General features: G+C 46.4%; 41 protein-coding genes and 1 pseudogene. 25 read left to right on the forward strand and 17 right to left on the reverse strand.

The features are described from left to right. Positions 1-11: 11 nt before the first annotated feature. Positions 12-545, reverse strand: coding sequence for a DUF4276 family protein (locus QUB37_RS22315; protein ID WP_333166239.1), 534 nt, complete (start codon positions 543-545; stop codon positions 12-14). Continuing rightward, positions 545-1,732 (reverse strand): AAA family ATPase, encoded by a 1,188-nt coding sequence (locus QUB37_RS22320; RefSeq protein ID WP_333166241.1) that lies wholly within the window; start codon positions 1,730-1,732, stop codon positions 545-547. Before QUB37_RS22320 ends, QUB37_RS22315 begins: the two co-directional genes overlap by 1 nt. A gap of 152 nt (positions 1,733-1,884) precedes the next feature. Here QUB37_RS22320 and QUB37_RS22325 point away from each other — a divergent pair, with 152 nt between their 5' ends. Genes QUB37_RS22325 through QUB37_RS22335 form a run of 3 tightly spaced genes read left to right on the forward strand, consistent with a single transcriptional unit; the run spans position 1,885 to position 4,513 of the window. Next, on the forward strand, positions 1,885-2,757 hold the full coding sequence (locus QUB37_RS22325) for a ParA family protein (protein WP_242725262.1): 873 nt from the start codon (positions 1,885-1,887) through the stop codon (positions 2,755-2,757). Beyond that, complete coding sequence (locus QUB37_RS22330; protein WP_333166244.1) at positions 2,754-3,200, forward strand: hypothetical protein; 447 nt, start codon at positions 2,754-2,756, stop codon at positions 3,198-3,200. Before QUB37_RS22325 ends, QUB37_RS22330 begins: the two co-directional genes overlap by 4 nt. A gap of 44 nt (positions 3,201-3,244) precedes the next feature. Then, positions 3,245-4,513: a hypothetical protein gene (locus tag QUB37_RS22335; RefSeq protein WP_333166246.1), complete on the forward strand. Its 1,269-nt coding sequence runs from the start codon at positions 3,245-3,247 to the stop codon at positions 4,511-4,513. Positions 4,514-4,654: 141 nt separating this feature from the next. Here QUB37_RS22335 and hpsL read toward each other — a convergent pair whose 3' ends face one another. Then, entirely contained in the window at positions 4,655-6,319 is a 1,665-nt protein-coding gene (gene hpsL / locus QUB37_RS22340; protein ID WP_333166248.1) for a hormogonium polysaccharide biosynthesis protein HpsL, read from the reverse strand. Positions 6,320-6,594: 275 nt separating this feature from the next. On the opposite strand from hpsL, the gene QUB37_RS22345 reads away from it, so the two are divergent. Next, positions 6,595-7,296: an alpha/beta hydrolase gene (locus QUB37_RS22345; RefSeq protein WP_333166250.1), complete on the forward strand. Its 702-nt coding sequence runs from the start codon at positions 6,595-6,597 to the stop codon at positions 7,294-7,296. A 228-nt stretch (positions 7,297-7,524) separates the two neighbouring features. Here QUB37_RS22345 and QUB37_RS22350 read toward each other — a convergent pair whose 3' ends face one another. The 3 genes from QUB37_RS22350 to QUB37_RS22360 all read right to left on the reverse strand — a co-directional run bounded on the left by QUB37_RS22350 (position 7,525) and on the right by QUB37_RS22360 (position 11,578). Then, complete coding sequence (locus tag QUB37_RS22350; protein WP_333166253.1) at positions 7,525-8,421, reverse strand: CoA-binding protein; 897 nt, start codon at positions 8,419-8,421, stop codon at positions 7,525-7,527. Positions 8,422-8,504: 83 nt separating this feature from the next. Continuing rightward, entirely contained in the window at positions 8,505-9,734 is a 1,230-nt protein-coding gene (locus tag QUB37_RS22355) for a succinate--CoA ligase subunit beta (RefSeq protein ID WP_333166256.1), read from the reverse strand. A 326-nt stretch (positions 9,735-10,060) separates the two neighbouring features. Then, positions 10,061-11,578, reverse strand: a complete 1,518-nt coding sequence (locus tag QUB37_RS22360) for a glycosyltransferase family 2 protein (RefSeq protein ID WP_333166259.1) — start codon at positions 11,576-11,578, stop codon at positions 10,061-10,063. Positions 11,579-11,824: 246 nt separating this feature from the next. Between QUB37_RS22360 and ebsA the strand changes: the two genes are divergently transcribed. The 7 genes from ebsA to QUB37_RS22395 all read left to right on the forward strand — a co-directional run bounded on the left by ebsA (position 11,825) and on the right by QUB37_RS22395 (position 23,800). Beyond that, positions 11,825-12,199 (forward strand): type IV pilus biogenesis protein EbsA, encoded by a 375-nt coding sequence (gene ebsA / locus QUB37_RS22365; RefSeq protein WP_006634686.1) that lies wholly within the window; start codon positions 11,825-11,827, stop codon positions 12,197-12,199. A 989-nt stretch (positions 12,200-13,188) separates the two neighbouring features. Beyond that, on the forward strand, positions 13,189-19,044 hold the full coding sequence (locus tag QUB37_RS22370) for a choice-of-anchor L domain-containing protein (protein ID WP_333166262.1): 5,856 nt from the start codon (positions 13,189-13,191) through the stop codon (positions 19,042-19,044). Positions 19,045-19,887: 843 nt separating this feature from the next. After that, a complete protein-coding gene (locus QUB37_RS22375; protein WP_333166264.1) occupies positions 19,888-20,985 on the forward strand; it encodes a phosphotransacetylase family protein in 1,098 nt (365 codons plus the stop codon). Between the two features lie 278 nt (positions 20,986-21,263). Next, positions 21,264-21,767 carry a DNA recombination-mediator protein A gene (locus tag QUB37_RS22380; protein ID WP_333166317.1) on the forward strand — a complete coding sequence of 168 codons (504 nt, stop codon included), beginning with the start codon at positions 21,264-21,266 and terminating at the stop codon, positions 21,765-21,767. Positions 21,768-21,782: 15 nt separating this feature from the next. Beyond that, positions 21,783-22,199, forward strand: a complete 417-nt coding sequence (locus QUB37_RS22385) for an MAPEG family protein (protein ID WP_333166319.1) — start codon at positions 21,783-21,785, stop codon at positions 22,197-22,199. Positions 22,200-22,338: 139 nt separating this feature from the next. Beyond that, positions 22,339-22,830, forward strand: coding sequence for a YajQ family cyclic di-GMP-binding protein (locus tag QUB37_RS22390; protein WP_006634691.1), 492 nt, complete (start codon positions 22,339-22,341; stop codon positions 22,828-22,830). 4 nt (positions 22,831-22,834) lie between these two features. Continuing rightward, positions 22,835-23,800 (forward strand): SGNH/GDSL hydrolase family protein, encoded by a 966-nt coding sequence (locus QUB37_RS22395; RefSeq protein WP_333166267.1) that lies wholly within the window; start codon positions 22,835-22,837, stop codon positions 23,798-23,800. Between the two features lie 97 nt (positions 23,801-23,897). Here QUB37_RS22395 and QUB37_RS22400 read toward each other — a convergent pair whose 3' ends face one another. The 4 genes from QUB37_RS22400 to QUB37_RS22415 form a co-directional block, all read right to left on the reverse strand. Then, a complete protein-coding gene (locus QUB37_RS22400) occupies positions 23,898-25,547 on the reverse strand; it encodes a mucoidy inhibitor MuiA family protein (protein ID WP_333166269.1) in 1,650 nt (549 codons plus the stop codon). Positions 25,548-25,804: 257 nt separating this feature from the next. Next, on the reverse strand, positions 25,805-26,695 hold the full coding sequence (locus QUB37_RS22405; RefSeq protein ID WP_333166271.1) for a methylenetetrahydrofolate reductase: 891 nt from the start codon (positions 26,693-26,695) through the stop codon (positions 25,805-25,807). A gap of 124 nt (positions 26,696-26,819) precedes the next feature. Next, positions 26,820-27,830 (reverse strand): tryptophan--tRNA ligase, encoded by a 1,011-nt coding sequence (trpS, locus tag QUB37_RS22410; protein WP_333166273.1) that lies wholly within the window; start codon positions 27,828-27,830, stop codon positions 26,820-26,822. 162 nt (positions 27,831-27,992) lie between these two features. Beyond that, positions 27,993-29,108 (reverse strand): HlyD family efflux transporter periplasmic adaptor subunit, encoded by a 1,116-nt coding sequence (locus tag QUB37_RS22415; protein ID WP_333166277.1) that lies wholly within the window; start codon positions 29,106-29,108, stop codon positions 27,993-27,995. A gap of 339 nt (positions 29,109-29,447) precedes the next feature. On the opposite strand from QUB37_RS22415, the gene QUB37_RS22420 reads away from it, so the two are divergent. The 3 genes from QUB37_RS22420 to QUB37_RS22430 all read left to right on the forward strand — a co-directional run bounded on the left by QUB37_RS22420 (position 29,448) and on the right by QUB37_RS22430 (position 32,373). Continuing rightward, entirely contained in the window at positions 29,448-29,675 is a 228-nt protein-coding gene (locus QUB37_RS22420) for a secretion protein HlyD (RefSeq protein ID WP_333166280.1), read from the forward strand. Between the two features lie 169 nt (positions 29,676-29,844). Continuing rightward, entirely contained in the window at positions 29,845-30,027 is a 183-nt protein-coding gene (locus QUB37_RS22425) for a hypothetical protein (RefSeq protein WP_333166282.1), read from the forward strand. Between the two features lie 135 nt (positions 30,028-30,162). After that, positions 30,163-32,373 carry a peptidase domain-containing ABC transporter gene (locus QUB37_RS22430; RefSeq protein WP_333166284.1) on the forward strand — a complete coding sequence of 737 codons (2,211 nt, stop codon included), beginning with the start codon at positions 30,163-30,165 and terminating at the stop codon, positions 32,371-32,373. A 153-nt stretch (positions 32,374-32,526) separates the two neighbouring features. On the opposite strand, the gene QUB37_RS22435 is transcribed toward QUB37_RS22430, so the two are convergent. Beyond that, entirely contained in the window at positions 32,527-32,919 is a 393-nt protein-coding gene (locus QUB37_RS22435) for a Fur family transcriptional regulator (protein WP_006634700.1), read from the reverse strand. A gap of 143 nt (positions 32,920-33,062) precedes the next feature. Here QUB37_RS22435 and purS point away from each other — a divergent pair, with 143 nt between their 5' ends. From purS to QUB37_RS22475, 8 genes are all read left to right on the forward strand, one after another. Then, complete coding sequence (gene purS, locus QUB37_RS22440; RefSeq protein WP_333042010.1) at positions 33,063-33,347, forward strand: phosphoribosylformylglycinamidine synthase subunit PurS; 285 nt, start codon at positions 33,063-33,065, stop codon at positions 33,345-33,347. Between the two features lie 328 nt (positions 33,348-33,675). Then, a complete protein-coding gene (purQ, locus tag QUB37_RS22445) occupies positions 33,676-34,377 on the forward strand; it encodes a phosphoribosylformylglycinamidine synthase subunit PurQ (protein ID WP_333166288.1) in 702 nt (233 codons plus the stop codon). 257 nt (positions 34,378-34,634) lie between these two features. Next, positions 34,635-35,438 carry a DUF4058 family protein gene (locus tag QUB37_RS22450; protein ID WP_333166291.1) on the forward strand — a complete coding sequence of 268 codons (804 nt, stop codon included), beginning with the start codon at positions 34,635-34,637 and terminating at the stop codon, positions 35,436-35,438. A gap of 138 nt (positions 35,439-35,576) precedes the next feature. Further along, the gene (locus tag QUB37_RS22455; protein WP_333166294.1) at positions 35,577-37,622 is read left to right on the forward strand and encodes an ATP-binding protein; all 2,046 of its coding nucleotides are present in this window, start codon (positions 35,577-35,579) and stop codon (positions 37,620-37,622) included. Further along, positions 37,615-39,069: a beta-propeller domain-containing protein gene (locus tag QUB37_RS22460; protein ID WP_333166297.1), complete on the forward strand. Its 1,455-nt coding sequence runs from the start codon at positions 37,615-37,617 to the stop codon at positions 39,067-39,069. The genes QUB37_RS22455 and QUB37_RS22460 overlap by 8 nt, the downstream gene beginning before the upstream one ends. A gap of 209 nt (positions 39,070-39,278) precedes the next feature. Next, complete coding sequence (locus QUB37_RS22465) at positions 39,279-39,413, forward strand: hypothetical protein (RefSeq protein WP_333166298.1); 135 nt, start codon at positions 39,279-39,281, stop codon at positions 39,411-39,413. 22 nt (positions 39,414-39,435) lie between these two features. After that, on the forward strand, positions 39,436-39,675 hold the full coding sequence (locus tag QUB37_RS22470) for a hypothetical protein (RefSeq protein ID WP_333166300.1): 240 nt from the start codon (positions 39,436-39,438) through the stop codon (positions 39,673-39,675). After that, positions 39,672-40,019, forward strand: coding sequence for a type II toxin-antitoxin system PemK/MazF family toxin (locus tag QUB37_RS22475; RefSeq protein ID WP_333157691.1), 348 nt, complete (start codon positions 39,672-39,674; stop codon positions 40,017-40,019). The genes QUB37_RS22470 and QUB37_RS22475 overlap by 4 nt, the downstream gene beginning before the upstream one ends. 209 nt (positions 40,020-40,228) lie before the next feature. On the opposite strand, the gene QUB37_RS22480 is transcribed toward QUB37_RS22475, so the two are convergent. Both QUB37_RS22480 and QUB37_RS22485 read right to left on the reverse strand, forming a co-directional pair. Then, a complete protein-coding gene (locus tag QUB37_RS22480) occupies positions 40,229-40,507 on the reverse strand; it encodes a hypothetical protein (RefSeq protein ID WP_333166303.1) in 279 nt (92 codons plus the stop codon). Positions 40,508-40,575: 68 nt separating this feature from the next. Then, positions 40,576-41,499, reverse strand: a complete 924-nt coding sequence (locus QUB37_RS22485; RefSeq protein WP_333166304.1) for a M23 family metallopeptidase — start codon at positions 41,497-41,499, stop codon at positions 40,576-40,578. Between the two features lie 304 nt (positions 41,500-41,803). Between QUB37_RS22485 and QUB37_RS22490 the strand changes: the two genes are divergently transcribed. Continuing rightward, positions 41,804-43,024 (forward strand): HhoA/HhoB/HtrA family serine endopeptidase, encoded by a 1,221-nt coding sequence (locus QUB37_RS22490; RefSeq protein WP_333166307.1) that lies wholly within the window; start codon positions 41,804-41,806, stop codon positions 43,022-43,024. A gap of 306 nt (positions 43,025-43,330) precedes the next feature. On the opposite strand, the gene QUB37_RS22495 is transcribed toward QUB37_RS22490, so the two are convergent. Together QUB37_RS22495 and scpB are read right to left on the reverse strand one after the other, a co-directional pair. Continuing rightward, positions 43,331-43,681: a DUF760 domain-containing protein gene (locus tag QUB37_RS22495; protein WP_333166310.1), complete on the reverse strand. Its 351-nt coding sequence runs from the start codon at positions 43,679-43,681 to the stop codon at positions 43,331-43,333. A gap of 42 nt (positions 43,682-43,723) precedes the next feature. Next, the gene (gene scpB / locus QUB37_RS22500; protein WP_333065039.1) at positions 43,724-44,239 is read right to left on the reverse strand and encodes an SMC-Scp complex subunit ScpB; all 516 of its coding nucleotides are present in this window, start codon (positions 44,237-44,239) and stop codon (positions 43,724-43,726) included. A 964-nt stretch (positions 44,240-45,203) separates the two neighbouring features. Here scpB and QUB37_RS29910 point away from each other — a divergent pair. Next, positions 45,204-45,398 (forward strand): winged helix-turn-helix domain-containing protein, encoded by a 195-nt coding sequence (locus tag QUB37_RS29910; protein WP_445300051.1) that lies wholly within the window; start codon positions 45,204-45,206, stop codon positions 45,396-45,398. Positions 45,399-45,559: 161 nt separating this feature from the next. Beyond that, positions 45,560-46,633, forward strand: a pseudogene (locus QUB37_RS22505) (IS630 family transposase). Between the two features lie 119 nt (positions 46,634-46,752). Here the strand turns inward: QUB37_RS22505 and QUB37_RS22510 are convergent. Further along, complete coding sequence (locus QUB37_RS22510; protein WP_333166312.1) at positions 46,753-46,977, reverse strand: hypothetical protein; 225 nt, start codon at positions 46,975-46,977, stop codon at positions 46,753-46,755. 87 nt (positions 46,978-47,064) lie between these two features. After that, the coding region (locus QUB37_RS22515) for an IS1 family transposase (RefSeq protein ID WP_333166314.1) at positions 47,065-47,326 on the reverse strand (262 nt) is incomplete at its 5' end.

Genomic DNA, 47,326 nt, shown 5'->3' on the forward strand with positions numbered 1-47,326 from the left:
AAGGTTTCATCCTATTTTACCTTTTTTGGTCTACCCCCTTGACAATTTGCACTTTTTCTTAACTTGTCACAAATGGTTCCTAACACTGCATTGACGGTAGCAGCATCAGCGAAGTAGTATGCTTCTAGCATATTCACTAAAAAGTGAACTGAAGCACGGTGTTTTTGGTCGTGCAAAATAGGATCAAGTGCATTTCGGTATCTCTCAAAAATTTGTTGTGCTTGATCGGTTCGATTGTGTTCTAGGTCATCCAATAGCAGGACATAAGTACATGGATCTTTTAAGTAATCTCTCGCTGGGAATCCAATTCTTACAACATCATTATTAGGAATCTTTTTACCACTTCCAACCATCTCAAGGTTTTTCTCTGAAGTTCTTACGCCTAGCTGCTCAACCTTGCGAATAACTTCAAAATAGCAAATACCCAATTCCATCAGAGTTCTAAATAACTTGGGAATGTGTTCCTCTTCCGTTTTTCCTGTTACCAGCAATCCAAACTTGAAAAAATAACAGTGCTGGTCACTCGTAGTATCGTGACTCTTCATTAACTTGCTACCTCTAATGCAGATTTACTTTGAGGCGCAATCATCTCAGCCATATATAGCGATCCAGTAGCATATTCTTCTAGTAAATCTTGAATACCTTCTATCTCACTGATCCTTTTGAGGACGGTTTTTCCTTCCTTGTCAAGTTCCGCAGTCAAAATATTTTCTGGTTCAAATTGACTAATTAATACAGGTGAATGAGTCGCAATAAAAACCTGCTTATTCCATTTTTCAGTAGCGAGTTTTACAGCTTTAGCAAAAACAGCTAAAGCCCAAGGATGAAGCGAGATTTCAGGCTCATCAAATAAAATTAGTGAATAACGATTTTGTCCTTCAGAGAACAAAGCTGTGAGATTAATCAGCATCTGGAGATGACCGTCAGATACTCCTGATGATCTAATTGGTTTGCGCCGTCCTTTTTCTAAGAAGTTGCCATAGACTGTGTATCGACCTGTTTGTTCAAAAAACAGATTATCAAAAGCTGGAAAGCTCTCTTGCATGAAACTGATGATTGTATCGTAGCGTTCATCAATGACTCGCTTATCATGTAAATTCCGCAAAACTGACCATAAATTTTCGCACCTGTCTTGTAATCGCTCTCCAGAATCAGATTCTGAACCAAATCGCTTTATCTTGAACAAAGAAGCTGACCGGGAGTTATAGTTGCGAACAACGCGCAATAAGTTGTCTATGTTAGAGGCAGCGGGTTCGCTATTCTCAAATGCTACATATCGGCTTAGGGCTAATTTCTCTGGTTCTCTAAGTGTAATGAATTCTAATTCTTGCAGGTCTGTACGATAAACCTGAGCTTTGTCACTGCCTATAATGCGAACAATCAATTTATTATCATGATTGGAAAAAAGCTTTTCTCCCGCAAAAGGTTCGATTCTACCTGAAGAATAACCAAATGAAACTTCGTATTCACCCGATGGGGTTACAATTTTGATTGATATATTTTCCCCCTCATCGGCTCCATCCCACAGCAGACCAATCCCATGATCTCTCTCAGAAGAAGCTAAATCAACACCCCTGATGGCACAGTCTCGCACAAACCAGATGGTATCGAGTAATGTAGTTTTTCCAGCTCCATTAGGGCCGAAGATAATGTTGAGAGGGTTGATTTGAATGTTTACATCTGCTAGTGAGCGAAAATTTTTGATTTGCAAATGAGTTAGTTGATTTGACATAAGGTGCTATTTATTTTATGATAGTTTTCTATATCATAGTCTGCTTTTTATGTCAATCGACACATCGGGATTCTCATGCCCGATCGCGCGATCGACTAACCGCCACAATATGTTTTAATTTATATTTGAGCAAAATCCAAACAAAGCCAGCCATGAGTCCTAAATCAATAGCAGTAATCAACTTCAAAGGCGGTGTCGGAAAGACCACCGTCACTTGGAGTCTGGGAAATATTATATCCCAAGGAACCGACTTAGAAGTCTTGATGTTAGACTTAGATCCGCAAATGTCGCTCACAGAGGCGATCGGACTTAACGAAAATACAGGTCATTTAGATGATAAATTTGGTAAGTGGTACGAAAAATCTCTCAAGCATAGACTTACAATTTACGACGCTCTAGAAGTCTTTAAAAAAGCCGGACAAAATTTTAAATTTCCCGTTGGTTTCGACACCATTTATCAGATTGACGAACAGTTGCATTTTGTCCCTTCAGTGGAAGAATTGTATTGGTTGGATATCGATGGATTTGAGGGGAAAAGTGTTAAAGACTTCATCCGCAGATTCATCGGCAAAATCGCCAACTCTGCCAATCTCCCCAAATATGACTTGATGCTTTTTGACTGTTCGCCTTCCTTCAGTCTCCTCACCTACAGCGTACTCTCTTGCTGCGACTTAATATTAATTCCAGTCAATCCAGATTATTTTGGTTCTAGGGGATTGAGTTTAGTTTTAAACTCGCTTCAGAAACGGATTGAGCCTTATCCGTTTCCCAAGATAGCAGTGTTTATGAATAAAGCTAAAATCTATGGAGGATTGCTGACAAATGAAGTTCAGTTTTACATGAGAGAAGTAAAGAGACTTTGCGATGAGATATCAAAAGACAATAACATAGAAGTTAGATTCTTAGAATCGACGATTCGCGAAAGCGTCGGGCTAAAACGGGCGATTAATGAGGGAGAACTGCCGCGAGAATTAGTTAGAGAATTTGAAAAACTATGGCGCGAGTGTGAGGAGTATCTGAAATGAGTAAAAAAGAAATTTTGGCTGCTTCCGAACAAGAAAGCGGGGGGTTGGTTGAGGAAATTGGCGAACTTAAGGAAATCTTACGGGACGTTGCTCGAAAATTAACCCGGCTTGAGACTCAAGTCAAGCGGGGAGTGATTTCTGCTGGCTCAAAAACTTCGGATATCCCCAGGGGTACTGATGTTAATAAACCTGCGAATTTATCGGCGGCCAATGTTCTAGAAGTTTATGAAGAACTGCGTCTACAAGCTAAGAATGGTAAAGAAGAAGAGGTGAGGCAAAAATTGTTGGCAATGAATGCAACTGACTTGAACTTGATGTGTTGCGAGTTAGGGATGCCGCCCAGCAGCAAGAATCCGTCCCGCAAAAAAATGTTCGAGCTAATTATTGGCAGAATTAAACAGAGTTTGAGGCTGTCGCGACATATCGACAGACAAACACTGTGAACTACAGATAAACCGACCGATAAACAGACCAATAAACCAACAAAATGCGTTTGAATAAATTATTGCAACTTAGCTCGATCGCCCTAATCTCCCTAACACTCTCAATCACCTTGTTTTTGAGCCTGCAAAGCCCTCCGACCACAGCAGCCCAAAAAACAAGCAGACTGGCGTTTGTGGCTCTCCAGAGGCGCGGCAGCGAGGTTAGAAACAGTTTATTTGCAGTCAATGCTAACGGTTCCTCCCGCCGCGAACTAGCACCCAATATAGATGTTAGCTATACCCTAGTTTGGTCGCCCAACGGCCAGCAACTGGCTTTCGTTAGCGGAGACACCGACCTCTATACACTCAATGCTGACGGTTCCCGACTAACTAAACAGTTTGCTGGGGATTCTTGCAAAGCAGCTAATTTTGCAATAGCTTGGTTGTCCAACAGCCAGAAACTTGTTTTTGCCCGTTCTTGCGACGGTTTTACCTCTGATGCCCCCGGCAGTCAGTCACTTTATATAAGCGGCACTTCTGGCATCCAAGGAACTAAATTAGTTAGGAACTTGGAAGTAGGAGGATATCCGCCTAAAACAGAAATCTCATCAGAATTTTACCTTTCGCCGGACGGTCAGCAGGTAGCATTTATTAAGGATAAAAATATTTATAAAATGAATGCCGACGGTTCGGGAATGACCAAACTGACTAAAAGTCCCGGCGAATATGTATCCGGCGGAAGTGAGCTTGTTTGGTCGCCCGATCACACAAAAATTGCTTTCCTGTTTGGCGCTTATCCGAAACAGCAAATTTACACAATTAATGCCGATGGAACCCAAATCAAAAATTTGATAAACAACCCGCAAAATGAGGTTTACAACGTCAAAATATTTTGGTCGCCAGACAGCAGCCGCATTGCTTACTATTACAATAAACCTGGCGATTCATCAGGCGAACAGCAAGATATTTACCTGCTCGACATTAACCGGGGGACAGCCAAGAATCTCACCCGAAAACCCAGAAACTACGACGAACTTTCGTGGTCGCCCGATGGCAAATTTATTGCTTTCGTCGCCGGAGAGTTCAATAATCAAAAACTCTACACAATCAATGCTGACGGGAACCAGCTAAATCAACTAGCTACCCGGCTAAAACCGTCGGGAATTTCTCAATTAGCTTGGTCTTCTGACAGCCAGCAAATTGCTTTTATATTTAACGAAATCCAAGGAGACAAAAGCAACTTGTATGTAATTAATCGAGACGGTTCGGCATTGACTAAATTGACAAATGACAAGGATTTGAATGCTGGCACTCCGGTTTGGCAACCGCAGTGAAGTTAAAAGCCAAAATATGCTGCTGGGGTGGGTTTTAGTACAGATAAACCTAGCAGGGCGGGCTATCTTTGCATCGCCTTGGAGCGAAAGCGGGTTACTGAACAAGAAAGAATCCACCAAACTCAAAACTCAAAAATATTCTCAAATTGGGGAAGATGCAATAATTTTTTTCTCCTTTAATGGCTGCTGAACTTGCAATTCATTTGAATCAACTTCCTGGTGTTTTTCATCCTGCACCTGTTTATCAATTTTGGGCAACTTTAAAATCGCCCCAGCTAAAACCCAATAATACACGGACACTGGATCTACATCCAGCGGATAGTATTGAGTATTGATCGTAATAAATGCAACAAACACCCAAAAACTAGCTCCGTAACTCCGCAAACTTTTGTCCTTGACAGATCGGTAAGCTCTAAAAGTTAGAAAAGCTAAGTGTAAAAGCATTACCTGAAAACTAATCATTCCCGGATAACCGAGTTCGTATATCAACTTAGGTTGGAAAGTTTCAATTAGCTGCGTGGCACCAAATATTCGCGTTGAATTAGTGGCTCGTCCCACACCTTTACCAAGAGGTTTGTCAATGATAAAATTGTTGCTCTGCTCGAACTGATTAAAGAGAAACTGCTGGGGCGGTGCAGCATTCCAGCGACTAACAAAACTATCCCACCGTTGCTCGACAATTCCCGGGTTAATAGCTGCACCGACAAATAGCAGAATCGCCAGTCCTGCACCGACGGGAATAAATCGTTTTAAATTAACTAATTGACCGGTGAGAACTAGCAGGATTGCTGTAGCAAGGGGAACCATAATTAAAGCAGCTCTTTGACCCGAAATAACTGCATTGGCAAATACTAATGCCATGCCAAATAAACCGATAACTCGCCACCAGAATGAAGGGTCGCAAAAGGCAGAGGCAAAGGTTAAAAAAGCATTAGAAATTAAAAACCACGCCCACTGCCAAGGCGCGACAAAAGTTCCCGGCAAGCGGACCATCTTGACTTCTGGACTGAACACCAAAGAACCGCCGACAAAACATCTAGCTTCCAGCGTTGCTTTATATAATTCGGCTCCGGTCATTCCTCTGGTTCCTGCACACTTTCCACTTTGCAGCAACAGGTACTGAATCAAACCGAGAAGGCAGCAAACGATCGCCAAAACGATGTGCATTCGACTAAAAAATACCAAATCCTTCTTGGTGCGGAGCAGATAATAGGTACAAGCAATCAGCGGTATGTAACCTATCAATACTTTTAAGCCGAGAATTCCTTGCAGAATTGGTTTGTCGCCTTTCATAGGGTTGAGCTGCATCTCCCCGTTGACAAAAATTAAAGTCAGCATTGCCATCATCAACAGGATGCTAAAGGTAGAAAGCATTTGTTTGGGAATGAACAGGCGCAACTGTTTCTTTTTGCAGCTTTGAATTAGGGCGATGAGAGCTGGTATGTAGAAAGCATCTTTGGCTACTTGAAAAGCAGCATTTCCGCCGCCAATTGCGTAGGTAATTGTACCACTGAAAGGCAGGTAAATTAGAAAAGCCCACAAAGCTTGACGGGGGTATTTGTAGGAAAGCAGCAAGATGGCTGTGGCTCCGCCTCCTGCAATTGCAATCTTAGGGCCGGCTACGAACAACAGGGGGATGCTGAGAACAACGGTGACTAAGCAGCTTATGGCGATCGCCTGCACCAATTCATTGCGCTTTTGTGAAGTTTTGCGTTTTTGTGCTGCTACTTCTTTTTTGCTGAGCGCTGTGGTTTTTTCGCTGTGCTTTTGTTTAGATTTTTTGGATTTGCGCTTGGTTTTCAACATAACTTCTAAAAGGCACTTATGTAGAAGGCTGAAGGCACTCTGATGTACAAGGCACTCTGATGTACAAGGTAGAAGGCAGAATGAAGAGAATCAAAAATATGTCTGCCGATATGGTTACTTATTCTTAAAGTCAAGATGAGAAAAAGTCTCGGTCGAGATTGTGGGTGTGACGCAGGCACAAATCACACTGGCGACCTTGTAGAATATAACTGCTGCATCTATAATGTACAAAAATGTACAAATCTCGAAAAAATAATTTTAATGTAGCGGTGAATATGAAATTAACAAAATTTGTATCGATCGGCATTGCCCTACTTTTAGGAACAAGCGGGAGCATATTATCTAGCAGTAGTAGAGCATTAGGGGCAGAAAAAGTGGTCCTCACCTTTGGCCCGATCAGACAAGCCATCAATATCAGCGACTTAGAAGACTTTGCTAAAAACGGCACGACGACGCCAACTCTCCAACAAATTATCCGGTTCTCCAAAATGGACGCGCAAATACTGCGGGGGTTCATGGGTTTAGAAATTGGTTTAAAGCCTGCTAATCTGGCCAGGGTAGTTTACAGCACCCCAGGAGAAAAAATCACTGACGACATCGGTCAAGCAATTCGGACTCAGCGCCGCACAGAAAGCGGGAAAGCTTTGCGGGCAGCGATGATCCTGGCATCCGGGGATGACGGTAAGGTATCGCTGCTAGAAATCCTGAAAAAGTATCCTCTCAACGAGGTTTACGTAGATGTTGCCAGCCTTCGCACCGCTGTTGGGAAAGTTCAGAGTATAGCCGGAACTCTGCGAAGCCTGCTTGAAGATGTGACGCGATCGACAACTCGCACAACTGAAACAAATCGCACCGAAAGTCCGATCGAACCTCGCCGCAGCGTGCAGCCAACAACTCCGCCTCCAGCGCCGCGCCGCGTCGCGCCCTTGCCAGCACCCGCACCGCAGCCTGTGACGCCAGTCAGAGGGCTTTGGTAAAAAAATCATAAATGTGTCCTAAAGGCGGGTTGAAGCGGCTCTTGTGGCATTCTGCAGACACTTTTGATATCAAATCCCTTAGCATCGGAATAGTAAATCCGAGTTCACTGTCAACAGTCAACATCATTCCGGTGTAACCGGAAATGATATGAGACCAAACCCGCCCCCGCCCTACCCATATCCCAACCCCCAAGAGGGTTAGGACTTGTGTGAAAACTCCCAAAGCAATCAATTTTTCTTTAGCAATTTTTTGAGCAACTTAGGAATCTCTGAAGGTCGAGCCGCCACAGGTATATCCGCCTCTTCAAAGGCAGCCATTTTGTTTGGGGCCGTAACTCCAAAGGCTTTCTGGGCAGCAGCCCTAGAACTGATCAGGATGCCGGCGTGGCCCAAAGACGGCCCCTTGGGAGCGTAGCGGCCGGCTAGATAAGCAACCACGGGTTTGTCGATCGCCGAAGCGATGTAAGAAGCAGCAGCTTGTTCACTCCACCCGCCAACTTCCCCTACCAAAACCATCGCTTCCGTACTGTCGTCTTCGTCCAAAAGTTGCAGCCACTGCATAAAAGAAGAACCGACAATTGCGTCGCAGCCAATACAAACCGCCATCGACTGTCCCAACCCAGCCTCCGTCAGTTCTAGGGCAACTTCGTAAGTCAAAGTGCTGCTGCGGCTGATCACTCCCACCTGGCCGGGAGTGTAAAATTCCTTGGGGTGAGTTCCCAGCAGGAGTTTGTTGGGCACAATAATCCCCGGACTGTTGGGCCCGATTACCAAAGTTTCGGTGGCTTCTGCTTTTCTGACTAAGTGCACCATATCCAGAGGAGGCACTCCCCCAGTAACGATCACGATTTGCCGAATTCCTCCGGCGATCGCTTCTAAAGCAGCATCCAGCACCGAGTAAGCGTCTACCAAAATTACCGCAGTGTCAACGTGACCCACTGCAGCCACTGCTTGTTCTACCAAATCAAAAATCGGAATTCCCTCCACTTCCAGCCCCCCCCGACCGGGACTAACACCGGCGACTACATTCGTGCCGTATGCTTTCATCATCAGGGCGGCGCGGGTGGACGCGGGAGATTCTGTAATGCCCTGTACTAGGACTTTGCTTTCAGGAGTTAAATTCATTTTTTCCCACTTGACACTCGATCTTTAAAAAGCAGAAGGCCTTCGTCTGTCCATAACTCTCGTCTTTTGCCGATCGACTGTCGCTACTTGGCGGAGGATACAGAAGCGGCCGCGGCCTCATCCAAAGTGCTAGCTAGCTGCACCGGCAACTGTCCCAAACGCTTTTTAACAGCATCAGCATCGATCTCTACCAGCCGCAGCACAACTTGGATGTGGCGGTTAGCGCGAGCTTTCCGTTCCAAATAGCCGGCTACTGCGGCGATTATTTCCTCCGTCTTGGAGGCGCTGCCCAAAATGTTTACAAGTATCACCTTAACGCTTTTATCCTGAGCGACTAACTCCAGACCCAACTCCACGCGATCGCGTAGGGCATTTGCTGCATCGTAGCGGTCTAGGGAACCAATATTCACAAAATTAGCGGGTTTTCCTCCTTGGTGGGTTACAGCATCTAAAGTTGCCATTGTCAGGCCCACTCCGTTGCACAAAATCGCGATATTCCCGTCTAGTTCGATTAATTGCAGGGATTCGGAATTCGAGATTGGGGATTTAGATTTGGGGTCAAACTCCGGCGACTGCTGAACCTTCGAGTGGGAATGGGAGCGATCGCCCCCAGCATGGGGACTTCTTCTTTCCCGTGCCAACCCGCTGCTTTGCTTCTTCTCCGAGAGTGCTGCCAAATCTGGATGTCGTCCCAAGGCATCGTCGTTGGCGGTGACTTTACCGTCTAAAGCCATTACCTCTCCCCTTGGGCTGATGCCGAGAGGATTGATTTCTACTAAATCTAAATCTTTTTCGGCAAACAGCCGGTACATTTTTTCGACAATGGTGCTCACCGATTGAATCAAGTCTCCCTGCAATCCCATTTTCAGTGTTAGACGCCTCGCGTAGAATGGGGAAAATTCTTGATCTACGGCAACTTGCTGCATTTGCTCGATCGACCCTTCGACATCCATACCTCCTTGGCTCGAACCCAAAAGAACCGGGCGTCGCGCTACGGGGTCTAGGAGTACCGCTAAGTACAATTCTTGGTCGGCGTTATACTTAGCTTCTGCCAGCAGGACTTGGGGATATTCATCCTCGATCGGCAAATTAAAAATTGTTTGGGCGGCTGCTACTGCATCGATCGTATTTTCTACAAACTTGATACCGCCTGCCCTGCCCCGTCCCCCAGCCCGCACTTGCGATTTGAGTACAACGGGGTAAGGAATTTTCAGTCCTTTGAGGTCGGCGGGATTGTCAATCTGCTGCGACGGCAAAATCGGAATTGCCATCTGGCGAAATAAAGATTTAGCTTGGTACTCTAACAAATCCATTTATCAATTACGGGTGACGGGTAGTTGGCAACAAGCAATTCGTCCTAATTGGCAATTCATAATTAATAGATAGTAATTGGTTTTTTGTCAAGTTAAAAGTTAAAAATTCTCGCTTTTATCTTTTAATTTTCGACTTTTGTATGGCCGATTACTTATTCGCTATTACCGCTCGCCGATTACCTATTACCAAAGAGTTTTTTTCTCGGAATTGCCAAATTTTACTGGTGGCTCTGGCGGGGAGATATTTGGCGAGCGTTGGTGTTTTTTTGCCTCGGAAAATCTTCGGATTTTCGGCGATACTGTGCCGAGATATTTCTGTGAATTGTTTACTTGATGCTATTAACAGCGCCTTGATGGACGGTTTTGACCCATTTGAGCCGCTTGGGTCGTACCGCAATCCGAGCCGTCACAGTCCCTACCAGCAGCCAGTGGAACATATACACAGTACCCCGCAGCGTTTGCAGCAAGGTGACAAAAACTCTTTTAACGTCAAATTTGGTCTCTTTGCGAGTGCGGCGCAAACCGACAAACATTCCCACCACCGACAATGTAAGGGTCATAAAAGTTATGGGACTGGCGATCGGCATCCGGCGCAGCGCAATTGACATCACAAAGTCGGGTAGGGCTACTGTGGGTAAGAAATATTGAGATACCCAAAATCCAAATAAATCCCAAGTTTTCCCAGTTCCCATGCGGTTCCGCAAAATTAGCCGCCAGTAGTCAAGATAACGCTGATAGCCGCCTTCTGCCCAGCGATTGCGCTGGTGCCACAGAGCGCGAGCGTTAGTGACTCCTTCTTCTGACACGGCTGGGAAAGCGAGAAATTCAATGTCCCATCGGTCTAGGTGCAGCCTCACCGTCAAATCCAGGTCGTCGGTAATCGTCTCCTCGTTCCAGCCTCCGCAGCTTTCCAAGGCGGTGCGACGCATGAATTGGCCGTTACCGCGCAATTCTCCAATGCCGCCGATCGCAATCCGCTGCTGCTGGAAAAAACTGTCGAGAGCCATTTCTGCTTCTTGGCCGCGAGTCCACAAATTTACCGAAGCATTGGCGATGGCTTTTCTGACTTGCACAGCCCCTACCTTTTCTCCTTGGAACACTGGCAGCACCCGGCGCAGCAAATCCGGCGTTACCGTCGCGTCGGCGTCAAATATGCCGACAAATTCCCCGCGAGTCAGCGGCAACACTTGATTCAGGGCTCCCGACTTGCCGCCGCTGGCATTTGCTCCTCTGCGAAATATTTTGAGCTGAGGGTACTTTTTGGTTAGCTGTTCCAATACTAGCGGCGTGTCGTCGCTGCTGTGATCGTCGATCGCCCAAACCTCGTAGCGGTCGATCGGATAGTCTACATTGCAGATGGATTCTACGAATCGGGCAATCACCGCCTCCTCATTTTTCGCGGCCACCAGCAGCGACACATAAGGCCAATCCTCTCGACTTTCATCGGCAAGAGGCGGCAGTGCGGGCTTGGGCGAAGCAAACAAAACTCGAAATGCGTGCATCCACAGCAGTCCCGTCAACCCCCACACTACCCACGCACCCCAAGAAATCAAGTGCAGGGCGATCGTGCCGGCCCAAATCGCAGTCAGCACTGCGGCAGCTTTTCCGCGGCGTCCCCGGTACAGATTTTGAGGAAAAGAGGGAGTTCCCGGCATAGACACCGCAACCGGGAGCTCTGCTTTTGTTTCCGCGTCAAACACCCTGTCGCCAATGTCTGGTATAGCAAATACTTTGCTGAGCTTCGAGTGCGAGGTCAAACTCTTGAGCTCTTCTTGAGCTAAATCAGAGATGTCCAAGTTAAGCTCGCTGCGAGCGTCGTTTTCTGGCCAAGAACTCTCCTGCATAGGTTACTTGATTCAACCACCAATAGTTTTTGATTTTAGATATAAGCATCTACTGTATCAGTTTCTGGGCTTTTGTCGAAAGCGGACGGGAGGACAACCAGCGGGTTCGGTGCTTGTACGGCCCTGGTAAAGGGGCACTGCATAGAGTATTTGGGTTGACTTTTGCTTGCGATCGACCTGGAATATCTGCTAGTTTTTTCTGGGGATCTAAACTATCTGTTAGTAATAATTGTCTGAGGTGGAAATATGTCTATTCCTCAACTCAAGCCAGCCGATGACAAAGAAGTGAAAGTCTACGCGCCTTTCTGTCAAGAGCCTAGGCGCAAGTTTTTACCGCACGCTATTGGCCTCTACAAGCTCAAAAGCTTGGAGGGGGCAAGAAAAATTGACGGCGGGGAGAGCGTGCCGTTTGTCGCTAGTTGGAATATCTCGTCGCTGCCGATCGACTTAACCCGCTGTCGGGTGTTGTTTGACGGCAATGCTGAACTCAGCTACGAAGTGACTATGCAAAGCTCTGAGTTTGTTAGTTGCTTAATTGAGGTTCTCCTTACTTTTCAGCGAACTCGTACCGTCGATTTTTCTAAAACGTTTTACCGCAAGCTGATGCGAATGGATGAATAACTTTCACCGCAGCCGCACTCCCGAAAGTCCGCCATTGACAATCAAGCAATTTAATCCGGGGCCCCCGGATTGATTCGGGGATCGATAAAAAAGCTCCTCGCTCCCGATCGCAAACCCCCGGATTTATCAGTGGGGTAGCTTTCTTCAATCTAAAATCTAAAATCTAAAATCTAAAATCGATTGACGGGCGCTATAACTGGCGCATCAATAGTGTAAAGCCACGACGGCAATATTACATGATTGGTGCGCCAGCCCTATTTGAGAAGTGGAAATAGTAAGTGAGTTCTTGGATCATTCTCAATAATCCCTTTGGGAGCCAGCACTTATCCCCATTGGTAAAGTAAGTAAATCTACCGCAGTTTTCTGTTGAGCGTGATACAGATTTCCCGTAGGGACTCAGGCTTTACCTGAGTCCCTACCTGTATTTCATCCAATTGAAAACTGCTGTATTTGTTGTGGGAAAAGCGCAAAAACCTATTTCGGATAGGTGCAAAATGTGAGGCAAGACACATTTTTCGCACCAAACTCCGAACTTTTTTCATGTATTAATTTTTGTAAAAAAACTCAGCAATATTACTGAGATATGCGAGGATGAGAACCAAATTAGGATGAGTTAATTTCTACGAAAATAGATTAAATAATCCCACGTGTCATCAGCAAGAATTTTAAGTAATCTTGCGATCAAAGGGATTTAATATAAGTCCTGATTTTTTTTGTTATGGGTTCTCTGAGACAATTTCTCAAACGCCATTAGGGCGATCGTACTGTCATGCTTAAATTTTGCAAGTAAGCCGCTGAAAGCCGAATTAAATTATAGCAATTCCTTCTAGCCACTATTTAGCAAACACTTAAGTAGAAAAACGTCAAATATCAGTTATTGTAATTACTCCTAGATAATTTTGAGTAAGTGCATAACAGAGAGAACGCTACATATAAGAAGATATTGTAGCTACAAATGAAAACCTAGCAATTTTTCCAAGAGGTGTATTATGGCTCTGATAACTAATGATCTTAATAGTGGTATCACTGCTGACCAACTCGCTCAATTTATTATTGGGGACTCAGGCTCAGTCGTTCCTGGTAGTGTGAAATACACGGGTGATAATCGGGCCGCAGGCAGTTTCGGGGGAGGTATTTCCGACGGCCTAAATCTTGAAGCAGGTGTTATTTTCAGCACAGGAGATATCGCAAATCCCGAATCTAGTATAGACCTGGGTGGGTTTAATGTTAAGGATGGGGATGCTGCTCTTAGTCAGCTTCTTGTGGATACGAACTCAAGTTCGACCACTACTAATGATGCTGCCGTTCTCGAATTCGAGTTTATACCCAAGCAAAACCAGTTTAGTTTGGAATACGTGTTTGCTTCTGAGGAGTATAACGAGTATGTAAATACAGAATTCAACGATGTATTTGGCTTTTACCTAAATGACGTATTCATTTCCGCAATTCCGGGAACTGAAAAGCAACTTGTTTCCGTTAACAATATTAATAACGGCAAAGCCGGCAACCCCAACACAAACCCCCCAACCCCCGATTTCCCACCGCAAAACCCAGCGTTATACGTTGACAACACGTCGACTCCACAGATTTTTAAAACAACCTGGGATGGTTTTACAAAAGTGCTATCAACGCCACAAGTATTCGTCATCCCAAATGTCCGCAGTAAGCTGAGATTAGCGATCGCTGACACTAGCGATTCGAGCTTGGACTCGGCAGTGTTGATCTACGCTCCTCCCGTCTTCAATTTCTCTCAACCCAACTATTACGTCAACGAAGATGGGACATTAGTTGAAGCAAACATTACCATCAACCGCACCGGCATAGCCCAGGGAAATTCCACTGTAGACGTAAAATTAAGCAACGGCAGCGCTACAGGCGGGGCTACCTTGGGAGACGGAATAGATTTTACTTTCACTACCCAAACTATCACTTTTCTGACCAATCAAACCACTGCTACCCTCACCGTTCCGATCAATAATGATAGCTTAGTTGAACCCACCGAAAACCTCACCCTCACCTTAGCCAATCCCACCAATGCTAGGATTGGTGTTGTTCAGAACACCGCCAATCTGGATATTCTCACTGATAATGACACCGCAGGCATCATAATCACCTCAACAGCGGGTGCGGATGTCGCAGAAGGCGGTACTTCAGACACATATACAGTCGTACTCCAAAGCCAGCCTAGTGACCTTGTAATCGTCAATGTTGACCCTGATACCCAGACAGACTTGGGAGTCGGTACTGGTGTCCCTCTCACCCTCAACTTTACCCCCAACAACTGGAATGTGCCGCAAACCGTTACGATCGAGGCAGTGGACGATCAAATAGCGGAAGCATCTCCTCACACTAGCGCGATCGCTCACACAGCCAGTAGTGTAGACGCCAATTACGACGGTGCTGCGGTTCCAATTACCGTTGATGGTACTGCGACTGCTACCCTCACCGCTAACATTACCGACAACGACACACCGAGCGTAAAAATTACCGAGACTGGCGGCACCACCAAAATCGGCGAAGGTGGGGCTACGGATAGCTATACGGCGGTATTGACCAGCCAGCCTGCTGCCGATGTTACTGTCACCGCTTCGCCCGACGCCCAAAGCGACCTGGGGACTGGAGGCGGAAACCCGATCGTTCTCAACTTTACTCCCGACAACTGGAACGTGCCTCAACTGGTGAATGTGCAAGCCGTGGACGATGGTGTAGCTCAAGGCACGCACTCCAGTACGATCGCACACCAAGTCACCAGTACAGACGCGAAATACGACCTGATTGCTACTGCCTCGGTGACGGCCCAAATTACCGACAACGATACCGCCGGAGTCACAATTACTCCTGCGAGCACGACTGCTACCGAAGGCGACGCCACAGGCAGTTACAAGGTAGCGCTAACTAGCAAACCGACTGCGCCTGTTAATGTCAACTTCAACACGGGCATTCAAATCGATTCGATTTCCACATTTACTTTCACCTCAGATAACTGGAACCTACCGCAGATAGTCACGGTGAAAGCTACCGACGACAGTTTAGTCGAAGGGCTGCACACAGGCACGATCGACCACAGCATTGCCGCCGATAGTGCGGCGGAATATCTGCCAGTGGCGATCGCGCCGGTAACAGTCAGCATCACCGATAACGATGTCGCTACTCCCAATACGCCCAGCATCACAATTACTCCTGCGAGCACGACTGCTGCCGAAGGCGGCGTGACAGGCAGTTACGAAGTCTCCCTCAATACTCAACCGACAGCTAACGTTACCGTCAATGTCGCTGCGGGCAGTCAAATAAATGCGATCGCTCCGCTCGTTTTCACTCCGGCTAACTGGGATGCACCACAAACAGTAACGGTGACAGCAACCGACGACACTGTTGTAGAAGGAGCGCACAGTGGCACGATCAATCACAGCGTCGCCTCCGGCAGTGCGGCCGAATACTTGCCAGTGGCGATCGCACCAGTTACTGTCACCATCGCCGACAACGACACAGCTACCTCGACGGCCGGGGTAAAAATTACTCCCACAACTACTTATGCAGCAGAAGGCGGTGCAAATGGCAGTTACAGCGCGGTATTAACGGAGCAGCCTTCAAGTGACGTTAAAGTTAGCTTCGCGACAGACAGTCAAATAGAAGCGATCGCCTCCTTCACCTTCACCTCAGATAACTGGAACCTGCCTCAAACCGCCACTGTCAAAGCAACCGACGACTCCGCCGTCGAAGGAACGCACCTGAGCACGATCGCAGCAAGCGCTAGCAGCACGGATCTGGCTTACAACAATATCGGTATTTCTCCAGTCGATGTGTTGATTATCGACAACGACTCCCCCGGCATTGCCGTCACTCCTAACAGCACCAATGCAGCAGAAGGCGGTGTAGCAGGCAGCTACAGCATAGTCCTTACCAAAGCGCCGACAGCTAACGTTACCGTCAATGTCGCTGCGGGCAGTCAAATAAATGCGATCGCTCCCATTACTTTCACTCCGGCTAATTGGGATACACCACAAACAGTAACGGTGACAGCAACCGACGACACTGTTGTAGAAGGAGGGCACAGCGGCACGATCAATCACAGCGTCGCCCCTGGCAGCGCGGCCGAATACTTGCCCGTGGCGATCGCACCAGTTAGCGTCACCATCGCCGACAACGACACAGCTACTACTGCTCCTGCTGGCGTGACTGTTACCCAAACAGGCGGCAGCACCATAGTCGCCGAAGGCGGCGCAACCGACACCTATCAAGTAGCCCTCAACAGCCAGCCAAAAAGTGACGTTAAAGTTAGCTTCGCGACAGGCAATCAAATAGAAGCGATCGCCTCCTTCACCTTCACTGTGGCTAACTGGAACCTGCCTCAAACCGCTACTGTCAAAGCAACCGACGACTCCGCCGTCGAAGGAACGCACCTGAGTACGATCGCAGCAAGCGCTAGCAGCACTGATCTGGCTTACAACAATATCGGTATTTCTCCAGTCGATGTGTTGATTATCGACAACGACTCCCCCGGCATTGCCGTCACTCCTAACAGCACCAATGCAGCAGAAGGCGGTGTAGCAGGCAGCTACAACATTGTCCTTACCAAAGCGCCGACAGCTAACGTTACGGTCAATTTCGCTGCGGGCAGTCAAATAGATGCGATCGCTCCGCTCGTTTTCACTCCGGTTAATTGGGATGCACCGCAAACAGTAGCGGTGACAGCAACCGACGACACTGTTGTAGAAGGAGCGCACAGCGGGTTCATTCTTTCCAGCGTTGCCGCCGACAGCGCGGCCGAATACTTGCCAGTGGCGATCGCACCAGTTACTGTCACCATCGCCGACAACGACACAGCTACCTCGACGGCCGGGGTAAAAATTACTCCCACAACTACTTATGCAGCAGAAGGCGGTGCAAATGGCAGTTACAGCGCGGTATTAACGGAGCAGCCTTCAAGCGACGTTAAAGTTAGCTTCGCGACAGACAGTCAAATAGAAGCGATCGCCTCCTTCACCTTCACTGTGGCTAACTGGAACCTGCCTCAAACCGCCACTGTCAAAGCAACCGACGACTCCGCCGTCGAAGGAACACACCTGAGTACGATCGCAGCAAGCGCTAGCAGCACGGATCTGGCTTACAACAATATCGGTATTTCTCCAGTCGATGTGTTGATTATCGACAACGACTCCCCCGGCATTGCCGTCACTCCTAACAGCACCAATGCAGCAGAAGGCGGTGTAGCAGGCAGCTACAGCATAGTCCTTACCAAAGCGCCGACAGCTAACGTTACGGTCAATTTCGCTGCAGGCAGTCAAATAGATGCGATCGCTCCCATTACTTTCACTCCGGCTAATTGGGATGCACCGCAAACAGTCACCGTCAAAGCAACCGACGACACTGTTGTAGAAGGAGCGCACAGTGGCACGATCAATCACAGCGTCGCCTCCGGCAGCGCGGCCGAATACTTGCCAGTGGCGATCGCACCAGTTACTGTCACCATCGCCGACAACGACATCTCTTCCCCGACACCAGCACCAGTCATCAACTTTTCGCCCACAATTATCGTGCCGCCGACGCCGACACCAGCACCAACTCCAGCACCAGTCATCAACTTTTCGCCCACAATTATCGTGCCGCCGACGCCGACACCAGCACCAACTCCAGCACCAACTCCAGCCCCAACCCCAATCCCCGAACCAACTCCCGTCCCCACCCTGCCGCCAACTGAAGATCCAGATTGCATTTGCGCGCAAATTACCTTACCGGAGATCAGTCCTCTTCACGGTTTCAATCTTGTTCAAAACAACCTGGCTGGTACGGATACAAACGAGATCCTCACTGGCACCAGTGACAGTGACGGCATCAACGGTTTGGGCGGAGACGATGTTCTTGTCGGTTTGGCAGGCAACGACAACCTATTTGGCGGATTGATCAGCAACATTCCTGTTGGACCACAGGTCGATCGCGACTTGCTGTTGGGCGGGCCCGGCGACGACTACCTTAATGGTCAAGCCGGCTACGACACTATTTTCGGCGGTAAGGGCAACGACGCTGGTTTCGGTGGCAAAGATAACGACCTGATTTGGGGCGGACGGGGTTCTGACACTGTTGTGGGCGAGGAGGGAAACGACAGCCTCTACGGTGGCACCAACAGCGAATCTGACCGCGATAGCGCCGGGAACGACTTGTTATTGGGTGCCAAGGGAAACGACAGCCTTTGCGGTCAGGATGCCTCTGATACCATTTCTGGCGGTGACGGCAACGATACTGCGCGCGGTGGCAAGGGCAACGATGTAGTTTTAGGCGACTCGGGCAGCGACTCGCTGTTCGGCGACCAAGGCAATGACTCTATCTGTGGCGGCGAGGGCGATGACACGGTGTTTGGGGATATTGGCAGCCCCCTGCCTGTCGGCATTGCTGGCGGTCAAGACCAAGTGTGTGGCGGTGCTGGTAATGACCTGCTGTTCGGCAATGAAGGCAGCGATACCATCAACGGCGATGCTGGCGACGATACGATTTTGGGAGGCAAAGACAGTGACAGCTTGGTCGGCGGTGCTGGCGACGACGTGCTGATTGGCGATGAGGGCAGCGATACTTTGCTCGGCGGCAGCGGACGCGACTTATTTGTCTTGACACCCGCACAAGGAAGTGATGTAATATCCGACTTCAGGAAAGGGGAAGATTTGCTGAGTTTAGCGGGCGGTTTGACTTTCACTCAACTGAGTATTAGCCAAGGCACAGACGGGCAAGAGGCCAGTCCCACAACTTTCATAAGAATTTCTAACTCTGGGGAGCTCTTAGCAGTTTTGAATGGGGTGCAAGCGAGTGCGATCGCGCCGTCCGATTTCGTTCAAATTTTGCGACTCGGTAGCTGAGAGGAAAGCACTGTAGATCCGCCCAAGGCAAATCAATCTACAGCCCTTGAATTGCGATCGGGCTGGCATCGCAATCAGCCTTTGGGCTGCCGAAATGCCAGCCCACGTCGCCTGAAAATTTATGTGTTTATATCAATTCCGGTTGCACCGGAATTATTGTTGACTGTTGACTGTTAAATCGGGATGGGAAAACTCAATGATAGTTGAGTATTGAGTGTTGATTCGATTTTACAATTCCGATGCTAGCGGAGTTGATATTAGAAGCTATAAGCCCGATTCTAAGGAGCTTATTGCTCGCATTGCCACCGCTCAGTTTGAACGCGGGTGATCGCACTAATAATTAATAACTAATAATACATATCCATTTTGAATGGTATGCAAAACTGATTAGGACAAAGACCATGCTTTCTCCCTACGGAATACCTGTATTTTATCCATAGAAAGATGCCGTTAATTCTACTGACAAGCCTTTGATCGGCAAAAAAAATTCCACTCAATATTTATACTGTGTTGTTTTTATTTTAAACTGCTCGGTAGCAAGGTCTAAATTAAGCAATAAAATTTTAGGGAAATTGTCACCCCAAAAACGGTTATTAAGGCACTCACGCTTTATGAGTAATTGTCAAAAGCTGCGGATAAAAAATATAATAAAACCCCTGTTTTCACAAAAAATGTGAAAAAAAATGCGAAGAAAAGGGTTGCCTACAGGTGAATAAAAGTTTCCATCAAAAAATCGATCGGCGCAAAAGCGACAAAATCGAGTAGAATATAGTATTGCTAAATTGAGGATCTGTTCAGAAATACTGTTGAAAAACTAAATTTATTGAAATAGACAGGTGCAAATTGAGGATTGAAGGCGTACCCAAATTGACTAAATATTTGCTGATCGGTTCCACAAAAGCTTACAGTGGCAAGTCTGCCATCGCCCTGGGGATGGCACTCGGACTCCGGGCAAAAGGACTGGCCGTCGCCTACGGCAAACCTCTGGGAACCTGTTTCAGCTCGCCAGGAGCTGGGATCGAGGACGAAGACGTGCGGTTCGCGGTAGAAACGCTGAAGCTCTCAGAAAGTCAGATGCCGTCAACACTGCTGTATTTGGATGAAGAGACGATTCACAAGCGTTTGCGGGGAGAAGACAAGACAGATTACCGCCAGTCTTTAGCGCAATATTTGCAAGCTCCCAGCGGAGACTTGGCGCTGTTAGAAGGCCCAGCTAATTTGGAGGAGGGCAGTCTGTTTGATTTGTCTTTGGCTCAAATCGCTGAGACAGTTGATGCCTCTGTGCTGTTGATAGCCCGCCCGATCGATCTGTATGTAGACGATTTGCTGTCGGCTAAACAGCGTTTGGGTTCGCGGTTGCTGGGCGTGGTACTCAATGACGTTCCCTCGGACAAACTCGAATCCGTAACGGCGACTGTGCGGCCTTTTCTGGAGGCTGCGGGTATTCCAGTTTTGGGAATGCTGCCGAGAAGTGCTTTGCTGCGAAGTGTCAGCGTCAAAGAATTGGTGCACCAATTGAAAGCTGATGTGCTGTGCCGTCGAGACCGTTTGGACTTGATGGTGGAAACCTTGACAATTGGCGCGATGAATGTTAGTTCTGCTCTGAAGTATTTCCGCAAAGCGAGAAATATGGCGGTGGTGACGGGGGGCGATCGCACGGACATTCAGCTAGCGGCTCTGGAGAGCTCGACTCAGTGCTTAATTTTGACAGGCCACTTGCCTCCTTCTCCGCTGGTGATCGGCAGGGCAGAAGAAATGGAAATTCCGGTTTTGTCTGTTGATTTGGATACCTTAACCACGGTGGAAATTATCGACAGCACCTTTGGCAGCGTGCGCCTGCACGAACCGATCAAGGTGGAATGCGTTACTCAGCTAATGGCAGAACATTTTGACCTTGATGGCATGATGGCATCCTTGGGCCTGAGCGATCGAGTCCATTAAGAAGAGAGCCGGAGCTGAAGGAAGAAGGTATTCGGCAGAGAGAACTTTTTGTTTAAATAAATAAAAAGCCAAAATTCTTAAATTCTCAATTTTTCTTGAATTCTACCTTGAGCTCTGGCTGCCGAATGCCTTCAGACATTCTGCCTTCTGGCTTCCTCAAATCTCCCCATGCTCTAGTCAGATCCCGTAAATCAGCAATTCTTAACTTCTTTTTGGCGGCAATGGCTAGTGAGTCTGCTAAAATCCACAACGTAGTTTTATTTAATTTAATAAATTCTTTGAGTCAATCAATTGAGCTACCCAGAGTAGATGATTTTTTACAAGAACTAGCGGCGATCCAGCAAACCAGCTCCAAGCGGCTTGCTCTTTTGGGTTCTCGCCACGTTCCTATTACCCACCAGCAGCTAATTGAGATGCTGAGCTACGCCATAGTTCTGGGAGGCAATCAGCTCATCACTTCTGGCGCTACAGGCACCAATTCAGCCGCAATTCGGGGGGCAATGCGAGCAGATCCTAATCTGCTGACGGTGATTTTGCCACAAAGCATGAGTCGCCAGCCTCGGGAGTCTCGCGACCAACTCGAACAAGTGATACATTTGGTAGAAAATCCCAAAAATGATAGCTTGTCTCTCCCGGAAGCAAGCGCCATGTGCAATCAGGAGATTATTTCTCGCTGCCAGCAACTGATCTGTTTTGCTTTTCACGAAAGCCACACTTTGCTGAAAACTTGCCAGGATGCGGAGGAACAGCGCAAGGTGGTTACTCTGTTCTATTTTGATTGAACTGCGAGGCGGATGATGGTGTTGGGATTGCCTGTGTCGGTTATTCTGCTGGATTGTATTGCGGCTGCTGCTGCGCTGGTTTACGCACCGTTTTTGGTGGTTGCGTTCGCCCGCTTGCAGCTAGGCTATGACCAAGCGGCCCCCCGCGCTATGTTTGATAAGTTGCCTGCTTACGCTCAGCGGGCAACTTGGGCTCACCAAAATTCGTTTGAGACGTTTATGCTGTTTTCAGCGGCGGCTTTGATGGCTTTTGTGACGGGGGTAGATTCGGAATCGGCGGGTTGGGCTGCGATCGCTTTTACGATCGCCCGGTTGTTGTTTTCGGTTTTCTATATTCTGAATGTGCCGCTGGGGCGATCGCTCATGTTTGCGATTAGTTCTTCTTGCACTGTTTCTTTATTCTATTTCAGTTTAATGGCTGTTAACGGCTAATTTTCAGTAGTCATTGGTTATTGGTTATTGGTTATTGGTTATTGGTTATTGGTTAGTTGTTAATGCCCAATGCCCTGCGCGTGCCAATGCCCAATGCCCAATGCCCAATGCCCAATGCCCCATTACCAATTACTAATTTATGGCTGCTAGTTATTCCTTTGATATTGTCAGCGAGTTCGATCGGCAAGAATTAGTTAACGCTGTTGACCAAACTGTGCGGGAAATTCAAAGCCGTTACGACTTGAAAGATACCAAAACTACTGTGGAATTGGGTGCAGAATCAATTACTGTCAATACGGACAGCGAATTTACTCTCGATGCAATTCACACTGTTTTGCAAACTAAAGCCGCCAAGCGGAATTTATCTTTGAAAATTTTTGATTACGGTAAAGCTGAACCTGCTAGCGGCAGTCGGGTGCGTCAAGAAATTAAACTTAAAAAAGGAATTAGTCAGGAAATCGCGAAACAAATTACTAAATTGATTCGCGATGAATTTAAGAAGATTCAAGGTTCGATTCAAGGAGATGCAGTGCGGGTGTCTGCTAAGGATAAGGATGATTTGCAGTTGGTGATTCAACGCTTGAAGCAAGAAGATTATCCCGTGGCTTTACAGTTTACCAATTACAGGTAAATTTTTGAAAGCTAAGTATTGGATTGTCGGTTGTGCGATCGCATCTTTGGGTGCGATAGAACTTGCCTTGCGCTTGATCGGATTCGGAAATCCGGCATTGCTGCAAGCTGATGCGAAGGCTGGCTATATATTTGCCCCAAATCAACTTGTATATCGCTTTGGCAATAGACTTGAGTACAATCAATTTTCTCAGCGTTCTGAACAAATCGATTCAGCAAAGCTTGAAGGTACTCTCAGAATTTTGATGATAGGAGATTCGGTTCTCAACGGTAATAATACCACCGATCAGCAAGAAACTATTCCAGAATTGTTTGAAGCGCGTTTGTTGGGCATAAAAAAGCAAGTTGAGGTGCTGAATGCTTCGGCAGGTTCTTGGGGAATTGGCAATCAATTGGGATATATTCGCAAGTTTGGCACTTTTGAAAGCGATGCTGTGATTTTGCAAATTGGTACTCACGATTTGCTACAACCTCCAAGCAGCAGCGGGGGGGTGGGAAATGACCCGCTGATGCCGGATCGCAAACCGTTATTGGCAATTCAAGAAGTGTTTCAAAGACACGTTATGTCCGAATTGTCAAGTGTTTTTGTACCGAATTCTCCTGCGGCGAGAGTGCCGGTGTCGGAATCACAACGGTTTATGGAAAATATGCAGCGATTTGAGCAAATAGTTGCTTTGGTGCGAGCTAAGAATATTCCCTTGTTTGTGTTGTATACTTGCGATCGAGCGGATTTACTGCCCGTACCGAATCAGCCGAAGTTTAAATCCGAGTTTGTCGATCGGCTAAAAGCTTTGAAAATTCCAATCATAGACACTCATGCAGCCTGGTCAAAATTGCCGAAAACGAGGGTAGAAAGTTATTTTCGGGATGGCGTACACCCCACAGCCCCAGCTTATGAATCAATAGCAGATTTAGTGTTTCAACAGTTGTGTATACAGAAAAAATTGGTGGCGTGTGGCGGGAAGGAATAAGCTGCTTTATAGCCAAAGGAAGAAGTCCGATGGAAGTCGGAAGAAGGAAGATGTAATTCCTGAGAACAGGTAACTGACAACTGACAAGTCATTGGTATTAAATATCTAAACCCGTGACTGTTAACTCTGGAGGATGTTCGACAACAAACTGATAATATAACTCTTGCTTTGCTTGCGGCGGCAGAGACATTATCCATTCTAGCAGCCCCATTTCACCTGCTACTATCTTCGGATTAGTCAGAGTCGATCGCACTTTAATCTGTTCATTGCGGCTGACTGGCAATTGCTCTTGTAGTGTCAGGTGTAGCTGCACCTGCCGCAGGTTAGTCACATTTAAGCGATAAGCGTAACTCGTGCGCCTCTGCTGACCGATCAGTTTTTTATCTACTTGTCTTTCCACTAATTCCCGCTCTATTTTTAGCCCTTCATCTATTCCTAAATTCAGTTTATATTCTTGGCCAGGGGAAACATTTTCTAACTGCATACTGCCGACAAAAGTGTTGTCGCGAAAGATATTTGCTTTACCGGGCAGAAGAGTTGCGCCTGTCAGCGGATTCACAACAACTGCTTGCAAATAGGCAAAACTGACTAATCGCGGGACGGCTATATATTCTGGTTGAAAGGGATAATTTTCGCTAAAAATCGTCACTTTGTGGGGTGTACCGTCGCTGGGAATCTTGGTATTTCCGCCTACTTGAAATGATACGGTGCCGCCTTCTTTCGATATTTGGGCTGTGGCGGTTTGAGCTTCTATGGGTTCGGGTGCTGCAGAAACACTAGGCTCAGTCATCATGGCTAATGGTACTTCGCTTGCACCTACTTTAGAATCGTATGATGCCATACTTCTTGTCATTCCCGCTCTGTAAAATTCTGCTGCTGGAGGCGATTTTGAGCGAAGAATATCGACATACCAGCATTCTAATTTAGGGGGCAGCATTCCCATTCCGGGTTTTGCTGTAGATAAAGTAAGCGCTACTCCCGTCCAATCTTCGCCTGTATTTTGATTGACTTCGGCTAGGTAATTGAGATTAATTTGGTTGTTGGTAGTGTTAACTCGCAAGTCGTAAAGAGGAGTCCAACGGGCTCGCATGACTACATAGGAAACTTCTAGTTCAAAATTGCCACTGCCGCTGGGTTCTATGGCAACAATGATGTTAAAACTTTGCTGAGAATGGGGAGTGTGTACTTGGCGCAACTGTTGCTGCAAAGCTTCTATTTGCTTGTCTAATTCGCGCTGCTGTCTTTCGTGTTGGGCGATCGCACTTACATATTTTAGGTAATTAGTTCCTAAAAAATTGAGCAATTCGCCAGTTTCGTTTAAACCTACCTGCTGTTTGGCGATGCTGCTGGAAAAGAAACCGACGCTTTTTTCGCTCAAACCTTCCACAAATTGGAGCTGAATTTTTCGGGCGGTTATTTTGTCGTTAATTCCTCGTCTTTGGGTTTGTAACTCCTTAATTTGTTGGGTTAATTCGGCAGTGCGATCGCGCGCAGGTTCGCTGCTAAACACTGTTTCGGTTCGCACTCCCAAAAGTCGCACAGCAACTGTACCCGCACCCGTGGCCCTGACTGACTCTGTGTCGAGGGTTGCGGGTACAGAGGCGATCGCCAATTCTCGCTCGTTTCCCGTCAATGTCACTGTGCCACGGCGCGTCACCAAAGCGCGATCGGTGTAAACTGTAACTTTGGATATGCTAGTATTTAGTATTTTAATGGTATCAGAATTAAGTATTTCTGAGTCAGTCATTGTTAGTTGCTCCTATTTAATAACCGTTTAGTCGATCGTGCATTTTGCAAAGTAGTTTATTAATCAAACTCAGAAGTTATTGGATTATCTACAACGGGGGAGGCCGGGTTTACGAGATCATTAGTTTTATACATTGATGGTTGGTCAAACCTGGCCCTACAGTTTGATGTTCAAAATGCTAGCGCGGGGTGGGCAGGTTTATGAGATCGTTAATGTTAGGCATTAATAGTTGATAAAACCCGCCCCGTGGGTTAATTTTAGCTCAGTGGCTCGATTCCTGCCAAATCCAAAATTTGAGGAATTAAATCTTCTCGTTTGACAGCCATCATGTGAACTCCTTGACAAATCTGCCGCGCTAGCTTGACTTGTTCGGCAGCAATTTTTATGCCTTCCTGCAAGGGTTCTGGAGCTTTTGCTAAACGATCGATCGTCTCTTGTGGGATGTGAACTCCCGGCACGTATTTTTTAATAAATTCAGCATTTTTAGCTGATTTAAACAAAAATATTCCTGCTAAAACTGGCTTGTTGCAGCCCGCAGCAACGTGGTGCATAAACTTATCCAAAACTTCAAAATCTGTAATTAATTGACTCTGAAAAAACTGTGCTCCAGCCTCTACTTTTTTCTCAAATCTACTTTGCAAACCAGACCAACTGGGGCATTGCGGATCGACGGCAGCACCAACAAATAAATCGGTAAATCCGTCGGTTAAAGGTTTGTCATTCCAGTCTTTGCCGCCATTCATTTTTTGGATGACTTGTAACAGTCGTACTGATTCCAAGTCGAATACACTTTTTGCTTTCGGATGGTCGCCGGCTTTCACGGGATCGCCTGTAAGTGCTAATACATTGCGAATGCCTAAAGCGTGGGCTCCCATGAGATCCGCTTGCAGGCCAATTTGATTGCGATCGCGACAAGCAACTTGACAAATTGGCTCAATTCCGTGCTGCACTAAAATCGCCGAAACTGCTAGGGGACACATTCGCATCACTGCGCGACTTCCGTCAGTGATATTAATGGCGTGCACTCTGTTTTTGAGGCGTTCAGCCATTTGAATTGTGTGAGTCATGTCGCCACCTTTTGGCGGGGCAACTTCGGCGGTAATTATAAATTCTCCGGGGGTGGTGCAGGCTGTGCGAAAACGGTTCATGATTATTTGTCTGTTATTGGTTATTTGTTATTTGACAGTTGTTAGTTGACAGTTGGCAGTTGTTAGTGGGTAGTTGGCAGTTGTCATTCTTAACCAGTAACCAATAACAACTAACCACAAACCACTAAACAGGTAAAGAATAACCGAAAGCTGTCTTAACCTTAGTTAGGGTTTGATTAGCAATAGCTTCTGCTTGTTCTCTTCCACGACGTAGTACAGACTCTAAATATCCCGGATCGTCCATTATTTCCTTGTATTTATCCTGAATTGGTTTGAGGGCATTAATTGTCGTATCTGTCAGCAAGGGTTTAAAATCTCCCCAACCCATGTTTTCACACTCCGCTGTTACTTCTTCCTTAGATTTCCCGGAAAGCAGGAGATAAAGTGTCAGCAAATTTCTAGCTTCGGGGCGATCGGGGTCGTCAAACGTCAAACCCCGCACGGCATCTGTTTTGCAGCGCTTGATTTTTTTGGCGATCGCATCTGGCGAATCCAATAAATTAATTCGACTTTGTTCGGAAGGGTCAGATTTCGACATTTTGCGCGTGCCATCTGTCAAACTCATCACCCTCGCACCGTCAGTCCTAATTAAGGGTTCGGGAAGTTTCAATACTGGCTTTTCGGGTGTGCCGAATTGGTGATTTAATCTGATGACAATATCGCGGGTGAGTTCCAAATGCTGTTTTTGGTCTTCTCCCACTGGCACTTTGTCGGCATCGTAAAGCAAGATGTCTGCTGCCATTAACACCGGATAATTTAGCAAACCGGCGTTGACATTTTCACCTTGTTTAACTGCTTTTTCTTTAAACTGAATCATATCTTCGAGCCAGTTAATCGGCGTAATACAGTTGAGCAGCCATGCTAGTTCTGTGTGCGCCGAGACGTGGGATTGCACGAAAATAGTAGAATATTCTAAATCGATGCCACAAGCTAAATACAGTGCGGCGATCGTGTAAGTGTCGGAGGCCAGAGTTGCTGGATTGTGCGGTGCGGTAATTGCGTGCAAATCGACTACGCAGAAGTAATTTTCGTACTGACTTTGATTTTCTACCCAGTTGCGAATGGCACCGAGATAATTGCCGAGGTGAAGATTGCCCGTTGGCTGAACTCCAGAAAGAACGCGCTTTTTGCCCATGAGGAAAGAATAGAATTGAACTCACATTTCTATATTGACACGTTATTTCAATTTCAGAGCCTCTAATTTTCTGGCGGTTGACTGTTGACTGTTGACTGTTGACTGCTGACTGCTGACAACGGAGAACTAACAACTAACAACTGACAACTGACAACTGACTAATTACCAATCTGTGAGCAACCTTGCTTTCCGCAAAACAAATGTCAGAACAGTTTCTTCGCCGGTAATAATATCGGCTCTGCCTTCCATTCCCGATTGAATCGAATACTGGCGGGGGACATTAGCCGGGGAGTTTCCGAAGAATTGGCCGTTGGGGGATTTGAGTTTTGTTAAATAAGTTTGTTCGGGCTTAATTGCCACTTCGTAATAAGCTGTACCTAAATTATTAGCGGGATTTTGAGGGGCGATCGCATCTGGGGCAATTTCGCTGACAGTTCCTTTTAATGTGCCGTAATCGGGGAAAGGCAAAGCCGAAATCCTGATCTGTACGGGTTGGCCGATTTGGATGCGGGCGATGTCTTGGGATGTCACCTTGGCTTTGACTACCAGGGGTACGTCGCTGGGAACGATTTGGGCGATCGCGCTGCCTGCTTGTACGGTTTGACCAGTATTTCGTACTTCCAATCTGAGAATTGTACCATCAGCGGGGGCGCGGATCACGCTATTTTCGAGTTTTAAGTCAATTTGATTTAGTTCTTTTTTAGCTTGAATCAATTGTTGTTGAATGGACGAGCGCTTGACGAGCAAAACCCGCCGACTTCGGCCGAGTCTTTCGGCGACATCCGGCAGCGATGTGGCGAATTTTATTAAAGCGGATTCGATTAATTCCTGTTGGGCGGAAGTTTCACTTTGGATGCTTTTAAATTGGGCGCTGGCCAAAATTTGATTTTCTAAGTCGCGCAGTTGCTGGTTGATTTGCTGTGCTGCTGTTTGAGACTGGTTAATTATTTCTTGTAACTGCTGTTGTTGAGCACCCAAACGCGAAGAATCTACAACTGCGATCGCATCTCCTTCTTTTACTGTCTGATTCTCGCTGACAGCAATGCTTTCGACGGTTCCTTCGGTTGCGGCTTGCACGACGCGCACTTCTCCCGCCGGACGGACGATCGCATCTGCTTTAACTGTAGCGCTGTATTTGGTGACGCTAGCGAGGGCGATCGCGCCGCCAAAGGTCGCCACCATCAAAATGCCCCCCAAAGTCGTCCAGCGGCTGACAGGGGGCAAAAACTGGTCGTTATCAAAGGTTTCAGCGGGTGTGGCTTCGGGAGTGAGAGACATGGCGGCAAGGGGGAGAGGGGAATAGTTTGGAGTTTTGAGTTTTGAGTTGGGGGAGAGGGAGAGCTCGATCGCTGATTTCTTTTGTCACCTTTACTCTCACCTTTCCGGAAACCAAGAATAGGTTTAGAAGTCTAAATCAAAATTCACAGGGTAAAGGTAAAAATCCGCACAGCTTTGCCGTTCCCACCGACAAACTTCGCCAAATATCAAGAGGAGTGAAGCCAGCGAGGCACTGTCATGAAAATACGGCGTTTCCGCAATGAGTTTTGGCACTGTTACCGGGTTTTTTCTGTATGCGTAGGTAGTAAGTAAGTGCATAGGTATTAATAGGAGTTATTTATGTCAGAAAATGAACAAGGTTCACTCTTCACCGAAGTAACCGATGCAGAATCTGCTACTGTCAACGGTGGCAGTATGACCAGCGGTGTTAGCGGTGCTAAAAGCAACACCGAGACCGATAACGGCAGCAGCTATAACCTCAATATGCTGTTTTTCCTGCAGGAGCCTAGCCAGCTTTATCTGTACGATCCGACCCGCGATCGCTCTTACAAAACCCTAGTGGTTTAGATAGCTGAGTCAAGTTGTGCGATCGAGTAAATTTTCAAAATTTATCCGTAATCTTCCGGAGGTCGCACAGCACTACAAGAAGTATTACTCAGTATTTACACAAGGCTCTAGAAATTCGATAAGATTTCTAGTTTCCCTTCAATTTTATTAACTTAAACGGAGTCAAATCATGAAAGAAGCAAAGGACAATTCACTGTTTGCTGAACTCACCCCTGAAGAATCAGCTAGCGTCAACGGCGGTTACTATTATGCCAATCGATACAATTGTCAGCGGCAGCGGCGCAGTTGGGTCGTGTACCGCCGGAATTGCGACGGTTCATACAGAAGAGTAGTCCGCTACGCCTACTACTAAAGTTTAGTGCTAGTCAATTCAGATATATAACTGTGGAATCGAGAAAGCACCCATAACTTTATGGGTGCTTTTTGCTGATTGGGTAGTTGGTGATGAGTAATCTTCTTTATGCTCTACCATTATTCATTTTGCAAAATGTTAAAGAACATCCCTTTGATCGGCAAAATGCCATTATTCGGACAAGTTAACAGGTTTAAGAAATATCAGGTTGTTCTCCAGCAGAGCGAAGAAGATTGCGGGGCGGCTTGTTTGGCTTCGATCGCGAAATTTTACGGACAAAATTTTACTATTAGCCGCTTACGAGAATGTGCGGGCACCGGCCAAAAAGGGACGACTCTGCTGGGCTTGAAACAAGGTGCTGAGGCGATCGGCTTTAATGCTCGATCCGTGCGAGCCGCGGCTGCTATTTTAGACCAAATTGAGGAAGCGCCTTTACCGGCAATTATTCACTGGAGCGGTTATCACTGGGTTGTTTTGTACGGAAAGCAGGGCGAAAAATATGCGATCGGCGATCCGGCTGTCGGTATGCGCTATGTTTCTAAAGCAGAATTAGCAGCAGCTTGGACAGATTGGCTGTGCTTGCTAGTAGAACCGGATGCTGAGCGGTTTTTTGCGGCCGCAGAGGGTCAACCGCCCGCTAATTCCTTACAAAAATGGATGCGCCGGATTGGGATTTATCGCCCGATTTTAATCGAAGCATTTTTGCTGAATGTGGTGTTGGGTTTGCTGTCGATTGCTTCGCCTTTTCTCGTTCAACTGCTCACCGACGACATCCTGGTGCGGGGCGACAGACAACTCCTGGCGAGTGTGGCGATCGCAGTTATAGTTATGAACCTTTTTAGCAGCAGTTTAGGATTGGTAGAGTCGAACTTAATTGCTCAGTTTTCCCAGCGCTTAGAATTGGGATTGGTGATGGAATTTGCGCGCAAATTCCTGCGATTGCCTTTGAGCTTTTACGAAACCAGACGCAGTGGCGAAATCGTCAGTAGATTACAAGATATCCAAGAAATAAATAAATTAGTTTCTCAAGCCGCTATCAGCTTGCCTAGTCAATTTTTTATAGCTGTAGTTTCTTTTATTTTTATGTTATTTTATAGCAAAGAGCTGACTTTAGCAGCTACAGCTATAGCTCTCTTAATGACTGCCTCTACAGTGGTATTTCTGCCCGTATTGCAGCAAAAAACGCGCAGTTTATTTGTACTTGAAGCAGAAACTCAAGGCGTTTTAGTAGAAACTTTTAAAGGCGCGCTGACTGTCAAAACTACTAGCAGCGGTCAGCAACTTTGGGAAGAATTTCAAACTCGCTTCGGTCGCTTAGCAAAGCTCACTTTCCGCACTACACAAATTGGTATTCTCAACAATATATTTTCGGGTTTTGTTGCCTCTGCTGGCAGCATTACTCTGCTGTGGCTTGGTAGCGGTTTGGTGATTGACAAGGTATTGAGTATCGGTCAGTTGCTAGCGTTTATTAGCATGAATCAAAACGTTACTACTTGGGTGAATTCGCTAGTAGGATTTACTGATGAGATGACTCGCGTGCAGACAGCTACTCAACGGCTGTCGGAAGTTATCGATGCTGAACCGGAAACTAAAGACGATACGAATAAACCTTTTGTAACTATTCAAGACCGCGACGGTATTGTTTGCAAGAGTGTTAATTTTCACTACCCCGGTAGACTTGACTTGCTGGAAAATTTTTCTGTCACATTTCCCGGCGGTCAAGCAATTGCTTTGATCGGCTATTCCGGCTGCGGAAAAAGTACGCTAGCTAAAGTAATTGCTGGTCTGTATCCGCTGCAATCTGGTAATATTAGAATTGGCGGTTACAACTTGCAGGATTTGTCTCTCGACAGTCTCAGACAGCAGGTAGTATTGGTTCCTCAAGAAGCCCATTTTTGGAGCCGTTCGATTCTCGAAAATTTTCGTTTGGGTAGTCCAGATATCAGCTTTGAACAGATTGTTAAAGTTTGCAAAATTGCGGGCGCGGATGAATTTATTAGCCAATTGCCGGATAAATATCAAACTGTTTTAGGGGAGTTTGGAGCGAATATTTCTGGCGGACAAAGACAAAGATTGGCGATCGCCCGCGCCCTTCTCAACAACCCACCCGTATTGATTTTAGACGAATCTACCGCAGGGCTTGACCCCGCAAGCGAAGCGGAAGTTTTAGAACAATTGTTGATGTATCGGCACGGGAAAACGACGATTTTTATCAGTCACAGGCCGCGAGTGATCGATCGCGCCGATTGGATCATCATGTTAGAACGCGGCCGATTGAAACTGCAAGGCTCGGCTGCAAAATTGCGATCGATTCCAGGAGACCATTTAGAGTTTTTGCATCCTTGAGCGAGTTAATAAAACGACAGGTTGAAATCTGTCGCTACACAAACAAAACCAGCCTGCGTGGTTCGACACATCCTTTTACACTCAACAGTCAACAGTCAACTATCATTTCGCTCGTACAACCGGAATTGATATCACTCATGACTAATAACTTCTCTAAGATTCTTGAGCCAAAGTACATCGATCGCACAATCCGAAAAACTCCAAAGTGTGATAATAAATCTTGAAAGAATGAGATTGTTGTAGTTGGCTTTCTAAGTGGTGGACGGGACATTCGTCGATCGTAATGGAGGTGCCACATTCGAGACAAGTTAGGTGGTGTTGGTCTTGGTGGGCGGCACCGTAGAGAGATTCGCCACTAGCAAGCGTTCTGACGTGAACGAACCCTTCTCGCTTTAAACCGTCGAGGGAGCGGTAAACGGTTGCTAAGCCCATGCTTTGGTCGCTGTTACGCAGTTCTAAGTAGATATCTTGCGCTGATAGCGATCGATTCAGGACTTTGAGCAAGTTTAAAATACGCTCCTGACTGCGGGTGTGGTTGGTTCTCATAATTTTTTTCTCGAATCTGCTGGAATCACATCTGTCCCTATTTCTAGGCTATCTTACTTGGGCTAACCAAATGGCGATCGGCGCGCAGCTCGGTTGTAGAATACAATGGGGCTAACTTTCACATCACCTACCGCAACATTCCCGTGACTCAGAAATATCTTGCCCAAATCTATGTTACCCTCCGCCCTTCTGTTTTAGATCCCGCCGGCACTGCCGTACAGTCTGGTTTGCAACACATGGGATACGACAATGTTGAGCGTGTGCGAATCGGGAAGTACGTTGAATTGACGCTGACTGCTGCTGGTGAGTCGGAGGCCCGCGAACAACTCGATCGCGTTTGCGACCAACTTTTGGCCAATCCAGTGATTGAAAATTATCGCTTTGATTTGACTGAAATTCCTGTTGCTGTGGAGACAGCGGCGGCATAAATGCGATCGCCCCTAGGGTGTGTTTTTAGCCCCGGAGATCCCCCCTAACCCCCCTTAATAAGGGGGGGACAATAGTGTTCAAAGTCTCTATTAAAAAGGCCAGGACAAGAGCGTTCAAAGTCTTCGTTAAAAACACGAAAACTCGGAGCACTCAAAGTCAACCCCTACTCCCCTTCTTAAGGGGGATTTAGGGGGATCGAGACTTTGATACAAGGGAGAAAAACATAAGATTTTAGTCTTATGTTGACACCTCTTCCTTCCTCCCTCTTCCCTCTTCCTTCTTCCTTCTTCCCTCTTCCTTCTTCCCTCTTCCTTCTTCCTTCAGCTTATGAAATTTGGAGTTATTGTTTTTCCGGGTTCAAATTGCGATCGCGATGTGGTGTGGGTGACTCAAGGGTTACTGCACCAACCAACTCGCATGATTTGGCACGAAGATACCGATATTTCGGATATTGATATCATTGTAATTCCCGGTGGTTTCAGTTACGGAGATTATTTGCGGTGCGGCGCGATCGCCCGTTTTTCTCCGGCGATGCAAGCGACTGCGGAACACGCGAAACAAGGTAAACTTGTATTGGGCATCTGCAACGGTTTTCAGGTGTTGACTGAAGCTGGTTTGTTGCCCGGTGCTCTGGTGCGGAATGCGGGATTGAATTTTATTTGCGATCGCGCTTCTTTGAAAGTCGAACGAGGTAATACTCGTTGGACTGCGGCTTATACTTCCGGTGAAATCATCGATTTGCCGATCGCCCACGGGGAAGGCAACTATTATGCCGATGCCGATACTTTAGCAGAACTAGAAGAGCACGAGCAAGTGCTGTTTCGCTACTGCACAGAGGCTGGAAAAATTAGCGATGCTGGCAATCCCAACGGTTCGTTAAATAATATTGCCGGTATTTGCAATCGCCAAGGCAATGTGTTAGGAATGATGCCGCATCCTGAGAGGGCATCCGATCCTATGTTGGGCGAAACTGATGGGGTGAAATTGTTTCAAGGGTTATTGATGGCAAGTGTTGCTGCTGTTTTGTAGTGGATATTTGGGGTGTCTATGGTTTTAGGAACAGGCAAGATGCCTGTTGCACAACAGATTAAATTCATCTACAAATAGACATCTCCAATAATTACTGTGGAACAGGCATTCTGCCTGTTTTTGACAAGCTTTAACTGGTTCCCAGCCTCCAGTCTGGGAACCCATATCCAGAGGCTCTGCCTCGCTTTAAAGCGACGCATCTACCAAATTAAAAATGCTAAAATGATTTGAAAGTCAATACATTGGAGAACAGTCCTATGCCTTCACCTTTTCCTGGAATGGACCCCTACTTAGAACACCCCGATTTCTGGCAGGAAACTCATCATTGGTTAATTTCTGCGATCGCGGCATCCTTAGTCCCTCAAATTCGCCCTAAATATGAGGTTGCAATCGACAAACGCATCTATGAAATTACCGATCCAAATGACAGTAACAGCGACTCCCTTTTAGTAGGTATCCCCGATGTCGCGATTAAGCGTCAATCTAATAACCCGAATATTCCTACAGGTTCAGTTGCCACTGTAAGTATAACACTTCCGACTACCGTTAAAGTGCCTGCTCCTGAAAAAATTAAACAGACTTACTTGGAAGTGCGAGAAATGGCAACTAAACAAGTTGTCACTGCAATTGAGATTCTTTCTCCCGTGAACAAACGTAGTGGAGAAGGAAGAATTACTTATCTCAAAAAACGCCAGAGCATTTTAGGTGGCTTAACCAATTTAGTGGAAATCGATTTACTACGAAAATGGGAATCTATGCCGATTCTTAACAATTCTATTCAAAGCGATTATCGGATTTTAGTCAGTCCCAGTAATCGCCGTCCGTTTGCCGAACTTTATGCTTTTAATCTCCGCGATTCTCTACCTATATTTCCGCTTCCCTTGCGCGAGGAAGATGTAGAACCTATTGTTAATTTACCAGAAATATTTGCAGGCATTTACGATCGCGCTGGCTATGATTATCGGATCGACTATAATCTAGAACCCGTACCGTCTCTATCGGAAGAAGATCGGGTTTGGGCTACCCAACTTTTGCAAGAAAAAGAACTTCTAGATAATTAATTATATTTTACTTTATATCCTAGGGTTAGTCGCGATCGACAATCTCTAAATTAACTTGAAATTTTCGCAGCGACGGACTAAACGGCAGTCGGCAAGATATAATTACTACCAACTATTTAAAAGAAGAATATTTATTTTATGTCGCGAATGAACTTAGCTAATTTTAAAACTAGGGTAATTGGATGCAGTGCGGTGATGGCTGTCGGGCAACTTATTTCAAATGCGATCGCCAATCCGGGAACTCAAGCAGCAGCGGGTATGATGGGCGGCTCGATCGCAGTTGGGGGAGTTTCGATTTTGGCGGCGATTGCTAGTGGTATAGCGGGGAATATCGCGGCTAATGACCTCGGAAATCGGCTGACGGAAGGGTTGAGCAAAAATCCGAAGATTCTCGATAATCACGATTTGATTAAGGCGGCGGGTGAGGCGATCGGCTATATTTTGAGAGAGGTTGCGAAGTCCGATCGCCTAATTGCGATCGCCGAAACCAAAAATTTGCCTTATCCAGAAACAGCACTCAGTCAATTAGCCGAGAAAACTCCTGAATACTGGCTGGATATTAACACGAATACAGCCGATTTGTCAAGGGGTTTAAATATTTCCGAAGACCAGTTAACCAAGATTTTTTCTGCGGATGTCGAAGAGTTCGATCGAGTTACGGGATTGACAACGGCAGATTGGGCAAGTTTCGTCAACGAATTCGCCGCCAGCGAGGGCAAATCCTTCGATGCGGAAATCGTGGAATTTGTGGCGGACAAACTGTACGCAACTTTCCCGAAAGCGTACCGGGAAGTGCTGAAACTGGATGCGGCGAAGGGAGGAGAAAAGTTTGCGGCGATGCTGTTGAATCTGCACCAAATTGCTTTGGCCGAACTCAAAGATTTGGGGCTGCAAAATGGGGAAATTCTGGACAAATTGGAGGCCGTGGCGACTGGGCAGCAGATTTGTCAAGTGATGGGGAAATTGGAATCCATAGAAATTGGCATCCGATCCGATTTGGCGCAAGTTCAGAATTTGCTGGAACGATTTGTTGATACTTCCGCGCCCCGATTGCCGCTTCCCTACGAGTGCGAAACGATTATTGCAGACCGGACTCAAGATTTTACCGGCCGCCGATTTGTATTTGAAGCAATTGCCGAATTCTTGCAGAAAAATCCCAAAGGATATTTTGTTTTAGAAGCCGATCCTGGTGTGGGGAAAAGTTCAATTATGGCAAAGTTAGTGCTGCTGATGCAGAGGCGCTGTGTTGTCCATTTTAACTCGCAATCTCAAGGTACTGTTAAGGCAAAGCAATTTCTGGAAAATGCCTGCACTCAGTTAATTCAAGCCTTTAAACTGGATTACCCAAAATTGCCAGAAAATGCGACTACAGATGGCAATTTTCTCAGTCGATTGTTGGGGGAAGTCAGTTCTAAATTGGGCGGAAAAAAGTTAGTTTTTGTTGTGGATGCCCTCGATGAAGTCGATATGAGCGATCAGGGGCGCGGCAGCAATGTCCTCTATTTGCCTGATGCTTTGCCGGATAATGTTTATTTTATTGTGTCGAAGCGGCCGGAAACTCTGCGTTTGCCAAATCATCAGGTTTTTGATTTGATGCAGTACAGTGCAGAAAGTTTGGCGGATGTCAAGGTTTATATTGACAAACGCACCAGCAACAGCGCATCAATTCAGAGTTGGATTAGCCGTCAAAATTTGCAGCGCGAACAATTTGTGGCGGCGGTGGCGGAAAAAAGCCAGAATAATTTTATGTACCTGCGCTATGTGCTGAATGATATCGATAGCGGCAAGTACAGCGATGTGAATTTGCAAGATTTGCCGAGGGAGTTGGAAGGATATTATGAGAAGCATTGGGCGCGGATGGAAATGGCGGTTAAAGATAAAGAATTGCGCCGCCGGAAGTTGAAGGTGATTTATTTGTTGACCAAAACTCGCAAGCCGGTTTCCTGCGATATTTTGGCTGATTTTGCTGAGGAAGATGCCTTGGATGTGCAGGAAGTTCTTGATGATTGGGAACAGTTTCTGCGCCGTAGCGGTGATAGTCCTCCTGATTACAGTATCTATCACGCGAGTTTCCAAAGATTTCTGCATCGTAAGGATGTAGTGCAGAAAGCTGGGGTTTCGCTGCCGGATATTGAAACGGCGATTTCTGATAATTTGTGGGAGGATTTGTACGGCGATGAGTAATTTTAAAGAACGGTTGGGGAAACTGTCGCCGAAAAAGCGGCTTTATGCTTTGGAAACTCTGCCGGGACATTTGGTTGAGAGTGTTCAAGGGGAACGGCTGCATCAGTTGTTGACGGATTTTGATTTTATTGAGGCGAAGTTGGATGCGGTGGGGGTTCAAGCGTTAATTGATGATTACGATTTGGCGAGAGTTTCTGATGTTTTGCTGGCGGAGGGGCAAGCGGAAACGCTGAAGTTGATTCAGGGGGCAATTCGCAAGTCGGCGCACATTTTGGATAAGGATAAAACTCAGCTTGCAGGGCATTTGTGGAGTCGGTTGGTGGATTTTGAAACACCTGAAATTCAGGGGGTCGTGAAACAAGCTAAGCAGTCGAGAAATAGTTCCTGCCTGTGGCCTTTGAAGCCTAATCTGGAAAGGGCAAATGAGGGTGCGCTGCGGACGCTTGTCGGTCATAGTTGGGGGGTAACAGCAGTGGCGATCGCACCCGACGGTAAAACAGCGATTTCCGCTTCCAATGATAAAACCCTGAAAATCTGGGACACCGAGACAGGCTGCGAACTGAAAACTCTCACGGGTCATAGTAAATCGGTATATGCAGTGGCGATCGCACCCGACGGTAAAACAGCGATTTCCGCTTCATGGGATGAAACCCTGAAAATCTGGGACACCGAGACAGGCCTGGAACTGAAAACTCTCACGGGTCATACTAACTTGGTATATGCAGTGGCGATCGCACCCGACGGTAAAACAGCGATTTCCGCATCAGGGGATCATACCCTGAAAATCTGGGACACCGAGACAGGCTCTGAACTGAAAACTCTCAGCGGTCATAGTGACCCGGTAACAGCAGTCGATCTCGCACCCGACGGAAAAACAGCGATTTCCGCTTCATGGGATCATACCCTGAAAATCTGGGACACCGAGACAGGCCGGGAACTGAAAACTCTCACGGGTCATAGTTACTGGGTAACTGCAGTGGCGATCACACCCGACGGAAAAACAGCGATTTCCGCATCAGGGGATAGAACCCTGAAAATCTGGGACACCGAGACAGGCTCTGAACTGAAAACTCTCACGGATCATAGTTGGGGGGTAAATGCAGTGGCGATCGCACCCGACGGAAAAACAGCGATTTCCGCTTCTTATGATGAAACCCTGAAAATCTGGAACACCGAGACAGGCCGGGAACTGAAAACTCTCACGGGTCATAGTGACAGGGTAAAAGCAGTGGATCTCGCACCAGACGGTAAAACAGCGATTTCCGCTTCCGATGATAGAACCCTGAAAATCTGGGATTTGCTCACAGGTAAAGAGGTTGCTAGTTTCAGCGGAGAAGGTGCGTTTTCTGGCTGTGCTTTTGCGCCTGATGGAGTGACTGTTGTAGCGGGCGATTTATCCGGTCGGGTGCATTTCCTGCGTTTGGAGGGAGTTAGCAGCGGGCGATAATCGAATTTTTGTGTTTGGAGGGGCGAGCTAATTTGAAATCCTCGGCGGTTGAAATCCCGGCGGTTGGAAACCGCGTCTACACAAACGATGTCCGCCTACGCGGACGAAGAGGGTATTCGGAGAGTGAAAATCATCGGCTGAAATCTTCAACCCGCTTTCGTCGGGTTTTGTCTGTGTAGCCGCGGTTTCAACCGCCGGGTTTTTTGTGGATGGGCGATCGGGTTTTTTGTGGAGGGGCGATCGGGTTTTTTGTGGAGGGGCGATCGAATTTGAGAGAAATGTGCGATCTGGTTTTTGGGTTTATGTGCAATAGAGTTTTTGGTGGATGGGCGATCGGGCTATAATACAGAAAACTTGACAACAAAAATGAATGTCATGAGAGAGTTAATCCAACAAGAATTAGAAAAGTTCGATCGAGAACAACTCCAACAAGTATTTGAATTTATTAGCTTCCTGAAATTCCGTGCCAGATTAGTGACTATTCCTGCGATCGATGAAACTAACTTAGCTGCACTCTACAGCGAATTTGCCGAAGAAGACCGACAACTGGCGGAACTCGGAATCAGGGAATATTCAGAACTCCTCAAACATGAGGATTTGGCATGACAATCAGACGAGGTGAAATCTGGATTGCCAACCTCGATCCCACACAAGGTTCCGAACAAGCAGGCGTGCGTCCCACAATTATTTTTCAAAACGATACAATTTCGAGATACACAACTACTGTTATCAGTATTCCTCTCACCACAAATCTGCGCCGTGCATCTCTTCCTTCCTGTGTCTTGATTCCCGGCGGCGAGGGAGGATTAACTCAAGATTCTGTGGCATTGTGCCATCAACTGCGAGTTTTGGATAAAACAAGATTGCGAAATAAAATTGGTGAAGTCAATCCAGAGATACTGGTACAATTAGAAAATATCATATTATTTACCTTGGGTTACTTGCCTTAAAAAGAGCGAGCGATTTTTATTTTTCATAGATAGTATTTGGATCGACTTTTAGGGAAAGGGGCGATCGGTTTTTGTGGATGGGCGATCGGGTTTTTTTGGATTGATGGGGGCCATCGAATTTGATTTGTTAGTCCGTTAGTTAGTCCGCGCCAGGGGTTAGTTGGTTCGTTGCCGAGTCCGCCAGGGGTTGAAACCCCCGGCGGGCTGTGTCACAAAGCAGACAAATTTTCAGTCGGTTTCAGGGCGATCGAATTTGAGAGAAATGTGCGATCGGGCAATAATTTGTTCAACAATAAGTGATTAATGGGAACCCGATTAGTGCGATCGTTACTTGTTTCTCGGATTGTATCAGGTTCAAAAAGATTGTGAGTAAAATAAACGGGGTTTGCGTCAGTTGTTTTTGTAAGTGAGTCTGGTAAAATGTTGGTAACATATTTTTGGGAATAGGCAATCGTGTAATAATTCTGCTGCCTATCTTTTTTTACCACAACACAGCTCAATCCTTACCGTGTCTGAATTTGGGGTGGGTTGTCACCCCCCCAGCAAACTAACAATCCTATTTTTTAATAGTCGCTTGCAAATAAAGCAGCGGGTCTTCAGCAACCCAACCCAAACCCGAATTGTACCGAACTTCAAAATGCAAATGAGATGGCGGAATGTCCCGTTTTCCCGTCGTCCCCACAGTTCCCAAAACTTCTCCAGACAGCACTTTTTGACCGACTTTTACCGCAATATCTTTCAAATGAGCGTAGCGCGTTTGCTTCCCCGCTTCATGGTTCACCACCACTAAATTCCCGTAATCCCCCTGTGGCCCGGCAAAGGCGACAGTCCCTTCGCCCGCCGCCAAAACCTGCGTACCCTCCGACGCCAAAAAATCTACGCCGCTGTGGAAAAAAAATTCGCGCCGCGCCGGATGCAATTGCCGCCCGTAACGCAAAGCTTCTACTGCTGGGGCGGGCAGCGGAAATCCTTCCACCGATGGCGTTGCATCGGGATTGATAGAAGGCCCGATCGACCTATTCACCGCTGGCACAAACACGGTTTTCCCCAAAGGCCTGCACCCATTCGCCTCAAATAGCAAATCTGCGGGCACTTTGTAAGCTTCTGCCAGTTTTTGCCAATTCCAGCCCGCAGGCACTTCTACCTCCCTGCCACTGTACGGAGGAATGACGATCGCACTTCCAGCAGATACTCCACCGCCCCGCAACATCGGATTTATCCCGATCAGCGCCGCAGGACTCACATTGTACTGCCACGCGATGCTTTCTATTGTTTCGCCCTGGGCCACAGTGTGGCGGCGCAACCGAGACATAGCCGGACTGGGGCAATCGCGGGCGGGGTCGGGGTTTTCTACAGGTGTACCTAAAGGAAGATTTGCAGGTGGGATTTCGGTATTTGCCGCCGTTTTCCCAACGGGTGCGATCGACCAAATTAATGCAAAAATCAGCGGAAATAAGCGTTTCAAAGTCATTATGTACATAAAAAAGTATTCATTTCGGACAGTTGACAATTTTAAAATCCTGTGAAGCTGCATATTTACAAGCTCTAGCCACCCCCCAGACTGTAAATCCCAGGCTAAGCCAAGTTAGGATGAGAATTATTAGTTTGATTCGCTCTTGGCAAATCCGGCAAAATTGCCTGTGATGCCGATGGGCCCCTGCCTGTTAACAGCTATGTTCTTGAGGAAGCGGTACGCCCCGCCCCGCTTCCTTCCCGTCGCCAAGACAAAAATGCTTGATTCGGAACCTGTCTGCGGGGATGAGGTATTTAGCGGGAGTTATTAAATGAGTTTATCTTTTAAGCAAGCGACCCTTTATGTGACTCTGCTGTCAATCGGCGGAGGTATGGGATGGTTGGGAAATCGCTATCTGCAAGGCTCAAACAATCTGGAAACCGGATTGGTTTTGCCAGTAGTACGCCAGCAAATCCCCCCCTATGCGTCTCCTCCAGTTCTGGAAAATCGGGCGGTCGATCGCAGCAATCCCAATTTTATTGCTGAAGCAGCCGAAAAAGTCGGCCCGGCTGTAGTGCGGATTGACGCCTCCAGCAAGGTGGCGAATCAAGTGCCCGAAGCATTCAAAAATCCGTTGTTTCGTCGGTTTTTTGGGGAGAATTTGCCGCAGCCGGAAGAACGAGTCAAGAGAGGTACGGGTTCCGGGTTTATTCTCACTTCGGACGGCCGCATCGTTACTAATGCTCACGTTGTCTCCGGGACGGATACTGTCAAGGTGACGCTCAAAGACGGCCGCGAGTTTGAGGGTAAGGTGCAGGGAGTCGATCCGCTGACGGATGTCGCTGTGGTTAAGATTAATGCTAAGGAACTGCCGCAGGTGGCTTTGGGTCGATCGGACAATATTGTACCGGGACAGTGGGCGATCGCGATCGGCAATCCTTTAGGTCTCGACAATACCGTGACTGTGGGCATTATCAGCGCTACGGGTCGATCGAGTTCCCAAGTCGGCATCCCCGACAAGCGAGTCCGCTTCATCCAAACCGACGCCGCCATCAACCCCGGCAATTCAGGCGGCCCCCTGCTCAATGACCAAGGCGAAGTAATTGGCATCAATACCGCCATTCGCGCCGACGCTCAGGGCTTGGGATTTGCAATTCCGATCGAAACCGCCAAACGAATTTCCGATCAGTTATTCGCCAAAGGTAGAGCCGAACATCCCTATCTCGGCATTCAAATGGTCAGCTTGACTGCCGCCACCAAGGCAGAACTCAACAAACAGCTCGATAATAATAAAATTACCCTCGATCAAGGCGTAGCCGTGACGCGAGTCGTGGAAAATTCCCCCGCTCAAAAAGCCGACTTGCGCGCCGGAGATGTCATTCAAAAAGTTGACGGAATTGGGGTTAACACGCCCGGTGACGTGCAAGAACGGGTGGAAAACACGGTTGTGGGCAAAGAACTCGAGCTGGAAATTAACCGTTTGGGTCAAGTTCAGAAAATTAAAGTACGTCCGGGTGCTTTTCCCCTATCGGGTAGCTCCGCCGGTGGCTAATACCATTTCCGATTTTCGATTAAAGAATTGGGAATGACTTACGGGATAAGGATTTGGAGCTTACTTACAGTTGCATTCTTGTGTGAAACTGGTATTTATGTGCAAACGGTGGAGGATGAAAGATAAATCTGATGCTTTATAGTCCTGGACGCAGGAACCGGGTTTTTTTACCAAAATCCTCGGTGTAGCGCGAGGGATACCCGGTTAACAGCCCGGTTTCTTAATTCCCTGTGCCTCCACGATTCAGGATTATGGGTTTTTCGGAACAACTTTCATCTTTCTGGCTTCCTCTACCCGTTGATCTTTTTACTTGTCTTTGGGTGAGTTGGGTTGAATCGAGCTGGTGCTTGCTAAATTTTCTTCTAGGTGCATCCTCTGCTCCATTTGCCTCAAAAAATAGCCTGTCATCATCGCTGAAGCTAGCAAACCTGCTAAGTTTTCGCGATCGGTGGTAATTTCGACGTTAAAATTTTCTGAAGGCAACACGCCGACAAGTCCTTGAACGTTATGAGAGATTATTTCTCTGATGTCGGAGCTGACGGACTTGGCGACGCGGGCTAGAACCTCCGGGGATTGGTGTTGGAGGTACTTCAGCAGTGGATTGACTGCGGTTTGTTGGGCATTGTTGGATGTGTCAAAGTCAGGGTGAAAAACCATTTGGCGATTCTTAATTTCTGGCTGGTTACATTCTACTTCAAACTACTCGTCATTGCTTGGGTACAAATTTGCCTGAAAGTCAATTTGCAATTGTTTTGGCAGTTGGTCTACTTGAAAGTACCGATGAAATTTCTCGGTAACTTGTAACCAATACGACCGCCCCTCAGCCGATCGCCGTTTGCGGACGAAACCCATTTCTACAAGTTCCTGCACTTGTTGGTAAGCTCCTGAACCTCGCAAGTTAACTAAATCTGGCTGAGCGATGCCGCCTTTGAGGGCGATCGCAGCCAGCGTCCGCAAAGCTCCCACACCTAATTCTGGAGGTATTAAAGTTTGCATTAAACTGGCAAACTCTTCTCTGAGTTGCAGGCTGTATCCTGTGGGGGTTTCGACGACTTCTAATGCACTGTCACGGTGGGACGAGTCAGACATGAGTTCGATGATGGCGTCTTCGGCTTCGGCTCGATCGCACTTGGCAATCTCGGCAATTTCTGCGATCGACACTGGCTGACCTTTTAAGTAAAGTATGGCTTCTATTGTTGTGGCTAAGCGAGTCATTTGGGAATTAGTAACGAGGAATTGGGACGTTGAAAGAAAAAAGAAGAAGCAAGGAAGAAGAAGGACTCAGGAAAACAACAGTTATCCGTATTTCCGTAACTTCCGTGTCGTGAATAATGGGAGTTAGGAATAAACATTCCCCTCACACAAATTATTAATAGTGTAGGTTAGGTTGAGAAACAAAACCAAAACTTTCAATTTTCTTTTTTTATATCATTCCGAAACGCAGAAATATATAACGTTTCTGGCTCTCCTGAGCTTATGGTAAGATATATCAACCAATACAGATGACCAGGGTAAGCTCATCTAATTGGGTATAAATTGTACTTGACAAAATTACGACTATAGAGGATGGGAGATTTAGGTATTAGCGATACTATAATGTCTTAAAAGCTAAGTCGCCCGGCGCGGTGGGTAAAACTCAATGAATCAAGGATTCGCGCCAGTTTTCGCAACGCCTAAATCAAAGCAACCACAAAACCCGCCCCAACCTATTTCCATGCAAGAGTTACAAGGGAGCTTGTCAAGTTATTTTGACGACGTACCCGACCCAAGAGTGAACCGAACCAAACGCCACCTACTGAAAGACATTCTCGTCATTGCCATATTATCTACTCCTTTCCCGCTCAAAGAGTACAGAAAATGCTATTAAAAAAAAGCGAGGAAAATATCAATGAATCTGAGCCAAAGATTGCGATTAGTAAGCCTAGATAAAAAGCAGTGGCAGCGACTATATTACAAGAATCAGCAAGCATATATACGACAAAGACTATCAGCAATCAGGTATCTAAGTGAGGAAAAAGTCGAGGGGAAGTAGCCAAATAAATTAGTAGGCTCTACAGATTGAACCATAGCCAAATGGATTGGTAAATATCTAGATCCAGGATTAGAATGGCTAGTGGAGCCAATCAAGCATCAAGTGAAAGAGAGGCTTAATCCTGAGCGGCAGCAGAATATCAAAGAAATGGTATTGAACGATAGGCCAACTAAGTATGGAATAGACCGAGAAATCTGGACCCGAAAAATTATAGCATTCGTAATAAAGCAGAGATGCGGAAGAGAGTTGAAAACATCGAAAATCTATGAAATATTAGATAAGTTGAATCTATCACATCAAAAAGCACACCGAGATTACGAGAATGCTTCACCAAAAAAATAAAAAGAGTTTGTGAAGATGCTAAAAAAAATGCGCCCGAAAAAGCCTGGGTAGAAAATTATCTTCTTTGATGAGTTAGCAGTATATAACCGACCAAGTACATACTAATACGATTTTTTTAAAGATGTGATAGACTTGTGTAAAAAGTAAAGGAGAGAATTACAATGTCTGTTCGTCCTCATATAAAGATTACCGAATCTGGAGAAAAATTACGAGAAATCCTCAAACAACTTGCAAAGAATCCTTGCTTATAACAAAGTCTAAATGCTTTATTTATTTCAGTCAAAACAAGTAGAAACTGTGCGGGAAGTATCCGCAGTTTTAGGTAAAAGTGAGGCAACGATTCATCGCTGGCTCTCCCAATAGAGAAAGGACGGTCTGGAAAATTTGTTAAAAAATAGGCAGGTTTTCGGTAGCCCAAAAAAGTTCTCAGTTGAAATAGCAGCGACCTTGCAACAAGAGTTGAGAGATCCCGAAGGATTTAAGAGTTATAAAGAAGTTCATCTTTGGTTATGGTTGATTAAAGGAATAGCCAGTAGTTACCCGGCTGTATATTCTTTAGTGAGAGGGGAATTAAAAAGTAAATTAAAAATTCCCAGACCTCGCAGTGTTTCTCAGAAATCTACGGCAATTAATGAATTTAAAAATAACTTACATCAACAGATAAAAGCTCTACTAGAGAAAGCTTTACCTCAAGTAAACAAATATAAAAAAGTCACTTATGGGTGTAGCGATGAAACTCGACTAGGACTCCATACAATAAAGTCGGCGCAAGCTGACGCTTTCAGGCGTAAAGCCCATCGGGGAGCATCAATGGAAATTTGAGTGTTTTTGGCTGTATGGGGCAGTATCAATCGCTACTGGAAAGAGTTTTTTTTGGGAGTTTTCGCATTTAGACAAAGTTTGTTTTGAAGCATATTTACAACTTTTGTCAATACAATATCCTCATGAATTACACATTATTCAAGTTGATAACGCACCCGCTCATAAGTTGGACTGATCTGAATTACCAGACAAGGTTATTTTACTATTTCAGCCTCCGGCTTGTCCCGAAGTAAATCCGACAGAAAGAGTGTGGGAATATCTGAAAGATTTTTTAGCGAAAGTCGGTGTTTAGTAATCTTGACGAACTCCGCACAAAAGTCAAGGAAATTTTGGCATCTTTCACCGATCGTGTCATTGGTTTTCTTACCGGATGGTCGTGGATTTTAAATTCTTTATCTCTATCACATCTTTAAAAAAATGGTATAAGACAGATGCTGGGTGAGCTAATTTCGGTTCTGTCTACTCGTCCAAACCCTTTTCGGGTTTTTCCCTCATGACCTGGTTGTCCACCTGGTTTCTTTTTTTGGTCTGCTTATGGTTTGACTGTTGCTTTCTCGGGTTTTTGGATGAGATCCGTTGATGGAGGTATTGAAGAAGTCTGACTGGTGGTTTGACTTTTTCCCGTAGCAATGGCTAGTTTTTCTTGCAATTCTTCAATTATTTTTTGCAGCCCCATTACCAGTTCTACCAGTTCAGCTTGGCTCAACTGCTCGATTTGGATTTTTTCTTTCTGTCTGGTGGCTGCGGGCTTTTTCATTCGTTTATTTTACCAGATGCCGCCACTGGTAGTCCCCTGAAGGAAAGGATCGAGAGAATAAAACTGAATTCAAAGAAAAGTAGGCATTTAGAGTTGTAAACTAGCATTGTAATGATGTACGAAGCGCCAAATTGCAGCAATATGATTTTCTAATTTTTTAGAGAAGGCTAAGCTCTTTCTTACCAGTCGAGAAACTCTTTGTCGAAGAGTACAGTTGAAGCGCTCGATATAGCTAGTCAAACCACTGTCTTTATCTACACTTTGATGACGAATGCTTGGCAATACAGAATCATAAGCACTCCAATGGTCTGTATAAATTACTGCACATTGACGGTACACTGGTGGTATT

It is taken from the genome of Microcoleus sp. AT3-A2 (assembly GCF_036705685.1).
Taxonomy (GTDB): Bacteria; Cyanobacteriota; Cyanobacteriia; order Cyanobacteriales; family Microcoleaceae; genus Microcoleus.

Bases quoted from the DNA above. Each gene is read 5' to 3' on its own strand.
- QUB37_RS22465 (WP_333166298.1), top strand. From the start codon at position 39,279: ATGGGCGATCGGGTTTTTTGTGGAGGGGCGATCGGGTTTTTTGTGGAG.
- QUB37_RS22485 (WP_333166304.1), bottom strand. From the start codon at position 41,499: ATGTACATAATGACTTTGAAACGCTTATTTCCGCTGATTTTTGCATTA.
- QUB37_RS22470 (WP_333166300.1), top strand. From the start codon at position 39,436: ATGAATGTCATGAGAGAGTTAATCCAACAAGAATTAGAAAAGTTCGAT.
- purQ (WP_333166288.1), top strand. From the start codon at position 33,676: ATGAAATTTGGAGTTATTGTTTTTCCGGGTTCAAATTGCGATCGCGAT.
- scpB (WP_333065039.1), bottom strand. From the start codon at position 44,239: ATGACTCGCTTAGCCACAACAATAGAAGCCATACTTTACTTAAAAGGT.
- QUB37_RS22430 (WP_333166284.1), top strand. From the start codon at position 30,163: ATGTTAAAGAACATCCCTTTGATCGGCAAAATGCCATTATTCGGACAA.
- QUB37_RS22510 (WP_333166312.1), bottom strand. From the start codon at position 46,977: ATGAAAAAGCCCGCAGCCACCAGACAGAAAGAAAAAATCCAAATCGAG.
- QUB37_RS22315 (WP_333166239.1), bottom strand. From the start codon at position 545: ATGAAGAGTCACGATACTACGAGTGACCAGCACTGTTATTTTTTCAAG.
- QUB37_RS22455 (WP_333166294.1), top strand. From the start codon at position 35,577: ATGTCGCGAATGAACTTAGCTAATTTTAAAACTAGGGTAATTGGATGC.
- QUB37_RS22425 (WP_333166282.1), top strand. From the start codon at position 29,845: ATGAAAGAAGCAAAGGACAATTCACTGTTTGCTGAACTCACCCCTGAA.
- QUB37_RS22330 (WP_333166244.1), top strand. From the start codon at position 2,754: ATGAGTAAAAAAGAAATTTTGGCTGCTTCCGAACAAGAAAGCGGGGGG.
- QUB37_RS22475 (WP_333157691.1), top strand. From the start codon at position 39,672: ATGACAATCAGACGAGGTGAAATCTGGATTGCCAACCTCGATCCCACA.
- QUB37_RS22370 (WP_333166262.1), top strand. From the start codon at position 13,189: ATGGCTCTGATAACTAATGATCTTAATAGTGGTATCACTGCTGACCAA.
- QUB37_RS22350 (WP_333166253.1), bottom strand. From the start codon at position 8,421: ATGAATTTAACTCCTGAAAGCAAAGTCCTAGTACAGGGCATTACAGAA.
- QUB37_RS22490 (WP_333166307.1), top strand. From the start codon at position 41,804: ATGAGTTTATCTTTTAAGCAAGCGACCCTTTATGTGACTCTGCTGTCA.
- QUB37_RS22390 (WP_006634691.1), top strand. From the start codon at position 22,339: ATGGCTGCTAGTTATTCCTTTGATATTGTCAGCGAGTTCGATCGGCAA.
- QUB37_RS22385 (WP_333166319.1), top strand. From the start codon at position 21,783: ATGGTGTTGGGATTGCCTGTGTCGGTTATTCTGCTGGATTGTATTGCG.
- QUB37_RS22400 (WP_333166269.1), bottom strand. From the start codon at position 25,547: ATGACTGACTCAGAAATACTTAATTCTGATACCATTAAAATACTAAAT.
- QUB37_RS22460 (WP_333166297.1), top strand. From the start codon at position 37,615: ATGAGTAATTTTAAAGAACGGTTGGGGAAACTGTCGCCGAAAAAGCGG.
- QUB37_RS22405 (WP_333166271.1), bottom strand. From the start codon at position 26,695: ATGAACCGTTTTCGCACAGCCTGCACCACCCCCGGAGAATTTATAATT.
- QUB37_RS22435 (WP_006634700.1), bottom strand. From the start codon at position 32,919: ATGAGAACCAACCACACCCGCAGTCAGGAGCGTATTTTAAACTTGCTC.
- QUB37_RS22495 (WP_333166310.1), bottom strand. From the start codon at position 43,681: ATGGTTTTTCACCCTGACTTTGACACATCCAACAATGCCCAACAAACC.
- QUB37_RS22345 (WP_333166250.1), top strand. From the start codon at position 6,595: ATGAAATTAACAAAATTTGTATCGATCGGCATTGCCCTACTTTTAGGA.
- QUB37_RS22420 (WP_333166280.1), top strand. From the start codon at position 29,448: ATGTCAGAAAATGAACAAGGTTCACTCTTCACCGAAGTAACCGATGCA.
- QUB37_RS22415 (WP_333166277.1), bottom strand. From the start codon at position 29,108: ATGTCTCTCACTCCCGAAGCCACACCCGCTGAAACCTTTGATAACGAC.
- QUB37_RS22320 (WP_333166241.1), bottom strand. From the start codon at position 1,732: ATGTCAAATCAACTAACTCATTTGCAAATCAAAAATTTTCGCTCACTA.
- QUB37_RS22355 (WP_333166256.1), bottom strand. From the start codon at position 9,734: ATGGATTTGTTAGAGTACCAAGCTAAATCTTTATTTCGCCAGATGGCA.
- QUB37_RS22360 (WP_333166259.1), bottom strand. From the start codon at position 11,578: ATGCAGGAGAGTTCTTGGCCAGAAAACGACGCTCGCAGCGAGCTTAAC.
- QUB37_RS22450 (WP_333166291.1), top strand. From the start codon at position 34,635: ATGCCTTCACCTTTTCCTGGAATGGACCCCTACTTAGAACACCCCGAT.
- QUB37_RS22335 (WP_333166246.1), top strand. From the start codon at position 3,245: ATGCGTTTGAATAAATTATTGCAACTTAGCTCGATCGCCCTAATCTCC.
- QUB37_RS29910 (WP_445300051.1), top strand. From the start codon at position 45,204: ATGGTATTGAACGATAGGCCAACTAAGTATGGAATAGACCGAGAAATC.
- QUB37_RS22325 (WP_242725262.1), top strand. From the start codon at position 1,885: ATGAGTCCTAAATCAATAGCAGTAATCAACTTCAAAGGCGGTGTCGGA.
- trpS (WP_333166273.1), bottom strand. From the start codon at position 27,830: ATGGGCAAAAAGCGCGTTCTTTCTGGAGTTCAGCCAACGGGCAATCTT.
- hpsL (WP_333166248.1), bottom strand. From the start codon at position 6,319: ATGTTGAAAACCAAGCGCAAATCCAAAAAATCTAAACAAAAGCACAGC.
- ebsA (WP_006634686.1), top strand. From the start codon at position 11,825: ATGTCTATTCCTCAACTCAAGCCAGCCGATGACAAAGAAGTGAAAGTC.